Raw genomic sequence first — 57,428 nt, forward strand, 5'->3', positions numbered from 1 at the left:
TTATTTGAATATTCATTTGTTATTATGTTTATGAAACTCATAAAGGAGGTGAATAAATAAAGATGTCGAATTTAGAGGCTGATTTATCTGATTCTCGTTTAATTGTGGCGAATGTGGAGGAAAAGGAATATCACTTTATTGTTCGTGAACACCCGATTGTAGGAAAAATGATATCGCTATTGGAAAATGGAAAAGAATATGGTTTAATAGATAAACAAATAGCTAATAAAGATAAATTTATTAAATCGGAGCTTACTAAATTAGAGTATTTTAACATAGATGTTCTCTATCATACACCTGGATGGATATGGATTGGTATGGATCAATTTGGTTTACATGCTCGTGAGGCTACTTATAACGAAGTAGACGTTATTATGAAGTTGAAAGAGGATTTATATTATATAGATGTATATGAAAAAGTAAAAATGTAATTGATATTTAGTCAGGTTAGGGGACAAGTTCCCGTAGCCTTTTTTGTTTTATATGTAAACGGAAAATCGATTTTATGTTGATGATAGGACAGCATGATAAGAAGTGAGCTGAAAAGAGGATTTGAAAATACATAAAGAGAACTTTAATTATTATATGAATTCTATATGTCAATAACAATAGAAAGAAGATGATAAAATGAGTAAAGAAGAGCTTGTGAAACAACAGTTTGGTAATAATGCAGAGAAGTATGTAAAAAGTAAAATTCATGCTAAAGGACCGGATTTACAATATGTAGTTCAACAAGTTGAGTCTCGTCATAATAATCGTCTTCTTGATGTTGCTACTGGCGGAGGACATGTTGCAAATGTATTAGCTCCATTGTTTCAAGAAGTAGTTGCCTTAGATTTAACAGAAAAAATGTTAGAGAATGCGAAAAACTTTATTATAAGTAATGGACATGAAAATGTATCTTTTGTCGCTGGAAATGCTGAAAGTTTACCGTTTTCTGATCGTTCATTTGATGTGATAACATGCCGAATTGCAGCACATCATTTTACGAATCCAGCTCAGTTTGTTTATGAAGTAAATCGGACGTTAGAAGATAATGGATTGTTTATTTTAATAGATAATGTTTCACCGGAAAATAATGAATACGATACATTTTATAATTTTATAGAAAAAAAGCGGGATCCGAGTCATGAACGAGCGTTGAAAAAAACAGAATGGATTACCTTGTTAGAAAAAAATAGTTTGCAAATGCTGTCATGTCTTACTTTTGACAAGAAATTTGAATTTGACTGGTGGTGCGATATGATGGATGTACCTTTGCAAAAACGAGCGAAGTTAACAGAATGTATGATGAAAACATCACTTGAAATACAAGAATTCTTTAACATTCAATATGAAAATAATAAAATTATATCGTTTTATACTGAAATGGCATTGTTTATATGTAAAAAAAGCGGGACATTAAAAAGATAAATTCCTTGCAGTCTTTTCAAAGTACGTTATACTTAGTACAGAGAAAATGAGAATTGAGGAAAAGTAATAATGATTCGCGTACGTATTGAAGGAACTGAAGAAGAAATGCTTGAATTTATGGAGAAAATGCCAGATATTCCTGGATTTGAAAAAACACATATGAGAGAACCGAGAAAAGGAAATAATCCAAAATACGATTCAAGTAAGAATGTATTAGCATATTTATCTTATAAAAAGATCGAAGTCGCCAATAAATAGGCGGCTTTTTTAGTTTGCACTGTTTCACAGCCTTGTCTTTTTTACATAATAATAATAGTAGATTATGCTGAAGAGGGGTGAGGATAGTTAATAAGAAAATCATCTTTTTTGGAGACTTTGGTATTGACGATGCTGTGGCGTTAATTTATGCAAATAAAACATGTAAATTAGATATTATAGGTATTGTTGCTGAATATGGAAATGTATCGCGAGAAATCGTAACGGAAAATGTGTATTTTTTAGAAAGATACTATGCTACAGAAATAAAGATCATTGAGGGTGCAGCAAGACCGATGACAGCTGAAGAACCTTTGTTTTTTCCTGAAATTCATGGAGAACACGGCCTAGGCCCCATTATTCCACCTGAAATGAGGATTTGTAAACGGGAAAATTTTTGTGAATTAATTAAATTAATTGAGCCTTGTCCAGAAGATATTATTATCGTAGCGACAGGACGATTAACAACATTGGCAACATTATTTTTATTATATCCAAATGTAATGGATAAAATATGTTCGTATTATATTATGGGCGGTGCGTTTTTATTTCCTGGTAACGTTACTCCTGTATCGGAAGCAAATTTTTATGGAGATCCAATTGCTGCAAATATTGTAATGAAGTACGCAAAGAATGCGACTATTTATCCATTAAATGTAACGCAACAGGCCCTAATTACGCCTGAAATGGTGGATATTATTAATAAAGAAGGAACAGGACAGGCAAAGCTTATTAAACCAATGATTGATTTTTATTATGAGAATTTTTATAAAAAAGAATACCCTGGTATTGCTGGAAGTCCGATTCACGATTTGCTTCCGTTCATTTCATTTATAAATGATGATATTTTTGAATATAAAAAATCTGCAGTTTGGATTAGTACGACAAATGATGTAACAAGAGGGCAAAGTGTGGCTGACTTTAGAAAAATCGCTGAGCCAACAAGGTTTGATGATCGGCCAATACAAAGAATTGCGGTTGGTTTTAACTATCCTGCATTTAAAGAAGAGTTTATGCGTACAATATTGAAGCCTGATTGCCCATAATAGGAGAAATATGAAGGGTTTCCACCACTAATCCAAAAACTAGTTGTTCATTATTTTGAAATAATTTAATAGTTGAGCTGTATGAATAACTTATGAAAAATGTAGCATAACTAATGGTAAGCAATTGTTTCTAATTATATTTTGATTGGTGAAATATAAAGGAGGTTATCATATGATTTGGTCTTTAATCGTTGGTGGTATATTAGGATGGTTAGCTAGTTTAATTACTGGCAAGGATGTACCTGGTGGTGTAATTGGTAATATTATTGCTGGTATTATTGGTTCTTGGATTGGTGGGAAATTACTTGGTAGTTTCGGCCCAGTAATCGGCGGATATGCAATTATTCCAGCTTTAATCGGTGCGATTATTTTAATCTTCATCGTAAGCTTCTTATTGCGAGCAATGCGAAAATGAATGTAAGGACTGTTTACATTTGTAAGCAGTCCTTTTTATATGTTATGCTAGTATTATACAATCAGGAGGTGTCAGCATTGAAAACATTTACAGTAAATTTCCATCAAGAAGATAATGCAAAAGCGACAACAGTACATAAATTAAGTGAAGAGGACTTCAATAAAGCAACAGAAAAAGGTACTCGTCATCTATTTGATTTAGATACAAACGTTGGATTCTTCGTATTCTTTGACGCAGAAGATGCAGAAGGAAATGATCAATACTTAATGCTACAATATGAAGGAGATCATGAAGAACCAACTGCGTGCTACGGATTTGATTTAAAACTATACTATCAATTTTTAGCACTATACTTAAACGATCTTGAATTCCAAGGTGAAACAGATGAAGAAGAGGAAGAGTATGGTCCAATTCATCATTTAGCTCACTTACTTTATCATATTGTTGAAGATGGAAAGTCAATCGAAGTGTAAAAATACATATGTAAAGCTGTCCTTTTTGGGCAGCTTTTTTTATTTTCTAAAGCAAAATATACAAAACCTTTGCTATAATTTTTATATATCTTGATAAACATATGATATGAATAGGAAGTGAAGTATTTGTTTACGATTGAGAACTATAAAAATTCTTTAATAAAAGGATTAGAAGCAAAATCCTCTGATTTGATCGAAAGGTTAAAAGTAACAACACAGCTTAATTATTATAAAGAAATAGATTTATTAGATTTTACTGTTTTTGTTCATTCACTTGAATTGTCTATCGTTATGTTTTCAATGGATGGAGAAGCGAATGAAGTTTTTTATGAAGGGACTGATAAAGGAATTTTTTCTGGTAGCTATAATGTAATGGATGACATTACATATTATACATTCAGTGATGAAGAATCTGATGAATTTTGGGATTTTTACGAAAAAAATGATGAGAAGTTATCTGAAATTGGAACGAAGACTATAGTAGAATGGTTTGTGGCATGCTGGAATAAAGCTGGTGGTATGAATGTTACATTACCCTCTTACGTTAGTTTTCATGACGATGAAGAATGTTATGATTTACAAAATGGTAAATGGATTTCTGATGGTGATAGATGGTTTGATTAAACAGAAAAAGCAACAAAGAAAGCTCATCTTTCTTTGTTGCTTTTTCTATATTTAAGGCAGGATTGTAGTGTAATTGGCGAGAAGGGATATATAAGGAGATGGAAAAATGATAAACAATACAATTCCAAGTTTTTTAAAATTATGGGAAAGCAACGACGTAGAATTAGCAGTCCTCAATCAATACTTCACTTCGTATCCAGAGATATTTGAAGAATACTTTAAGTATCATTGTCCTAAAACGAAAGAACGTCTTTCTAATGCCATTAATCTATATCCTGCAAAAATAGAAGATATTCGTATCATTGCAGAAACATTACCGACTATTATTCAAGAGATAACGAATAAATATCGTAATGAATATAGCTTTGATGTAAATATGAAATTCCACATATTTGTTGGAGCTTTTGGATCTAATGCATTCGTAGAGAGGGAGATCATGGGAGATATATTTTTTGCGGTAGAAAAATTATCTCCAGATTTGAATCATCTTCGTGTTATTGTTGCTCACGAAATAGGGCATATATATCATAATGTTATGTTACAAAATAATGGAATGGATTGGGAGAAAGCTGAGTGGACCGATGCGGCAGTTAATTTGTATCATGAAGGTGTTGCAACATATGTATCAAAGCAAATTGTGAAAGGTTTAAATGAATCAGTGTATTACTCATATGACGATGATGGTGAACGTTGGTTACAATATTGAATAGAAAATGAAGAACAAATAAAGAAACGTTTTTTGAAAGATTATATAGAAGGATGGACGTTTGAAAAAGAGAAAGAGTGGTTTCGGTTATCTGGCGGACAATATTTTGGGTACAACCGACTCGGTTATTTTTTAGGAACAGCTTTTGTAGAATATGTTGCACAAGCATTGGGCGAGAGTGAAGTATTTACTTTTTGGAACAAACACAATTTGAAAAGAGATGTAATGGATTGGTTATCGAAATGAATCAGATTATGATAGGGGGCTGAAATGTATGAGAGTGTATGTAAAGATAGGTATGTTATTTCTCGCTTTTACATGCATTTTTACATTAGTAGCATGTAAAGGAACGGACGAAAAAAAGGAAACAGATCCAACAACGGAAAATAGTAAAAATGAACAGAATAATACTTCTGAAGAAAAGAAAGAGCCTGATGAAAAATCAAATAATGAAGGATCAACAAAAGCAAAGCCAGATCCAAGCACGAAAGATACAATAATCAATCAAAAATCAATTAACCACGTTAAAGAATTGTTTGAATTAGCGAAAGAAGGAAAAGTACCTAATGTTCCGTTTGCAGCGCATACAGGAGATATTGAAGAAATAGAAAAAGCGTGGGGGAAAGCAGATAAAACGGAACAAGCAGGAAATGGAATGTACGCTACCTATACAAATAAAAATGTTTCCTTCGGTTTTAATAAAGGATCACAAGTTTTTGATGTACGCTCCTATCATGCAGAACTAAAATCAATTACATTACAAGAAATAGAAAAAGCATTAGGAAAACCAACTTCAGTTAAAGGAAATGGTGAAGATAAAATATATGTATATAAAGTAAACAATCAGTTTGAGTTAAAATTCATTATTCCAAAATCGACTGGTAAGGTAAATCATATTTCGGTATTTTCACCTGAGGATAGTATTAATAAAATGGCAGGGTAGGATAATAAAAAAGGATGTCACAAAAGTCGAAATCGATGACCATGTGACATCCTTTTTTGTGTAAATAAGAAACTTCCTTTTATAAAATATGATGGGGATGCTCTAAAACATCTTTTTGAATATCTTTTCTTTTTTTCTTACGCTCTAAATTTTGAACAAAAAGAACTTGAATAATGCTTCCAATTGTTAAGAAACAAGCACAAATATAAAATAGCATACTGCCGTTTAGTTTACTTAATAAAACCGCACCGATAACAGGACCGCACGTTCGAGATACATCCCAGTGTAAGCCGTAAATTGAAAAATACAATCCACGTTTATTTGTAGGAGCGATTTCTGAAACGAATCGAAGTAAATGGTTGAAAGCAACACTTTCTCCAACGACTAAAAAGAGTAATGTGAAAAATAATGACAAGATTGTTGCTGAAAATCCATAGCCAATTGCAGCTATCGTAAAGCAGGTGTAAGCAATAAGTATGATTTTCGCCATAGAAAATTGTTCAGACCATTTTACAAGGAAAACTTGTAGAGTGATTTCCATAAGAGCTTTGCATGTTGTAATAAAAACGAGTATGCGATCGAAATCCGGAAGTGTATGTTTCACGAAAATAAGATAATTTGTTTCAGTTTGTGCATAAAAAAAGCTAATAGGAATTGTAGTGATCATTAGTCCAAATACGGCGTAATGTTTGTGTACAAATTGCTTTGGAGATGATACTTCAAGCTTTTGCGTTGGTGTTGTCATTGCCGGAGCAGTTTCTGGAAGCTGCGTCCAAACAACGACTGCATATGCTATAAGTGTAATGCTTTGCACAATAAATACATATTCAGGGTGAGTCTTATAAAAAATAGTACCAATTAAAGGACCGATTAGAGTACCTATTGCTCCCATCGTTTGCAGAAGTGAGAAGATTTCTGCTTGCTGCCCATGTTTTGTTAAATCAGCAATTTGTGCACGTTGAGCGGGAATATATAAGGAACGGCCAATACCATTTATAACGTATAATAATGCAAAGATAAAAACAGATTGAGCGAAAATGAAACTACCGATTGCAACACCTTGTAGTAACAATCCTAGTAACATAATTTTCTTTCGTCCATATTTATCAGTAATTCCACCAGCAATTAGTGTAAATACAATGTCTGAAAGTGGTTGTAATCCGAAAATAAGCATAGTTATTATGATATTACCGTTTAACATTTTATCAACGTAAATAATCATAATGATGGCTAACATGGATTCTGTTGTTCGGGTTAATAATTCGCCGCACATTCTTATAATAATTGGTTTGTTATAACGTAGTAAGAGATTGGTCAATATTAATTCCTCCTTTCTATATTGAAATGATAAGATGAAAGGAGAAAGAGAAAAAGGGTAGAAATAAAAGGGGTTATTTTTCACCTTTTAGGGGGAGTATGATGTTTATTTTAGATCAATATATTGAACTATGGTGTGTCTACGGTAAAGGGAGACGAGAAGGAGAACGATTAGAAGTAACCGTACAAATGATAGCAGAAACATTATTTTGTACAGAGCGTAATAGTAAATTAATTATAAAAAAATTAGAAGAGTTACATTGGATCACTTGGTTTCCAGGTCGCGGGAGAGGGAATCGTTCTAAATTAATATTTCAAAAGCAACCCATTCCACTAATTTTAGAAAGAGGAAAAGAATTAACGAAAAAAGGAGATGTGAAAAGTGGAATCTCATTTGTAGAACGCTACAGCTCACAATTTCCATCAATAAAGAAAGAGTATGAAGCTTGGGTAGATTCTATATTTGGTCATCAAATAGAACGGACATCTGAAGGAAGAAAAGATGTACTTCGTTTGCAAGTACAAATGAACCTGGACATCGCTTTAGATTCGGTTTACGCTACGATGCGCTCAGAATGTCATATGGTTAAACATCTTTTTGATACACTCGTATATGTAAATGAAGAAACAAATTCTATAGAACCAAGGCTTGCTTTTCAATGGGAATATAATGATGCTGAAAAGGTATGGACTTTTTATTTACGAAAAGGCGTTCGTCTTCATAATGGAAAACGACTCACTGCACATCATGTTATACATTCATTGAATCGATTTATGAAAGCTGAAAACAACCCACACGCATGGATGTTACAACATGTTGAAAGTTTCCGTGCAGTGGATGAATTTGTTGTTGAAATTCAATTACATACGGTAAATAGGATGTTTTTACATATGCTAAGCGCAGAACAGTGTTCTATCGTAATTGAAGATGAAGCAGGAAACTTCATAGGTACAGGTCCTTTTATATTACGAGAGAAGAATACACATTTATTTGCATTAGAAGTACATGATTTATATTATCGTGAAAGACCTTTTCTTGACCGAATTGAACTATTGAATGTGGAGCAAAATGTAAATACTTATGACGTGTTAGTAAAGGCGCAGTATAAAGATAAAGAAAATCTCAATAAAGAACTTTCACGGCTTGAATCGAATGTGACATATGTAACGTGTAATCTTGTAAAAGAAGGGCCAATGCAAGATGAACTGTTTCGGAAAGCGCTATATAAAATTATTCATGGCGATAAAATCGTTCAAGAACTCGGCGGAGAACGTGGAGAAGTGGCAAAGAAACTAATATTAGCAAATGAAAGCATAGTAGAAATTGAGGAAGATATCGAAAGTTTAATTAAGAGAAGTACGTATCATAATGAAGTGCTACAACTTTATACATTTACAGGACGAGATCACGTTGAAGATGCACAATGGATACAAAAAGAGTGTGCGAAGTACGGGGTTCGTGTAGAAACTAATTTTCTTGAAATAGAAGATCTTTTAGAAATAAGTACGATACAAAAGGCTGATATAATGCATGATAGCGCAACAATTAGCGAACGAATAGAAGATAGTTTGCTATATATGTTTCTTACAAAAAACAGTTTTATTCATGGGCAAAGCAGCGTAGATTTTCATAAATCATTGTCCCCTTATTTTAAACAAGAACAAGTAGAGAAAAGAGTTACACTGTTACGCGAAATTGAAGATACTTTGTTACGTCACATTCATATAATTCCTTTATACCGTAACAAACAACAAGTAACTTCTCATGAAAAAGTACAAAATATAATGATTAATTCACAAGGGTGGATTGATTTTTATAGAATATGGTTTAAACCTTGATAGATAAAGGTTCTTATGCATTTTTTATGAGATGTGTAAGGGCCTTTTTGTATGTAAAATAGGATTGTTTTACACATTGTTACGCTACTTGTGATAAAAGTCTATTTACAGCGTAACAGTGTTATGTTACATTGTTATCAGGAAGGAGTGTTATACAGTTGAGTACAGATTTAATTTCAAAAAAAGATTTATTAGAACTTACTGGTATTTCATACGGACAATTATATAGGTGGAAAAGAAAAAATTTAATACCGGAAGATTGGTTTGTACGAAAGTCTACATTCACGGGTCAGGAAACATTTTTTCCGAAAGAAAAGATATTAGAGCGTATTGATAAAATTCAAACGATGAAAGAGGATCTATCACTTGATGAACTAGCAAATATGTTTTCGCCGAGTGTGAGGGAAATTCTTTTAACGAAGGAAGACATTTTACGTAAGGGGATTGCATCAGAACCAGTTTTACAATTTTTCATAGAACAAACGAATAAAACAGCGGAGTTTCAATTTGTAGATATTCTTTATGTGTACATGTTAGAAGAATTACTACAATCGGGAGAGATTAGTTTAGAAGAAGGAAAAATGGTCTTGCAAGTTTTACGTGAAAATTATGAAGCAATGAAACATAAAACGTGTGACTTAATCATTATTCGAAAGTTAGGGATTTCTACATGTTTATTAGTTTCAAACGTGGACGACTTAATTTTTGAAAAAGGCACCAAAATTGTTTTACGCGAAGCGATTATGAAATATACCGAAGCATTAAAAACTAAATTGTTGTAATGGAGGAGTAAGTATGCGTACAGATAATTTGATTATAAATGGTTACGGTTCATCGAATGGCGGTGAGTTTCATAAAGTGCAATTAAACGGAAAAGGAACTGTGAATGGAAATGTCGAATGTGAGCAATTTGAATGTAACGGTTACGGAGCAGTTACTGGCGATTTGAAAAGTAACAGTGCACGAATTAGCGGATCTGGTAAAGTCGATGGCACAGTTCATGCTGAAACGATGCGAATTGATGGAAAAGCTACAATTACGCAAAATGTAAAGGCAAACAGTTTGAAAATTGCAGGAAAAGGTACGATAGGCGGAAATGTCACAGGTGAAGAATTTAAAGTCAATGGTCAAGCAACAATTGACGGTAATTGTGAAGTGGATACTTTTTCTTCAGAAGGACAATTTACAATTGGCGGATTATTAAGTGCTGATGAAATAAATATTAATATTCACGGTACATGTCGCGCGAAAGAAATTGGTGGTCAAACGATTAAAGTAAGACATAGATCAGGTACATTAAGTAGGCTATTTAAAACAGTATTTGGCTTGCAGTTAGAAGCTGAACTATTAGAAGGTGACAATATTGATATTGATTATGCTCACATAAGAACGGTAAGAGGAAACAATATTACAGTAGGACCGAACTGTGAGATTGAACTCATTGAATATACAGGTGTTCTAACTGTTGATAAAAGCGCAAATGTAAAAGAAATTAAGCAGGTTTAATGGGAGGGAGAAAGCAATATGGAACATCCACATAGTCTCACAGTAAATGGTTCCGGTAATTCAGCAGGCGGAGATTATAATAAAGTGAAGATTCGCGGTGAAGGAACGATTTCTAATGATATGAGCTGTAATGAATTTAAAACGTACGGCACGAGTGATGTACGGGGTAATATGAAAGTGAAAAATTATGTTGTGTATGGAGATAGTGAAGTACAAGGAAATGTAGATGCAGAATATGTAAAAGTATACGGTAATACACAAATTCATGGTGATGCACATATTGAAAAAACAAAAGTTAGAGGTATGATAGATATTGCGGGGAAGTTTTCAGGTGATTTTGTCGATGTAAAAGGTGCTTTAAATGTTAGGGGAAATATTGAAGTAGAAGATTTATCATTAACTGGTGGTCTTGAAAGTGATGGATTACTTAATGCTGAAAATATTCAAATCTCACTTCGTTATGAAGGAAGTAAGGTAAGAGAAATTGGTGGTAAAAACATTACGATTCGTAAAAAAGCGAGATTTTTTCCTTTTATTAGTCATGTTGGAAACCTCCAAACTTCAATTGTGGAAGGAGATGATATTTATTTAGAACATACGATTGCTGAAGTAGTGAGAGGAAACAACGTTACAATTGGCCCTGGGTGTGAAATTAGTGTTGTAGAATATCATACTAGTTTTAATCAAAAGGGTAATGCAGTCGTTAAAGAACATAAACAAATATAAGTAGTACGAGGGAGAGCAGGGTTATGGTTGAGAAGAATAATAAGCTCGGCTTTGTTGTGGCGGGTTTATTGCTAGGTATTTTAATGGCATCAATGGATAATACCATTGTCGTAACAGCGATGGGAACGATTGTTGGTGACTTAGGAGGTCTTGAAAACTTTGTATGGGTCGTTTCTGCCTATATGGTCGCAGAAATGGCAGGCATGCCGATATTCGGTAAATTATCAGATATGTATGGTAGAAAGAGATTCTTTATTTTTGGTTTAATCGTTTTTATGATTGGTTCGGCACTTTGTGGTACTGCTGAAAATATTACACAGTTAGGTATTTATCGTGCCATTCAAGGTATTGGCGGCGGGGCATTAGTGCCGATCGCGTTTACTATCGTTTTTGATATTTTTCCTCCTGAAAAGCGCGGGAAAATGGGCGGTTTATTCGGAGCAGTATTTGGTTTATCGAGTATTTTTGGACCGTTGCTTGGCGCGTATATTACAGATTATATTAGCTGGCACTGGGTATTTTACATTAACTTACCGCTTGGCATTTTAGCACTTATTTTTATTACATTCTTTTATAAAGAGTCACGAGTTCATAGAAAGCAAAAAATTGACTGGTTTGGTGCAATTACTTTAGTTGGTGCAGTAGTTTGTTTAATGTTTGCTTTAGAGCTTGGCGGACAAAAATATGACTGGGATTCTAGCTTTATTTTAAGTTTATTTGGTGCATTCGCTATTTTAATTGTTACATTTATTTTTATTGAACGAAAAGTAGAAGAGCCGATCATATCATTTGAGATGTTTAAGCAGCGCTTATTCGGAATGAGTACAATTATTGCATTATGTTACGGTGCTGCGTTTATGTCAGCAACTGTGTACATACCGTTATTCATTCAAGGTGTATACGGTGGTACCGCAACAAACTCAGGATTACTACTATTACCGATGATGTTAGGATCAGTTGTAACAGCGCAATTAGGTGGATTTTTAACGACGAAGCTTAGCTACAGAAACATTATGATTATTTCTGCTGTTATTATGCTAATTGGACTATTCTTATTAAGCACATTAACGCCAGAAACAAGTCGTGTATTATTAACAGTGTATATGATTATTATTGGATTTGGAGTTGGTTTCTCATTCTCTGTACTAAGTATGGCGGCTATCCACAACTTTGGTATGGAACAGCGAGGGTCTGCGACTTCAACGAGTAACTTTATTCGTTCATTAGGCATGACGCTTGGTATTACAATCTTCGGAATGATCCAAAGAACAGGTTTCCAAGATCAATTAGAAGAAGCATTTAAGGGTATGAGCGGAGGAATGAATACAAACGCTTTAGGAGATTCAAGAGCTATTTTATCAGAATCGGCAAGATCTCAAATTCCACCGCAAATATTAGATAAAATTATTGATGCTCTTTCTAGCTCAATTGTCCAAACATTTATGTGGGCATTGGTACCAGCTGGTTTAGCATTCATATTTATTTTCTTTATGGGAAATGAGCGCATGGTAATTAAAAAACAACAAAAGAATAAAAAGAGCGAAACATCTAAAGCGTAATGAAAAAGCTCCCTTCCAATTGGAAAGGAGCTTTTTCGTATGTACGGTTTTAGATTAGCCTTCGATGATTTCGTATTCTTCGTCTGCTAATAATAAAATTTGTGTTTTCTTACCTTTGTTTTGAACTTCGATTACATCGTAAGCACCTAGGTCTCTTATTTTGCTTTGAGAAGCGTTAACCATAACTTCAATAGAATCAATTAAGATATCTTCTTCAATGTATGATTCAGGCAATGCCATATCTTCAGTATCTAATACACATGCGTATAGATTTTGTAAGTTTTCAGCAGTTGGATTTTGTTCTTCAACATCAATGATGTTTTTTACTGCTTCCATATTTTCTTCTTTTGCTTGGTATACTTTAATTTTAGCCATTGTTTTAATCTCCTTTATAACGTAATCGTAGAGGCTACACTTCATTATAACGTTTTTTTTATGAAAGATGAAATCGTTATATGTATTTATAGGGAAATTTATGCGTTATTACTCATTATTGGCGTAATTTCATTATTAATGAGATGAGTAGGTAGCTATATTCCTACGTTAAAGTTATATTATCCAAGCTTTTCTCATATCTCGCTCATATTATGTGTATGAGATAAAACATATAGAGAAGGGATGGGGTGTAAGTGGGTTGTGAGCCGAAAAGAAATTATCGATGTTTCCAAAAGGATACGAGTTAAGAAAAATAGATGAACATATTGTAAATAACTCTACATTACATAAAGTCTCTGAAGATTTTACAAGTCAATTTCAATCAGTTGAAGATTATATAAACCGAGGTATAAGATATTGTGTTTTGTATAAAGGAGAAGTTGTATGCGGTGCATCATCATATAGCATTTATGATAGCGGGATTGAAATTGAAGTAGCGACTAATTACAATCATAGAAGAAAAGGGTTAGCGACTATAGTTAGTGCAGCACTAATCTTGGACTGTTTAGAAAAAGAGATATACCCAAACTGGGATGCAGCGAATACTACATCTGCAAAACTAGCTGAAAAACTAGGATATGTTTTTGATAAGGCGTATGATACTTATTTTGTGGATAATAGATGAAATCGTATTTTCAAATAAAAGAGCAGTTAGCAAAAGCTAACTGCTCCTCTCCAAAGGGGGAATGGAGAGATACAATCATGTTACTTACATTATTGACGGGAGGTTGATTTTTAATCAATCTATTATAAAAGTTGAGATAAAATATTTTTAATTAACCCTGAGGATCCAATTAAGAGTACTGATAAAAAAACGATTGAGAATATACTTTTTTTAGGTTTTTTTAATTCTATGTATATGTTAATAATGGCACCAATTGCAACTACAGTAAAGATAACGAGTCTTACTACATCTATCATAAATAACGCTCCTTTTAATTACTTAATTGTATTATATAGGAATTCGCGTTTCGATTAGTTTATTTAAATACGATTTAAGGTAATTTTAAACAAACTAATCTTTTATACAAAAGTAAGGTTAAGGAAAAAGATAGCGTAAGTAGTAATAGTATATCTTGTAGAAGCTGATGTAGACCAAATAAAGTAGGGTTATTATCTATGTGGAAAAGTATAATTAATATTTATATATACTCACTTTAGGTACCTTTACAACTTAAATAATAAAACATGCTTTTCATAATGATCCAAACACCAATTATATTTTTGTAGAATAATTGGATGAACAACTTCTTTCGTAGTATCGACCTCAGTATAGCCATATTTCTTATAAAAGTTTTCTAATTCCTCAAAAGGAAGACAATATACATTTGGAACTTGTAATTTCTTCGCAGTTTCTACTAAAAATGAAACAAGATCCCCAGCTAATTGTAGCCCTCTAAATTGAGGAAGAATATAAATTCCACCCATTTCTAAAGTATCTTCATCTATTTGGACTAATCGTCCAATACCTGCATACTCATTGTTGTATGTAATAATTGCAACTTTATCTCTTTTTAAATCACTTCGTACAAATCCTATTGAGTCATATTGATTATTAATCCATTCTAAATCATTAGATGTAGCCATTTGAATACTCATTTATATCTCCCCTTTATAAAAAATGTAATTTTCTTATTATATAGAATATAATATCAGGAAAAAAGTGATTATAATGGCATGATTTTTATTATCAGTTCAAGTTTTGAAGAATAGTGCATACAATATAAAGTGTTTTCCTTTCTTCATTTAAGTTTTACGTATATAATTTAAAAGTACTATTTTTATTTTATATTTTTTATATTTATAACAGAATAGAGGTTTAAAAATGGGTGTTAAAATCATTACGGATAGTGCAGCGGATTTACCGGTAGAATTGCTGCAAGCATATGATATTGATTTAATTCCACTCCGTGTTTATGATGAAGCAGAAACAGAGTATTTAGATGGAGTTACATTAGAGTCAGTTACATTATTGCAAAATATGAGAGAAGGCGCTGTTTATAGAACGTCATTGCCTTCACTTGAAACTTTCCAGGAAAAATTTGTTTCTTATGCAAAAGAAGGTAATCCTTGTATATATTTAGCTTTTTCATCTGAACTGTCTGGTACATATCAATCATCAGTTCTCATTAAAGAGGAAGTAAAAGAAACATATGCTAACTTGGATTTAGAAATTATTGATACGAAATGTGCTTCGCTCGGTCAAGGGCTTGTCGTATTAGAAGCTGCTAAAATGGCGAAAGACGGTGCATCAAAAGAAGATATTTTAAAACGTGTTGATTTTCTAATGAACCATATGGAACATATCTTCACTGTAGCTGACTTACAGTACTTAGTGAGAGGTGGACGTTTAAGTAAAGTCGCAGGATTTATCGGTGGTTTACTAAACATTAAGCCAATCTTAAACGTGGAAGAAGGAAAGCTTGTACCACTTGAAAAAGTCCGAGGGAAAAAGAAAGTACTTGGCCGAATTGTCGATATAATGGAAGAGCGCGGAAAGGAACTTAAAGGTCAAACAATCGCAATGACTCATGGTGATGACTTAGAAACAGCTGAAGCATTAAAAGCATTAATTACTGATAGATTTGGCTGTGAAGTATTTATCGTAAATACAATTGGTGCAGCAATTGGAGCACATACAGGACCGGGTGTTATAACGTTATTTTTCTTAAATGAAGTCGAGTAAAGGATTGATCTTTTGATCAATCCTTTTTTCTTATTAATCTGTAATAATCGGTCGATATGGTATCGGTGAAGATAAAATCATCGAAGTTTTGACTGTTCCAAATGGTATAACGATATCAATTAATTCCTCTAATTCTTTCATAGAGTGAACCGCTACCTTTAAATAATAGCTACTTTCACCTGTTACTCGATGACATTCGAGTATTCTATATTCTTCGTAGATTTTCTCCTCAAATTTTTTGCAAGGAATCTTTAGATTTTCAATTCTTAAAAATGCTTGAATTGATTTTCCTACTGCATCTAATGATATCCGTGCAGTATATTTCTCGATTATTCCAGTATCTTGTAATCTCTTTAGCCTTTCGGTAACACTAGGACGGCTGAGGTGTAAGTGCTCAGTCATTTCTGTAATCGTCATTCTCGCATCTTCTTGTAGTAATAACGTAATTTTCTTGTCAATTTCATCCATGAATTATGCTCCTTTGCAAAATTGAAATTAAATTTCCGAAATAAATACATAATATAAAATCTAATGTTAAATTACATGCACTTTTGTATATTGAATAGAATGATAACTTTCTATAATTAAAATATAAATGGAGGTGCATGTAATGTCTAATCATTTTGGTGAAACAATTTCTATTAAAAAGGGAACAGCCTTATACGTCGGAGCGGTTCTAGGATCAGGAATTCTTATATTACCTGGTATGACAGCGAGTGTAGCAGAGGGGAATGCAATTGTTTCTTGGCTTGTTATGATATTACTTAGTATTCCACTTGCATTCACATTCGCATTTTTATCGATAGAGCATCCAAGTGCTGGTGGAATAGCTACTTTTGCAGAAAAAGCTTTCGGTAAAAAGATAGGTGCTATTATAGGATGGTGTTTTTTTATTGCAGGTAGTGTTGGGCAAATCGTAGTCTCAATGACTGGTGGAATGTATATAGTGAGAGTGTTTGATTTATCATCATATTTTTCTTACGTTATAGCGCTTATTATTTTAAGTACTTCAATTGTTTTCAATTTATATGGGTTAAAAATGAGTGGGTGGTTTCAAGTATGTATTGGTGTATTAACTTTCTTTATTTTAATCGTAACTATTATTAGTTCGCTATCTTATATTGAAATGAAGAATATAAATGTACATATTTCTATGCAAGAAATAAATCCAATTTTAGAGGCATCATTATTAATTTTTTGGTCTTTTTTCGGCTGGGAAGCTATTGCAAGTTTAGCTCCAGAATTTAAAACACCTAGAAAAAGAAATATTATTTTATCTACGGGATTTGCGATTGTTATTATTGGAGTTTTATATATAGGTATTGCATTATCAGTAATTGGAACGAAATCTTATTATATCAATGCTGATAATACTACAGCTCTTGTGCTTGTAATCAAGCAAACTTTAGGTGAACAATTTGCATGGGTAATTGGATTTTTAGCTTTTATCATTTGTTTAGGGACGACAAATGCATTTATTGCAAGTATGGGGCGCTTAGGTTATTCACTAGGGAAAGAAGAAATTGCACCTCGTTATTTAGCACATATTAATGAAAAAAGAGAAAACCCAACAAATGCAGTAAAAGTGGTAGGTTGTATTGCAATAATTGGTTTACTAATAAGTTTCGTTTTTCAAATTAGTATAGAGAACATCGTATTAATACCAAACTCATTAGGAATTATTACATATATAGTCGGTGCTGCGGCTGGAATGAAATTAATAAAAAACAAGTTAGGAAAAGTTTTTTCTGTAGTAGCTTTTACATGTTGCATAGTGGTTTATCCTTTTATTGGGGGAGTAATACTTATTCCATTGGTAGTATCATTCATATGTTTATGCTATTTGCGGTTTCGTAACAGAAGATAAATAAGAATGAGATTATAGAAATCTAAATATTTAAAGATATTAAATTTTTTTCGTTTCATATATAATTGTGAAGGGGGAATATTTGTAACTATTTGTAAAAAAGGGAGGCGGCTATAAAATGCATGAAATTGCTAAGTGGGATTTAGATTCATTGTATTCGAATGAAGATATCCTATCTCCAATATTGAAGCTGAAAGAACAATTTTTTGTAACAAAAGATATAGTGATTCTTTCAAAACTTATTCAAGCTATTGAAAAAGCAGAATACTATTTGTACTGTCGATCGGCTGAAGAAAGTGTTACATCGGATAATACTAGATTGACTGTGAAAGTAAAGGAATTAAAAAGTGAAGTGCAGCAAGTCATACAGCAAAGTGAGGTGGAAATTACCGATAGTACTAGGCTAATAAAAGATGAACTAAGTGCGTGGGAAAATATGTACATACAATTAAGGAATAGGATAGAAATAGAGCACAATAATAAGCAATTATCATTTGGACAAGCAAATCATGTTGCAATGAATAGTGATAATGAAAAGGAAAGGCTAGAAGTATTCGAGTCATTAACATGTGCTTTACATAAGGAGAAAGAAATTTTTGCTACTGTATTAAATCAAATAGGAAGATTGCGTAATACAAAGAGTAATGAATTAGAAGACATAGATATTTTAACTCAATCTTTTCATGCAAATGGCATTTCAGAAACTGTATTATTACAAATATGGAATGCGACTGAAGAAAATCTTGATAAATTAGTAAGTGTTTTAAATGTGTATAAGAAAGGTAGAGCTTCGATTACATGGCATGAACTTATGACAGTAAAGGAAAATAATGAGGTAATTATTCCTTTTTCGGTAGCAGTACAAAACATATACGATGCATTAAAAAATATAGATGAAGAATTAGCAGAATTTGCACGTCATGCGATAGAAAGTGGTTGGGTAGATGCAGAGCTGAGAGAGAATAAACCACCAGGTGGATTTTGTGCTCCTTTTTTCAGTGAGAAAGAATCTCGAATCTCAATGCGTTACGACGGAAGTATCGATAGTGTAAGAGTACTTGCCCACGAACTAGGACATGCTTGGCATTTTTATAATATGAGTTTTGAACAATCCTCTTCTTTTTTAGATGATTATTTGCCAATGAGTACAGCTGAATCAGCATCTATTTTCTTTGAAACGGTGCTTATAAATTATCTAATTCAAACAACAGATAGTATAGATATGAAAAAGTCATTGCTTAGCTGGAAAATAAGAAACTGTTTTAATTATGTAATGGCAATTCGAGCATCGTACGAATTTGAGAAGAACTTTTACGAGAAATGTAAAGAAAGTCCTTTAAGTGCTGATGAAATCGAAAAATTATCTATAGTAGCGCAAGAAAAAGCATATGGAAATTCATTATCAGAATATCAGCCGTTTGTTTGGATGAAATATGTTCAGTTTTATTTAGCAGATGTTCCTTTTTATAATTATCCATACACATTTGGGTATTTAGCTAGTTTTAGTTTATTAGAAATAGCTAAAGAAAGGAAAAGTATTTTTCACTTGAAATATAAAGAGTTTTTACGAGAAACAGGAAAAGCTCCAGTGGAAGAACTGATGAAAAAATATTTTGAAATAAATATAACGAGCTATGAATTTTGGGGTAAGGCTTTTAGACAAATTTCTATAGATATTGATGAATATTTGAGGCTTATATAAGGGGCGAGTATAGTGGATTACCAACTTATAAAGGGAATACCTTTTTCAACTTTAGAATATACAAAAGCTATAAGTTTATTAAAAAGTTGGCTACATGAAAAACAAGAGAAACCAAGATTTGTAGTAACTGCAAATCCTGAAATTGTTATGTCTGCAAAGGAAAGTACGGCTAAATCTAAACAGTTTAAAAAGATGTTACTATCTGCGGATTTAATAACAGCGGATGGAATTGGTGTCATAATTGGCTCGAAAATATTAAAAGGAACGCTGAAAGAACGCGTCACTGGGGCAGATATCACTCACGATTTAATAAAATATTGTAACGATAATCGATACCGTGTCTTTCTTTTTGGAGCTGCACCAGAAAGTAATAAAAAGGCATTAGTAAAATTAAATGAGCAGTTCCCAGGCGCACAGTTTAAAGGACAGCATGGATTTGTAAATGGTGAGGAAATAGAAGAAGTAAAAATGAAAATAAAGCAATTCAAGCCGCACTTATTGCTAGTAGGACTAGGTTCACCGAAACAAGAAGAATTCATCTATGAAAACATACAAACATTAAACGTTCCACTATCTATTGGTATTGGAGGTATGATCGATATATTATCTGGTACTGTAAAAAGAGCACCGAAAATTATGAGGGATACAGGAACTGAATGGTTATATAGATTACTCTCACAGCCGAAAAGATTAAAGAGACAAATCGTACTTCCGAAATTTTTATTGTCGGTTATGTCTGAAAGAATTAAAGGGAGTAATTAATAAAGGAGAGTACATTCATGAACAGAATCGGAATTATCGGAGCAATGCAAATTGAAATAGACTTACTTTTAGAAAAATTAGTTATACAAGAAGAACAAATAATTGCGGGAATGCCTTTTTACGTTGGAGAATTCATGGGAACTGAAGTAATTGTTACAAGATGTGGTGTAGGGAAAGTAAATGCAGCCGCATGTACGCAAACATTAATTCATAAATTTGATGTAGATGCTATCATCAATACAGGTGTTGCTGGTAGATTACACCTAGATGTAAAAGTTGGTGATATTGTTATTTCAACGAATGTTACCCATCATGATGTAAGTAAGACTCAAATGAAAAACTTATTTCCGTTTCAAGAAGAATTTATCGCAAGTAAGGAATTAGTAGAGCTAGCGCGTAAAGCATGTAATAGTAGTTCTTTACATATGGAAATTCATGAAGGAAGAATCGTAAGCGGTGAATGTTTTGTTGAAGATTCAAAACTAAAAGCGAAATTAATAGATGAATATGCACCGCATTGTACAGAAATGGAAGGTGCAGCAATTGGACATGTTGCCTACATAAATGAAGTACCGTTTCTCGTAATACGATGTATTTCTGACAGTGCAGACGATGAAGCACAAATTTCTTATGATGACTTCGCGAAAACGGCCGCAAACTATTGTTCAGAAATTATCGTTGAGATGTTGAAAAATATATCGAGTAAAACGTATAGTTCAAAAGGAGGGAATGAAATGTTACAAGCATTCATTTTTGATATGGACGGAACGTTATTTCAAACAGATAAAATTTTAGAATTATCGTTAGATGATACATTTGATCACTTAAGATCCCTTCAATTATGGGATACGGTAACACCTATTGAAAAATACCGTGAAATTATGGGTGTGCCTTTACCGAAAGTTTGGGAAACTTTATTACCGAATCATTCTATTGAAGTAAGAGAACAAACTGATGCATATTTTTTAGAAAGATTAATTGAAAACATTAAGAGTGGAAAAGGTGCTTTATATCCGAATGTAAAAGAGATTTTTACATATATAAAAGAAAATAATTGTTCAATTTATATTGCAAGTAATGGTTTAACTGAATACTTACGAGCAATCGTATCTTATTATGCTTTAGACCAATGGGTTACTGAAACATTTAGTATTGAACAAATAAACTCGCTTAATAAAAGCGACTTAGTAAAAAGTATTTTGAACAAATATGATATAAAAGAAGCAGCTATAGTTGGGGACCGATTATCTGATATAAACGCAGCTAAAGATAATGGCTTGATTGCGATTGGATGTAATTTTGATTTTGCACAAGAAGATGAACTTGTTCAGGCAGATATAGTAATAGATGATTTAATGGAGTTGAAGGGGATATTACCTGCTGTACAGAGATAATAAAGTTATTTAATAATCCTCTTTCTACTAACGGAATAGATTAGCTCAATAGGGAACCCCAAAAAATACTTGTGGCTTTTGAATGTTAAATACAAAGTAGACTCTGCAATAAAGAGGTAGAGAGATAGTATAATTCATTTGTGATAAATTAGTAATAGTTTGAATTGGATTATAAAGTGTGTGCGTTTTTTACCAAGTCCTATATGTCTCATTCTATGGAGGGAATATGCTTAAAAATAATTTTAAAATTAGTAACATTCCTGTAGTTTTATGGGGAGATAAGAGTGAGAAGATTTTTATTGCAGTACATGGAAATATGTCAAATAAGGAAGATGCAGTTATTCAAATACTTGCCGAAGAAGCTAATCAAAAAGGTTATCAAGTATTAAGCTTTGATTTACCTGAGCATGGAGAAAGAACAAATGATAATACCCCTTGCAAAGTACAGGTTTGTGCTAGTGAATTATCTATAATTATGAATTACGCAAAAGAACAATGGAAAGAAGTAAGCGTGTTTGCATGTAGTATCGGAGCTTATTTTAGCCTTTTAGCCTATCAAAATGATGCGATAGAAAAGGCATTATTTTTATCACCAGTAGTTAATATGGAACGAATTATCGAAAATATGATGAAATGGTTTAATGTAACACCAGAACTTTTGCAAAAAGAAATGACTATAGAGACACCGATTGGTCAAAAGTTATATTGGGATTATTTATGTTATGTAAAAGAACATCCTATTAATACATGGGATACAGATACATATATTATGTACGGGGCCAAGGATGAACTGTGCGAATTTAAAATTATTAATGATTTTACAAAAAAACATCGTTGTGAATTAGAAGTCATGGAGACGGGTGAACATTACTTTCATACTGCAGAACAGTTAAAGATATTTCAACAGTGGTTACACAAACATATCAATTAACGAAGTATAATTTATCTTGGGTCTGTTTGAGAATAAACTAATATAATATTTCATCATATTTGAGTACAAATAGTTTTAAACGTATAGCAATTAAACAATTATATTATCGATTTACATCTGAAGTGCAAAATACGCATGACACAAATTGAATGAAGTAACAACCATAAAAATGCTCAGAATAAATAGTTCTTGAGCATTTTATTTCATATTAAGGGGGAATTTATTTGAAAGATATACATATTCAACAAATTGAAGATTTAATGTTATACGAACACAATTACCTTGTTCAAGAAAGCAAAGAAGAAGGATTTAATTTCCTAATAAAACTAATAAGTGAATATGAAAATAAAATAAACACATTTAATAAAACTGGTGAATGTTTATATGGTATTTTTCAAGGGGAAAAGTTAATTGGAATAGGAGGGTTGAATGAGGATCCTTATACAGAAAATAATAAGATTGGCCGATTAAGGAGATTTTATATTTTAAAGAATTATCGTCGTATAGGGCTAGGGAAGTTGTTATTAAACCAACTATTATCTTATGCGGAAAAGAATTTTAAAGTAGTTGTTTTACATACAGATACAAAGCAAGGCGATGCATTTTATACTGCAAATGGATTTGTGAAAGGGGAATTATTTAAAGGATCTAGTCATTATAAAGTATTATATGAGTAAAAAAGAGACCTCAGCTTCGAAACCATAAGCTTATGAAGTCTCTTTTTTCTAGTCAATTATGTTCAACGTTCATTTCTTTCAATAATCCCTTCGGATCACCTTTTACATAATAGAAATGTGGATTATTTTCATCGTCGTAAAGCATAATATAAGGTTTTTCGTTAAGTGGTAGAAGAATAAGTACTTCATCAATTGTAGTTTGTAGCCATTGATTTGTAATCGAAACTGGTTTAGATAGAGGGATTTTTATCATGTGACCATCTTTTGGAACGACATTTAAGTTTTTGAACGGGCCAGTAATGGATTTAGCATATTGAACAGCTTCTTTTTGAATAGCTGAATCTAAAGATTGTTTTTGAACGACCATTTCTTTTTTGCAATCAAATACTTCAATTTGTTGATTACTATTTGCGAACACGTTTGTCGATAATAAGAAACAAAGAAGAGTAATGACCCCAATTTTTTTAATCATAATACAACACCTCGTCTTTACTATACCCTTAAAAAGTTCAAATATTTTTCTGTCACATTTATGTAACAAAGAAGTTGTATAATACAGTTGGTTTTTGTTTAAAAGTAATGGAGGATCATTCATGAAAGTATTAATTGCAGATGATGAACAAGATATGTTAAGGATTTTAAAAGCTTATTTTGAAAAAGAAGGCTTCGAAGTGTTATTAGCGAAAGATGGAGAGGAAGCACTTCAAATATTTTATGATGAGAAAATTGATTTAGCTATTTTAGATTGGATGATGCCGAAACATAGTGGTATTACTGTCTGTCAAGAAATAAAAAAGAATTCAAGCGTAAAGGTATTAATGCTTACGGCAAAAAGTGAAAGTGAAGATGAATTAGCAGCGCTTCAAAGTGGGGCAGATGAATACGTAAAAAAACCATTTCATCCAGGCGTACTCATTACGCGAGCGAAAAAGCTAATACAGCATGATGATGTCATTCAAGTTCAAGATTTGAAAATTGATTTTACGAAAAATAAAGTTTATAAAAATGACAAAGAGTTAGATATTACAAAAACAGAGCTAGAATTAATAAAGTGTTTTTTAAATCATAAAGGCATGATTTTAACTCGTAAAAAATTGTTAGATATCGTATGGGGATTTGACTACTTTGGAGAAGAGCGAACTGTTGATACACATGTAAGGAGATTAAGAAAAAAAGTTGGAGAAAATATTATAAAGACGCATCGTGGGCTAGGATATAGTTTGGAGGAACAGAGTGAATAAACTTGGAAAAAAACTATTTCTCAGCATTTCTTTAACTGTTATTCTTATTTTTACGATTTCTTTATTATTAATTAACTATCTTTTACCGAAATATAATATTTACAAAACACGAGAAAGTTTAAAAGGTATTACAGCACAAATACAGTCCATACCGAGCGAACAAATAGATGAAGCAATTTCTAGCATTGAAAATAAAGGAACTGTCACGATTGCGTATACATCAATTAACAATTCGGAAGATCATATTAATGATGAGTTACGCTTGCAACTTACAAGGAAAAGAGTTGCCCTTAATAAACTTTGGATTACAAAAGGTGAAATAATAAAAGTAAAGAACTTCGGACAATTGAATAAAATATATGATCAAGAGAAAACCAAATCTAGTTTTTTTGTGAAATATATTGCGAAAAACGATATGTTGATTTTAGTAGGGGTTTCTATCGCACATTCGAATGAAATAATAAAAACGTTAAACGCATTGTATTTATTCATTTTAGGTATGACGATTTTACTTATTATTGTACTTGTATGGATATTGTCAAAAGCAATTACGACACCACTGAAAGAATTAAGTGATGTCGCAGAAGATATTTCACGTTTAAAGTTTAAAAAGACAAAAGTGAAAACGAATGATGAAATAGGAGACTTAGCCACTAGTATTAATATCATGAGTGAAAAACTACATGAAGCCCATGAAGATTTAACAGATCGAAATGAACATTTAAAACGATTTATGGGTGATGTGACGCATGAATTAAAAACACCAATAGCACTAGTAAAAGCATATTCTATGGGAATAAAAGATGGTCTAGATGATGGTACGTACATAGATACAATCATTAAACAAACAGATCAAATATCAAATTTAATTGAAGAATTATTACGATTTTCTAAATTGGAAAGAGATGTTTTGCAAAAAGAAGAATTCTCTATTAAATCACTACTCCAAAGTATTATAGATAAGCATAAGATTGAACTGGATTCAAAAGAAATTGATTTGCATGTGAATTATAATGTTGGCGATGCAATTATTTATGCAGATGTAAATAAAATGAGTATGGTATTACAAAATTTAATTTCCAATGCGATAAAATATACAACAAATCAAAATATAAAAATTACTTTAGAAGATCGAAATGAAAGTGTATATTTTCAAATTCAAAATGGTATGAATGGTGAACAAATGAAAGATATCGATAAAATTTGGGAGCCTTTTTACGTCTTAGAATCTTCTCGTAGTAAAGACCATTCAGGTACAGGACTAGGTTTAGCAATCGTGAAAAGTATTTTAGAAAGGCATGGTTTTGACTATGGTGTATCTACTATAGAGGGAGAAATACGGTTTTATATAACTATGAAGAATGAATAATTTAATACGATTAGAAGCATCGTCTATTAATAGGCGATGCTTCTAATCGATTATATGTGAGTAGTAAACGAGAATAAATAACTTCGAAAAATCGTTGGAAGAGTGTTCTGCAAATTTCTCAAGTGGTTGCATGAAGTGTTAACTGAATTTTCAGTAATTTTGTTGTATAGTAAAAGGAGAAATATATGGGGAGGAAAGAGTATGGGGAAAAAGAAAATAGCTACACTATCAGCAATATTATCTTTATCAATTGCATCAGGTGTTTCTAGTATGACTGCGTATGCGGACAATAAAGACACAAACTACATAAATAAGAATGACGTTAAATTAAATGGAAAAATCTCAGAAGCGTTACGTTCAAACACGAAGATTGAATTAGAGAATGGGATGACAAAACCGATTTACTCGCTTGATGAAGCGATTGTTGAAAATTTATTTGTAGAAACGGAAGTAGATAGTGATCGAGATGGAAAAAAAGATCGAGTATCAGTAAAAGTTATGCGTCCAAAAACTGATCCAAATGTGAAAGTTCCTGTTATATATGAAATGAGTCCATATCGAGCGGGTTTAAAAGACGTTCCTGTATATAATATAGATGAAGAATTGTATGCGTATGAAGGCAAACCGTATGGAGCTGTTAATCTTGGTTCATACGGAAATTATTATGTACCAAGAGGCTATGCAGTCATTTTAGGTGAAAGTATTGGAACTGGGAAATCAGATGGGTGTCCGACGACTGGGGATGAGCAAGAAATATTAGGGACGAAATCTGTAATTGATTGGGTAAATGGACGTGCGAAAGCATATAAAGAAAATGGTGAGGAAGTTAAAGCCGATTGGTCAACGGGAAATGTAGGTATGACAGGAGTCTCTTATAATGGTACGTTACCGAATGCTGTTGCAACGACAGGCGTTGAAGGGTTAAAAACAATTATACCAATTGCAGCGATTAGTAGTTGGTATGATTATTATCGTGCAAACGGTGCAGTCATTGCGCCAGGTGGATACCAAGGAGAAGATACAGATAATATGGCAGAAGCAGTACTAACAAGAGAAAATCCTGAAGTTTGTGGACAAGTAATAAAAGAGTTAACAGCAGGACAGGACCGAAAAACTGGTAATTATAATGATTTTTGGGACAAACGTAATTATGTAAAAGATGCTAAAAACGTAAAAGCGAGTGTATTTGTTGTTCATGGTTTAAATGATTGGAATGTAAAGACGAAGCAGTTTGCGCAGTGGTGGGAAGCGCTTGGAGAGAATGGTGTCCCTCGTAAAATGTGGTTACATCAAGGTGGACACGGTGGGACATCAACGAATGACTGGCAAAAAACACAAAATAAATGGTTTGATTACTGGCTATATGGAATTGAAAATGGCATTATGAATGAACCAATGGTTGATGTACAACGTGAAAATAAAACATGGGAAAAATTAAAAAACTGGCCAGATCCAGCAGCTGTACCGTCAAAAATTCGTATGTATTTAAGTAACAAAGCAGTTAATTTACCATTGAGCATGGGGACTGTTAATAAGGTGTTTTCATTCGTAGATGATGCAAAAATGAAATCAAACGAATTAGTAGCAAACCCAGAATTAGAAGTAGCCAATCGATTAGTGTATACAATGCCTGTACTGCCAAAAGATACGCGTATAAGTGGTACGCCAAAGATTTCAATTACAGGAAATATTGATCGATCTGTATCAAATTTAACAGCATTACTTGTTGACTATGGAGGAACGAAGCCGGAAATCGTAACACGAGGCTGGATGGATCCACAAAACTTAAAGAGTATAGAAACTTCAACAGCGATTCAACCGGGCAAAGATTATACATTTACATGGGACATGCAGCCAGATGATTATGTCTTTAAAGCTGGGCATCAAATTGGAGTTGTTTTAATTGCAAGTGATTATGATTATACAATTAGACCAAAAGCGGGCACGAAGCTTACAGTGAAATTAAGTGAAGTGACATTGCCAATTGTGAAATAAATAGTTATGGATAAAGGGCTTACTACAAAGTAAGCTCTTTACATTTTGAAAGGGGGAGTTTAATGTGAATGTTTATTGGTAGATACAAAAAGGCTTACAATAAATAAAAAAATTGCATTTATGATCAATAGGCCACTAAATGTAAGCCCAGCAAAACCTCCAGCGAATCCATCTCCTACTTTTTCACCAATTACATGCAAAGTGGCAAAGAAAACGATGGGGGAAGAAAGAATGAAAATGCCACTTGTAATTTTCCATATTCGTCTATACTTCTTTGCAATAAAGAAAATTACAGCATTAAAAGCAATAAGAAGTAAAAGAAATATAATGAATGAATTCATCATAGGCTCCTCTTGGTAAAATTCTGAATTTTCATTCACAAGGGTATGTTATATAATATGATTATATTGTATGGAAAGCGAGTGATATATTATGACAGTCAGCTCTTTCGAATTTTCATTAAAAGTAAAGGTACAGGAAGATTAATTGAATGAAAATCTTCCGTACGTAAAAAACGGAGGAGAAAATAAATGTTTAGTTTTTATAGTACACTTTGCACGGAACTTTACGATTTCACAAAGCCTGTCGGTTATTCTTTAAATGGTGATATTGAGTATTACGAAGAACGTTTAAAAAATTGCACCGGAAGAATTCTCGAAGCAGCGGTAGGATCAGGGCGTGTCATCATCCCACTTCTAGAGGCTGGATTTAAAGTAGATGGGATAGATTATTCACCTGAAATGCTAGAATCGTGCCGCGTGCGATGTAAAGAGAGAAACTTACATCCTAATTTATATGAAGGAAGCTTACAACAATTTTCACTGCCACATAAATACGAGGCAATTATCATTCCTACTGGATCTTTTTGTTTAATTGAAAATCGTGTGGATTCTATAAACGCATTGAAATGTTTTTATGAACATCTTAATCCAGGCGGGCGATTAATCGTAGATATTATGCTTCCCCATGACTGGAAGACTGGGGAAATTCATACATCGACTTTTTCTTTGCCGAGCGGAGATGGAATTACATTAGAAAATAAATCAATTGAAATAGATTGGCTGAACCAAGTTACTCTATCATATTTAAAATATGAAAAATGGAGTAAAGGACAGTTAGTACAAACAGAACTACAACGCTTTGCGGTACGCTGGTATGGAATAGAAGAGTTTAAACTTCTGTTAGAAAGTATAGGTTTCTCTAACATTACTTGTTCTGCTGATTATGTTTATGAAAATGAACCGTCAAATGCTAATCAAATGTTTACTTTTGAAGCCGTACGAAAAGAAAAATGAAGAACTACCTAAGAAAACAAGGCGATCGACATAATATCGATTGCCTTGTTTTATTTGTATATTATTTACATGCTATTTCGTTTTCATCGTCCAAGCATCTTTCTATTAACTACATATGCTATTTATATTAGAGACAGTCACTATTTTAAATAGAACTGTTATTTTTCTATAAATGTTATTTTGGAGAAGTGGGGGGATAAATTTGGAAAACGTAGAACAAGATAGAATTGAGAATCAAGTGTATTCAAATCGTGTAGTAAGATCAGAATTTGATGCGAATTGGGAAACGTGTATATCAAAAAGTGGTTATGTAATTTATGTAGCAACAAGTAACAATGCTGAAGTAACAGTACTTCTTGCAGATGGTTCAAGTAAATTATTAATTTTTGAAAAAGGCGGTAAAGTAGTAGTAGGTGGCGGTGGAACAAGTCATTACAGTAAGCCACATATCGCAAGAAATATTTAAGGAGTTAATTGAGAAGAAACCTATAAGTAACATAGAAAAAGCATTTCCTATTTCGGGAAATGCTTTTTCTATGTTATAGTATAATAGTGTTTCAAAACAATGTTATTTTAATATATTTCAGATTTTGTTGTGTATTATTTTTATATTAAATTAGTTGTGTAAGTATTTTTTTATATAAGGAGTAATAATTAGAAAAATGAAAAATATCGACTTTATACTAGAAAGTGATGAGGCATTAAAACCGTCTGAACGATTAGTACTATTATTATTAGAGAAGCATAGAATGTTATATACGAACGATCTATTAGCATTATCTAATTTATCATATAAAACATTAACGGATTCATTAACAGCACTAGTTTTAAAATCATATGTACTAAAGGAAACAGGCAAGGGAAGAAGACAGAATTGTTATAGGTTGGTATGATAAGATTCCTCATTTTAGAGATCTTATATTAATGTTTTTGAATGTAAGGGTAAATTCTATTTTGGTTTTCAAATGAAAAATACAGGGCAAGGCTCGCTTGTATATTTGAATTTCATTTTTATTAATGTAATTCTATCAGTATTGAAAATAGAAAAATAAAATAAACTGCAAAAAACAGAAATAAAAAAACAATCCGTTTTTAAAATGGATTGTTTTTTATTGGAATAATATTATTTAATGAATGGAAAACAGGAATGATTATTCTACTTCACTTGTATACTTTTCAGGTAATAATTCCATTACGTTACATTTTACAAGTTCACCATTATAAGAGAGTATAACATTCGTATTTTTTCCGTAATCACTTATTAATTCTCGACACATCCCACATGGAGCAACAACCCAACATTTTTCTATATCTTCATGAGGGTGTGGGTGTGCAACTGCTACAATGGTATCAAATTCATAATCACCTTCGGAAATAGATTTTCCTATTGCCATGGCTTCACCACATACTGTTATTCTTCCAACATTTGCTTCAACATGCACTGCTGCATAAATATTACCCGTTTTAGTTCGTACAGCTGAACCGATATGATGACGACCATATTTATAGTTTTTTTCGATTACTTTTTCAGCAGCTGTAATTAAATTATAGTCTTCACTATTTAAAGGCATTACTTGTAACATAATTTCTCCTCCTTATAAAACATGATTATTGATATTTTAACGGGATATTTTAATATTTAAAACAAAAGATAGAAATACGATAGATAATATTGTTATGTAAACTGTTATTTTAAGAGGAAAATATAATAATCAATAGAACATATAGAAGAGTGTAATTAAATATTTTGAATGATGGGAGATTATTATGGAGATTTTACAATCAATAGCACAAGCTGTTATAAGTGGTAATAAGGAAAAAGTGGTGGAGTTTATAAAGACGAATCCAAGTGCAGTTAATGAATTTAGTGAAGATGGGTGGACGCTACTTCATTTAGCGGCTTATTTTGGACAAAAAAAGCTAGCGAGTTTTCTTTTAGAAAGTGGTGCAGATATACATATTAGAGCAAAGAACGAAAACGAAAATACACCTTTACAAGCGGCAATAGCGAATAAGCAAATTGAACTTGTTGCTTTCTTAATTGAAAAAGGATCAGATGTAAATGTTATACAAAGTGGTGGTTGGACGGGTCTCCACGAAGCAGCATTATTAGGGAATGAAGAAATTATCGTATTGCTTCTTAAAAATGGAGCTAATAAGATGATTGAGAAAAATGATGGAAAAACAGCCTATGATATTGCATTAGAAAAAGGACATGAGCACCTTTTACATTATTTGCATCAGGAAGTGAACATATGATGAATAAATGGAGTATAGGTGTATTTTTATTTGATGATGTAGAAGTGTTAGACTTTGCAGGGCCATTTGAAGTTTTTTCTGTAACCGAAGCGGATGAAGAAAAACCATTTACTGTTTATACAGTTAGTCAAAATGGAGAAATGATTACAGCAAGAAACGGATTAAAGGTACAGCCGGATTATAGTATTGAAGATTTACCACCAGTTGATATTTTACTTATTCCAGGTGGTAAAGGTGTTCGGGAAAAGGAAGTGAAAAATGATATTATAATCAATTGGGTTCGTCAGCAAATGAAAGAAGTAAAACTAATGACTTCAGTTTGTACTGGAGCGTTATTACTTGCGAAAGCCGGTTTACTGGATGGCTTAAAAGCCACAACGCACTGGGCTAGTATTCAAACGTTCAAAAAAGATTTTCCGAATGTAGAAGTAATGGAGAATGTGAAATTTGTAGATGAAGGGCACATCATTACATCGGCAGGTATTTCAGCTGGTATTAACATGTCATTTCATATTGTGAAAAATTTGTTAGGTGTGGAGGTTGCTGAGGATACGGCAAAAAGTATGGAATATGATATTGATTTACAAAATTAAAAAAGCCCAAATTGGGCTTTTTTCTTATTTTAAGTGTATATAGGTATGATCTATGCTCTAAACTTAAGCTCTTAAATAGTCATTCTGGTTTTATCAAATGTACGACAATGCATTTCTTTTCTCCTTGTAATCATGTTAAAACAAGGAGAAATTTGTATGTAAAAAAACTCTTCTACAATAGTAGAAAAAGAATAACAGAAACTACTATTTTATGCCAGTATACATAAAAAAGTGCAATATAAATATGGAAATGTCGTCGAATGCTATCTTTAATTGGTTAATTAGTGAGATATTTTTGTGAAGGAGCTTATTTTATAAGAATAGAATTAAAGTTAATAAGAAATCATGCCGATGGTAGTGAAAATATATGTGTTAGGGGGATTTCATAATGAGGAAACTCAAGCGAATAAATGTTCCTAATATACAAGAACAACTATCACAGTCTAATGAGAATCGAGCAATTAATAAGAAAAAACTAAGGCGATTTATATTCATGTTTATATTTATTGCGGCGGCTACTTTGTACGTTCAATTTATTTTAACGAAACAACAAGAAATAATTGTAGAAAAAAAAGATACAATAACGAACCAAAAAAAACAATTGCTTTCTTTAAAGAAAGATAAGGCTTCTTTAAAGACTAACATAGAAAATTTAACAGACGATGAAGAAGAAATTTTAAAGTTTGCGAGAAAAGAATATCAATTTTCTAAATCAAATGAAACTATATTTGTGTTGCCGAAGTAGTGTAATAGAACAGTTAGCAATAGCTAGCTGTTTTTTCATGTATGAATGTCATGGTACAAGAAACAATTACATATTGTAAAAATGAAGAGCTCGAGCTGTTTTTGTACTTATGGAATATATACGAAAATAAATGTTGTTAAAATTCTGTCAATTGTATTATAATACAAGGTAAGCGGATACATTTTTTAATCCATGTTGAGTTTATCACTCATACGACTATTAAGAAAACCGTTATCCCGTATTAGAAAGGAAGAGAGCTGTGTACGCTTCAAATACAATTTATGTCGTAGGGGATGCGAAAGCACCTCAAAATAATCCCATTACCGAAAAGTTTAAAAGCTATTTTGTAGCGTTTGTACTTGTTAAGGAGACTGGGGAAATTGTAGATGCAGATTGCTCAGCGACAATTGCATTAACATCTCAATTCGTTAAATATTTATTTCTACATAAAAATATTAATGACCCAGAATTAATAATGGAAATAAAAGATCGTTATTTCGGTTCGTGTCAAAAAGCACTACTTGTAGCATTAAAAGATGCACAGAAAAAATATAATCAAATCGCTGCTTTGTCTACACATTCCTAGACAAAATCCAGCCGTAAGAATCTTCTTATGGCTGGATTTTTTTATTTCCCACTAACCTTCTACATGAAAAGTAGGCAAAAGAGGAGATGTATTGCTCCAAAATCATTGAGGATTAAGGTTCTATTTTGTAAGAAAACGAAAGGATGAACAAAATGAAAATTACTGATGTAAAAGTAAATCGTAGACGTGTAAATCTGCATACACCGTTTAAAACGGCGCTTCGTACTGTAACCGAAATAGAAAGTATAGACGTATATATTCATACAGATGAAGGAATTGTTGGCAAGGGTGCTGCAGCTGCAACACCAGTTATTACGGGGGATTTCGCTAGTGGGATTGAAGAAGCAATTTTAGGGCCGATGCGTTCAAGTTTAATTGGTCAAGATATTACTCAGTTTCAGCAGTTACTACAGCACATTCAAATGAGTTGTATTGGAAATCCAAGTGCAAAAGCGGCGGTAGATATCGCTTTATATGATGTGTATTGTCAATATCATAACGTTCCACTTTACGCATTATTAGGTGGAAAAAAAGAAATTCACACAGATATTACTGTAAGTGTAGATGAACCGTTCATTATGGCGAAAGAGGCAAAGCAACATGTAGAAAAAGGATTTCAAACTTTGAAAATTAAAGTGGGGAAATCTGCCCCTTTAGATTTAGAACGTATTGAAGCGATTCGAAATAGCGTACCAAAAAATACGACGTTACGATTAGATGCAAATCAAGGTTGGAATCCAAAAGAGGCAGTTTCTATCATTAAAGAGATGGAAAATCGTCATTTAAATATTGAATTTATTGAACAACCTGTTCATGCGAAAGATTTGGATGGTTTAAAGTACGTCAAAGATCATGTAAAAACGCCTATTATGGCAGATGAAAGCATATTTTCAGCGGGTGATGCATTGAAAATCGTTCAAGGAGGATATGCAGACTTGCTCAATATTAAATTAATGAAATGCGGTGGTATACGTGAAGCTTGGCGTATTGCTGATATCGCAGAAACAGCTGGTGTAAAATGTATGGTCGGAAGTATGATGGAATCCTCACTTTCTGTTAGTGCTGTAGCCCATTTAGCAGCTGCCCATCCTAATATTCATTACTTCGATCTTGATGCACCGCTTTGGTTAATGGAAGAACCAGAAGGAATGACTTATTCTGGCTCAAAGGTAAACCTTCAATCGACAGTGAATAGTAAATCTTAGGAGAAGAGACTAGTAAACTATCTTTTAAGGGGGATATGTATGAAAAAAGTAGGAACTGCATTTTTAACAACTTTATTTATATTTTCATCGTTTACATCAGCACATGCTGAAGAGAAGAAAGATAGTAAGGCGTTTATCGATGTGTCTGCCGCAACACTTTGGACTGCACCTGATTCATTACGGCTAATTGATGTACCAAGCGCTACAAATCCAGTTGATTTGTGGAAGTGGACGAAATCGATGACACTTGATGAAAAACTTTGGTTAACAAACGCAAATAAATTAGAAACGCAAGCGCTATTAGGTCAAGAAGTAACGGTTGTTGATAAAAAAGGGGACTGGGTGAAAGTGTTAGTCCATGGTCAACCAACACCACGAAATGAAGAAGGCTACCCAGGGTGGATGCCTGAAAAACAGTTAACTTATAATCAAGAATTTGCAGATAAAACAAATGAACCTTTCGTATTAGTAACGAAACCGACAGCAATTTTATATATAAATCCTTCTGAAAAACATAAATCGCTTGAAGTGAGCTATAATACGCGACTGCCGCTACTAAGTGAAGATACAATTTCATATCGCGTGTTGTTACCAAATGGACAGAAAGCTTGGCTACGAAAAAATGATGGAACGGTTTACCGTTCTCAAAATGATATTCCAACCCCGGCGGCCGATGATTTAATAAACACAGGGAAAATGTTTTTAGGATTACCGTACATTTGGGCTGGTACAAGTGGCTTCGGATTTGATTGTTCTGGATTTACACATACAATTTATAAATCGCACGGTATTACCATTCCGCGAGATTCTGGACCGCAATCGAGAAATGGAGTTGCAGTGGATAAAGAACATTTACAAAAAGGAGATTTAATTTTCTTCGCACATGATCAAGGGAAAGGTAGTGTTCATCACGTTGCTATGTATATTGGTGACGGAAATATGATTCACTCACCAAGAGCTGAAAGATCGGTAGAGATTATATCACTAAATACACCAGGATATATAGAAGAATACGCTGGTGCGCGTCGTTACTTACCTTAAAAAATAGAGGGAGGTTTTCAAATGAAAAAAGTTGTTCGTTACTCATTAGTTAGTACTCTGTTAGTTTCTTCAATTTTAGTTGGCTGCGCAAAAGAAAAAACAACGATAAAGCCGAAAGATGAGAAGAAAGTATTACAGTTACTAGAAACGGGTGAAATTCCGTCATTACACTCAGGGAAAGTAACAGATGCAGTATCATTTAACGTTTTAAATAACGTAATGGAAGGATTATTCCGCTTATCGAAAAATGATGAAGTGATTGAAGCTGGCGCACAAAAATATGAAGTGAGCAAAGATGGAAAAACATATACATTCCACTTACGTGATGCGAAATGGTCTAACGGAGATCCAGTAACAGCGCAAGATTACGTATATGCTTGGAAGCAGCTTATTAATCCGGATACTGCTTCTCAATATGCATACATTGCGTACGATGTGAAAAATGCGGAGAAAATAAATAAGAAACAACTAGGGTTAGAGGAATTAGGAGTAAAAGCGAAGGATGATAAAACGTTCGTTGTAGAGTTGGAACATCCTGTACCGTATTTTACGAAATTACTTATTTTACCATCATTCTATCCGATTAACGAAAAATATGCGAAAGAACAAGGTGATAAATACGGATTAGAAGCAAATAAAACGGTATATAATGGGCCTTTTACACTATCTGATTGGAAGCATGAAGCGAGCTTTACAATGAAGAAAAACGATAAGTATTGGGATAAAAAAGAAGTGAAGTTAGATGAAGTAAACTATCAAATTGTTAAAGAAATTTCAACTGCGGTAAATTTATATGAAACAGATAAAGTTGATAGAGCTGTCATTTCTACAGAATTCGTAGATAAATATAAAAATAATAAAGAGCTAAAACAATATACAGATCCAGTTATGTACTTCTTCCGATTTAATGAAAATGTGCCGATTCTTAAAAATAAAAATGCACGTCTTGCACTAAGTACAGTGTTTGATAAGAAAGGACTTGCGACTTCGTTTTTAAATGATGGTTCGGTTGCTGCAAACTATTACGTGCCAAAAGGATTTTTAAAAGGTCCAGATAACAAAGATTTTAGAAGTACAGCAGGTGAGTTTAATAAAACGGATGTAAAACAGGCGAAAGAATATTGGGAAAAGGCGAAGCAAGAGACTGGTATAAATGAAGTAACGCTTGAGTTATTAAACTATGATTTAGAAAACTTTAAGAAAGTAGGAGAATACATTAAAGAACAGCTAGAGAAAAACTTACCAGGCTTAAAGGTAAATGTAAAATTACAACCACATACGCAAAAGCTAGCGCTAGAGAAGAAGAAAGAATATGAAATGTCATTATCACGTTGGCTGCCAGATTATCCAGATCCAATGACATATTTAGAAGTATTCCTTTCTGGAAGCAGTGTGAACAATACTGAATATGCAAATCCAGAATATGATGCGTTAATTAAGAAGATTAAAACAGAATTAGGTAATGATGAAAAAACTCGTTGGAAAGCATTGCAAGATGCTGAAAAGATGTTGCTGGATGATGCGGTAATTGCTCCAGTATTCCAGCGTGGATTATCTTACTTACAAAAGCCATATGTGAAAGATTTATACGTACATCAATTTGGACCAGCAACAAGTTTAAAGTGGGCAGATGTACAAAAATAAAGGATGAGAAAACAGACTCCACGTTTGTGGTAGTCTGTTTTTTAGTTAAAGTCGGGTAAATAGTACATGGTATAATTTACTAGTCTGTATAAAATTTTGGAGGGGAATGAAGTTTTATGTTTGAAGAAAAGAAAGTAATGCATACAAAAAGGTTATTCATGAGAAAGCCCATTATAGAAGATGTTGATCAATTTTATAGCATAGTAAAAGAAGAGGCTGTTGGCAAATGGCTTGCTAAATCAAAGGGAATGTCAAAGGAAGAAGTAAAGGACTATATTATGCAACTAATATCACATTGGGAACAGTATGGTTTCGGGGTATGGTTGTTAGTTAATAGAAATACAGGAGAGCTTTTAGGACATTGTGGTTTAAGAAAAATAGATGAAACAGGTGAAATAGAAATTATGTATTTACTTGATCCGGAATATTGGGGAAATGGATATGCGTCAGAAGCAGCAAAGGCTTCCATTCAATATGCAAAAGAGATGATGAATGTAAAAAGAATAATTGCTAGAGTAAAAGTAGCAAATGAGAACTCGAAAAAACTTTTACGAAATCTAGGGTTTATATATACTCATGAAGTTGATCATAGCGGGCGCCTATTATCATATTTTGAACTCAATACATCATCCGAAGAATTCTAGACATTTCATATGTTTTTTCATTGTTAAAAAATAAAATTATTACTAAAATTTCAGTGTGAAATGTAGGTAGAATCTTGTATAATTAACGTGTTTCTATGGAAACATTTTCTTGCGCTATATAGGTCTTAATAGAACAAGAAAAGAAATACATACATGTATATAATAGATAAATAGAATGGAACATGTATAGAGAAAAAGGAGAGAAATGATGACGTGTCAAAGACAAGGGTTACAATTTAATTGCGATAGGAAGAGGAACAAAAAATGAAAATGAAGCATGCCTTTGGTCCCATAATTTTAGCGTGTGTGCTGTTTTTTATTATCATACTCATCCCATCGAAAAGTTTAGTATCACTGATTAGTGATAAGAAGGTAGAAGATGCGGCAACTTCTTTACAAAAAGAAAAATTACAAAGTGTATTCTTGCAACAGAAAATGTTAGAGAATTCGCAGTATTTACCGATGTACGGTTCATCTGAATTTTTACGAATGGATGCATATCATCCATCTAATTACTTTAAAGTGAATCCTGCAGGTTTTACGCCATATTTAATCGGAATTGGCGGTACACAAAGTTTAGCTCATATATTAAATATGACGTCTACTATGGATGAGTTAGAAGGTAAAAAAGTAGTCTTTGTTTTATCGCCACAATGGTTTACAAAGACTGGGGTTTCCCAAGGGGATTTTACGAACAATTTCTCCAAACAACAAGCATATCATTTTATTTTTAATGATAAAATAAATGTAGAAATGAAGAAGCAAATTGCGAAACGACTTTTAGATTATAAAGTTGTTCAAGAAGATGATATATTAAAAAATTCCTTAGAAGGTATTGTATATAATGATACGAAACATAACGTAAAAGCGGGCTTAGTTAAACCACTTGCTTATATGCATCGAAATATTTTAGATCATAGAGATTTATTTAACTCCATATTTAAGATTGAGCCGATGAAAGAAAAAACAAATGTGGGACTACGTTCAATTTCTTGGGTAGATGCACGCAAACATGCGGAAGAAGAAGGGAAAGCGGAATCTACTACAAACACATTCGGAATTGAAAATCCATATTACTATAAACATAATTTGAAGAAAAAGTTAAAAGGTCTAAAAAACTTTAGAGCAAATGAATCGTATGAAGAATCACCGGAATATGATGACTTACAAATTGTTTTAAATATTTTTAAAGAGAAAAATGTCAAGCCGCTCTTTATTTCTGTACCTGTAAACGGACCATGGTATGATTACGCTGGTTTCCCTAAAGAGCGCCGTGAAGTGTATTATAAAAAAGTTAGGGAACAAGTTGAGAAAGCAGGATACCCAGTAGTGGATTTCTCTGGCCATGAATATGATAAGTATTTCTTAAAAGATACAATTCATTTAGGTTGGAAAGGCTGGATTTACTTTGATGAAGCAGTGCAAAACTTTTATACTGAAAAATAAGTGTGGAGAAAAAGGAACGGCTATAAGCTGTTCCTTTTTTTAGAATAAATGATTTTGATGGGGGCAATTCGGAAAGGCGTGTATATCTTGAATTTGTCTAAAATCATAATGTTTCATTGCGAACTGCGCTTGATAAAGGTATTCATATACATACAATTGACCATCATGTGCTGAACATAATACACCAGAGGTTCCTTGCCCATTAATGAAGGAAATACCGATAGGGCGTCCGATTAAGTATTGTATTTTTTGTTGCCAATGCATAGGGGAATCACTCCTTTTTGAAATAATATACGAAATGAATGAGTGAATTGTAGCTTATCCACATAAGTATGAAGGCTTTTTATACAATTTCTAGAAGATATTAATATGAATGAATTATAAGTGCGAGAAAGGATTGAATAATGAAGAAAGAGAATATTTTGGAAGAAAAATTAAATTTAATAGAATGGTGTCAAACATTGAAGGGATTAAGTGATGATATGTGGCTTCGATCATTTAAAAATGGTTCGTGGGGAATTGCAGATGTGATTTCACATTTTATCGTTTGGGATACGTTTTTAATAAAGCATAGAATTCCATACTTTATAAGTGGACAATCTGTACCAAATGTTCCAATAGATGTTGAGGAAATGAATAAGGGAGCAATAAAATATGCGAGATCTGGTATTTCAAAAGAAGAAATATTAGATCAATTTAGTGTTACTCGTAAAAAATTAGTAGATCAAATTGAGCGAATTCCAACCCAATATTTTTATAATGACCATCAATTTGGTACTAAAAAAGTGAGGCTAAACCATTATTTTTCCTCACTCATTCAGCATGACATAAAGCATAAAGAAGAAATAAAGCAATTTCTAATATATAATCAAGCCTATAATAAAAACCGCTAACATTTGTAATAAAATGTATAGCGGTTTTTATTTATATTTTTACGCAAGATTTTTACGCTTTTTTGTCCATTTTTTTATAACGAAGTATAAAAGAATAAGTATGACGCCACCAATTGCGAATGATTTCACATATGGTCCAGCAACATCGTTAATATTTTCCCAATTCTCACCTAGTTTTTCACCTAAATAAATGAAAATGATAGACCAAGGGATGATTGCAAGTGCTGTTAACGTAGTGAAACGTAGGAATGACATTTTTGTAATACCAGCAGGAATTGAAATCGCATGACGCACTACTGGAATGAAGCGTGCTGTAAAAATGACGCCAGTTCCGTAACGATTAAACCAATCTTCTGCAGCATCTATATGTTTTTTATGAATGAAAATATATTTTCCGTATCGTTCTAATATAGGTCGTCCACCGTATCGTCCAAGCCAATAAATAAAAATTTGAGCAATAACGCCGCCAATTGTACCAAATACAATTGCGCCTAAAAATGAGATACTACCATTGAATACTAAGTATCCCGCATAAGCAAGGACAATCTCACTTGGGATAATCTCAATCATAAGTCCAAGCATAATGCCCCAATAACCTAATCCTTCAAAAAACGTTAATACTGAATGAATAAAACTACTTACCATTGTTGCACCTTCTAGTTTATGTATTTTTGAATAGGTGAACCTTATACTTAATAACATAAAAGATTCACTATGTGTAGATTATACCTTATTTGTATAGGGGATTGCTATTTCAATTCTTTTATGCCTCTTATAAGTATTATAATAAAGTATGTAAGTTCCGTTTTCATGAAGAGATAATGAAAAGATTATTAAAAATTTCTCATAAAAAAATAGAAGCATTTCTGCTCCTATTTTTTACGGCTTCACATCTAAGTTCTGTAAAAATAAAGTTGCTGTTACGTAACGTTTCGCTAACATTTGTACATAAGCGGTATGTACAGAAAGTGTGGCGATAATTATGGCGTTACGGATTGCTTCGCGTTGCTCGTTATTAACCTGATCGAACTTGCTTGCAATTTTATCAGCTCTTTCTTTTACGATGTTTTCAATTGTATGGATTGTATCTGTTGCATTTAATTGTAAGCAATTCCCTTGATTGAGTTCTTCAAATAGAGAAGAGTATGCTCCATATAAATGAACAGGATTGATTAAGTCATCACTTCGATCGGCTGGGTCATTTACGATAAGGCGTAATAGCTTACGAATGGATTCAAAATCAAGTGCTGTTTTTAAATCTTCAACAATGAATAGTAAGGCTGCTTGTTCAATTGAATATTTTTTTCCTTTTTGAGGAGAGCCAATCATTTCTTTTATATCTCGTTTCACCCAGTTTTGCATGGCAGTTACAGAGAAACTTGTGTTTTCGATCTGATTGCCAAGCGCGACTATTTCATTTAAAGAGAAACCGACGTCTGTATCGTCAATTTTTATCAGTTTTTCAAAAATAGGTGAAAGTGCGGTAGTAATAAAAGCAGTTACGCTTTGTCCGCTTTCAATATCTTTTTTATGTGACTTTGCCCAAGCTTCTTGTAAAATACCGAGAGGCTTTTTCGTATTCCATCCTCTTAACGATAGAAGAAGGGTAGCCATTTCGTTTCGTGTGAGATGAAATGTTTCCATCTTTTCACCTCCATAAATAATAAAAAGTTCTTATGAACCTATAATATGTTTTGTTTCATTTAAAGTCAATTCTGTTTTGCTTAATTTTTCCTTTGTCATCAAACTGTCGGAAGTAAATAACACTTGCATATTTCGACAAAAGTTCATATAATAAGTTCATAAGAACCTTTAAAATGTTTTTAAAAATAAATCTATCATTCTGAATTTACTAGAAAGGTAGATTTCACATATATCTATATAAAAGGAGAATGGATATAATATGTTGAAAAAACTTGTAGCAGTCATGACAGCATTCATGGTTATCTTTGGAGCTAGTAGCTTCATGTTTGTAGATCACGCAGCAGCGAAGAGTTACAAATCTGGTAAAAAGTCATTTACACCAAGCTCAGGTCAAAAGTCAAAAGTTGATTTAAACAAAAAAGACTCAAATGTAAATTCTCAAAAAACGACTCCAGATTCAAAAACAAAAGCAACAAATACAGCACCAAAAAGTAATAAAGGAAGCTTTATGAAAGGTTTATTACTAGGTGGTCTTGGTGGTTTACTAATGGGTAGCTTATTTGCAAATATGGGAGCTCTTGGTTCTGTATTAGCGTTTATGGTAAATATGTTAGTAATGGCTGGTATCGTAATGTTAGCAATTCGTGCATTTAAATACTTCAAAGATCAACGTAAGAAAAAGGAAGATGAAGTAGCATGGAAACGATAAAAATTTCTGAACAAGAACTAATCAATGCCCTTTGCGTATATATCGCTGAAAAAAGACAAGTTGGTCCAGAAGAAGTTTTAGTTGAACTCATGTACGACGATGACTATGGTTTCTCTGCTGAAGTAGAGGTAAATGGTCGCCAGCAAATTTTAATTCAAGCGAACTTAATCGAAGCACTACGCTTATTGCTTGACAGAGAATATAATGTCAATTCATTTGCGGCAAGATTACAACTTGAATTAGATGATGAAGAAGGTATTTACGCGTTAGCGAAATTTAATAACTCAGATGAGTAGGAAAAAGAGCTGTTGAGAGTATTCTCAGCAGCTCTTTTTAGTATGTGCATATGCAAGGGAATAATCACGCCAAATTTCATTCATTTTCCGTCTACCGACATCAACCCCCTGGTTAAATTGAATGGCAGCTTGTTGACGTACGGCATGTACATTCTGGATTGCTTGTTGCAAATGTTGTTCAACCGAATGGGATTTTTTATTTACTTGTTTTACGATTGAATATCCAGCAACAGTTCCTTGTGCCATTGCAATTTTCCCGCTTTCAATGCCAGTTATATTACCGGCTACAAATAAACCAGGAAGAGGGGTTTCCATCGCTTCGGAATGGAGAGGAACATGCCCGCCTAATTCCGGAATGTAACGGAAAGGACAGCCAGCTACAGCAGCCAGCTCAGCAAGAGGATATAAGCCACCTGCAATACAAACGAAGTCTGCCTCATATATTTGTTCCGATCCAGTGATGATGTTTCCTTTTGTATCAATATTAGCAATGCGTACACCTTCAACTTGATCTGTCCCGATAATTTCAAGAGCTGCTTTTCGAAGATGAAGAGGTGTACCGTTTATTTTCATACCGTTATTAGGATAAAACTTTAATCCAGCTTGTTTCACCCAATTATATTTCATCAATCGACTACCAATACGTAATAATGGTGACGGGGCAAGATGTGCAGCGTGTAAGAGAGAATTTAAAACTTCTTCTGGTTTACCAGCCTGTTGACTTAATTCACTTTTTTCAGGAAGTACGATATGTTCCACTTTAATTCCTGCCAATTGTAATTCATTCAAAATGGCAAATGATAATATGTTAGCACCAATAATGATTCCTTTTTTCCCAACTTGAACACGATGTACATTCGTCATAACTTGAGCTGCTCCAATTGACATCACCCCAGGAAGTGTCCAACCAGGAAGAGGGATAGAGTACTCAGCAGCGCCAGTAGCAAGTAAAACGAAAGGTGCTTCTAACGTACCGATATTCGTATGGACGAACCAAGAACTTTCATCTTTATCTAAATTATAGACGGAAATGCCACATCGAATATCAACTGAAAGAGATTGTGCTTCTTCGTGAAGGCGTTTGGATTCTTTTATCCCGTTCCACCATTCTCCAGTAGGTTCTTGATGTAATTGTCCTAACAATCTTCCGCCAGGCTTCATAAATTCATCAATAACAAGTACTTTTAGTCCAAAACGGGCACAAGAGATAGAGGCTGATAAACCCGCGGGGCCAGCACCGATAATAATGACATCGTTCATCGCTTTTTCACCATCTCTCTCACGATATTTGGATGTTGTTTACCACTAATAACAATCATACCGTTTTCTACAACAGTTAAGCATGCTCGTACGTTTGCTTGATTGTTTACTGTGACGCGGCATTCAGAACAATGTCCAATATTACAGTAAATACCTCGTGGCGTCCCGCTATCTTCATGCACTCTTAATGTTCTTATTCCGTTCGCAAGTAAAGCAGCTGCAATCGTTTCATGTTCATATGCTTTATATTGTTGACCGTTAAATTGAAAAGTGATGCGATTACTATTATGTAAACTCTCTAAAATAGGGTGATGTGTAATTCTACTCATTTACTTTCACCTACCGATCCAAAAGTAACTGCTCGTACCGGTGGTTGGTATTTCAATGGAATATCATTTGTAGTTACGCCTGGATTTGCATTTTCAACCATTCGATCTATCATCATTCTACATGTGCGGCCACCGCAAAAACCCATGCCAGCACGTGTTCTTAGTTTTAATTCTCTTGCCGAGCATTTATAATCAGCAATTGTCGATTGAAGTTGACCATATGTAACTTCTTCACATCGACAAACAATTAAGTGATCTTTATTCGTCATATGTATTCCTCCTCTAGTTCGATTTGCACAAATTATATAATGCAAAAACTATGCCAATATAGAGGAGGGAAGGTTTATTGTAACCCAAGCTTTTTTAAACGATTATATAAGGTGGCTCTCGTAACACCAAGTTGTTTTGCGCATTCTAATTTATTCCCATTTAAAATGCGTAAAGCCCTCTCAATGACTTTTTTCTCATGTTCCTCCATCTCTACTTGCAAAGAGAGGATTGTATGATTGTTGCTGAGTAATAAGGAATGAGCCGCATGATTATCTAAAGTTTCGGTTGTATGAAATGGTAAATATTCTTGCTTTATAATACCGTCAGTCGCAAATACGACAAGTCTTTCAATAACGTTACGGAGCTCGCGAATATTACCTGGCCAATTGTAATGAAGCAGTTCATGCATAATGCTTGAAGGTAAGTCGCGAATGGGTCTGTTATAGTTAATTGAAAAATTGTTTAGGAAAGAATAGGTTAATTCAATAATATCTTCGCGTCTTTCGCGCAGCGGTGGAATATGCAAACTAACTACATTTAGGCGATAGTATAAATCTTCTCGGAACGTGCCTTTTCTCATTTCTTCTTGTAAATCACGATTGGTAGCAGCGATAATACGAAAGTCAATATGAATCTCTTTTTCTCCACCAACTCGGTAATATTTTCGTTCTTGTAGTACGCGCAAAAGCTTCACTTGCATATCTAGCGGCATTTCTCCAATTTCATCAAGAAATAATGTGCCGCCTTGGGCGAGCTCTATTTTACCTTTCTTACCTTTACTATTTGCACCAGAAAACGCCCCGCGCTCATACCCGAATAATTCGCTTTCAAATAACGCCTCTGGAATGGCACCACAGTTAATTGAAATAAAAGGTGCCTTCGCTGCCTCACTAGCTTCATGAATTGCTTTCGCAAATACTTCTTTTCCAACACCACTTTCACCGAGTATTAAAACGGTTGATTTCACCGAACAAACTTTTCTAGCTAATTGTATTGTTCTTTGTATAACAGGGCTCTTTCCATTCATCGCAAGAAAAGGATCTGATTCATCTTTATACTTTGCTACTTCTTGTTCTAAACGGTGCATTTCATGTGACATATTGAATAGTTTTTCATTTAATGCGACTTGATTTGTAACATCAGTTTCTGAAACGACTGCTCCTATAATTTCACCGTTACAATAAACTGGATTTGAGTTAATTAATACGAACAAATCTGGACGAGGTTGATGGAACTGAGCGATTATACTTTTTCCGTCATGTAATGATTGCAAAATTTCCAAATCTTTATAGTCAAAAAAATGAGTGATAGGTTGCCCAATAATTTCATTATGCTTGACTGAAAAGATCTTTTCGGCGCCATCTGTCCAGGTGCAAACGCGTTCTTTATCATCGATGACTGTAACGGAAGAATCCGTTGTTTGTATTACGGTGTTATAAAAAGAATGGAGTTCATTGTATGACTTAACAAGAAACGGGATGATTTGCTGAGCTGTTATACAGCATATAGGCTCTTTATTTTCGTTCATTATGATAACCACTATTTCATTGGAAAACGCGTCAATTAAAGCGGTGAATGAATCATCTTCATATATTACTGCGCAGTTATATTTTTCTGTAGTAGAAGGGCGGTAATAATACTTTTCGTTAATTTGCTCAATATGTTGCAAGCAGTATGTATGATCAATGGATAAAATTTTTAGAAATTCTTTTATTGTGGGAAATGAGAATGCCATATTGTCCTCCTATTATGTATAAAAATTTTGACAGTGATAAAAAAATAATACACTTATTTACGATAAATTTAAAATATTTTTACAAATAAAAATATTATTTATAAAAATTGTATATATGTACAGTTGGCACGTCAATTGCATAAAAGAAAGTGAGAGCTTTAGGGGAAGGAGGAATATTTTGTGAGGCACTGCGACGTTTTAATAATTGGAGGCGGTATTATTGGCTGCTCGATCGCTTATTACACTTCGAAATACGGAAGAGACGTAACAATCATTGAAAAAGGAGAATTTGTCAGCGGGACGTCTTCACGGTGTGACGGAAATATTTTGGCTATTGATAAAGACCCAGGATTTGATAGTCAAATGTCGTTAGTAAGTCAAAAATTAGTAACGGATTTAAGTGAAGAGTTAGAGCACTCATTTGAATATAGGGCACCAGGAAGTATTCTCGTATGTGAGTCGGATGAAGAGATGGAAGCAGCGCAGCAATGGGTAAATCGTCAAAAAGAAGCTGGTTTACCGTTTCGAATGCTTGATAGGCAAGATATAAGGGAAGAATCACCATTTTTCGCAGATGATTTATTAGGCGGGTTAGAATGCGCAACAGATTCGACTGTAAATCCGTATCTTCTTGCTTTTGCACTTCTTGCAGAATCGAAGAAATTTGGTACGAAAGCTTTTAATCATACGGAAGTAAAAGAAATGAAAAGAGATATAGACGGTTCATTTATTGTAGAAACGACAAATGGGACGTTTACTGCGAAGCAAGTGGTGAACGCAGCGGGTGTGTGGGCTCCGAAAATTGGACAAATGTTGGATGTAAATATCCCAATTGAACCGAGAAAAGGGCATATTATTGTAGCTTCAAGGCAACAACACGTTGGTTGCCGTAAAGTAATGGAATTTGGTTATTTAATTTCTAAATTTGGCGGACAACGAAAAGTGGATGCTTTAACTGAAAAATATGGGGTAGCCCTTGTATTTGAGCCGACAGAAAGCCAAAATTTTTTAATTGGTAGTAGTAGAGAATTTGTAGGGTTTCATACGAGGATAAATAACGATGTTATTAAATGTATTGCGAACAGAGCAATTCGCTTTTATCCAAAAATGGTGGATATGATGGTGATTCGTTCCTATGCTGGGTTACGTCCGTGGACAGAAGACCATTTGCCGATCATTTCACGTGTGGAACATATCCCGAACTACTTTATAGCAGCAGGGCATGAAGGGGATGGCATTAGTCTTGCTGCAGTTACAGGAAAAGTGATTGAAGAGTTATTAAACGAAAAAGAAACAATCATTCCTATTGAACCACTTCGTTTGAGTCGTTTTACAGAAAGGGTGTTAAACGGATGAGGTCACAAAGAGTCTTTACGACGATTGATACACATACGGGCGGGAATCCAACGAGAACATTGATTAGCGGCCTGCCTAAGTTAATAGGAGAGACGATGGCAGAGAAGATGTTACATATGAAAAAGGAGTATGACTGGATTCGTAAATTGTTAATGAATGAACCGCGTGGTCATGATGTAATGTCAGGAGCACTATTAACAGATCCGTGTCATCCTGAAGCAGATATTGGTGTTATTTACATAGAGACAGGTGGATATTTACCGATGTGTGGTCACGATACAATTGGTGTATGTACAGCTTTAATTGAATCAGGTTTCATTCCGGTAGTTGAACCGATTACCTCGCTAAAGTTAGACACACCAGCCGGATTAGTTGAAGTCGATATATTTGTTCAAGATGGAAAAGCGAAAGAAGTCTCCTTTTGTAACATTCCAGCTTTTTTACTGAAAAATATTACAGTAGACGTCGAAGACATTGGAACTGTAGAGGCTGATATTGCGTATGGAGGGAATTTTTATGCCATTATCGATGCGAAATCAGTAGGGTTAGAGTTAGTACCAGAAAATGCATCTACAATCATAGATAAGGCAATTCATATAAGAAATATCATCAATGAAAAATTTGAAATCATTCATCCAGAGCATTCGTTCATTAGAGGATTAACCCATGTTGAATTTTATACAGATCCTACTCATGAAAGCGCTCATGTGAAAAATACAGTTGTCGTTCCGCCTGGAGGAATTGATCGTTCTCCATGTGGTACAGGAACATCAGCAAAGTTAGCGGTATTATATGCGAACCAAAAAATTGAGATTGATGAAGAGTTTGTTCATGAGAGTATCGTTGGTTCTTTATTTAAAGGGTGTGTCATAAATACGACAAATGTTGAAAATATTGAAGCGGTCGTAACGAAAATTACAGGTTCAGCTTGGCTTATGGGGATGCATAGATTTTTTTACAATGAAAAGGATCCACTGAAAGAAGGCTTTTTGCTAATTCCGCCGATGGAACATGAAACGGAGGATGTAAAATGAACATTCAAAAAATGTATACAGCAGTAGACGTACACGTAAATGGCGAGGCATTCCGTGTAATAAAAGATGTACCATGCAAGTACTACTACAATTTAGAACAATTAAACGAACAATTTTCAGGTGAATTAGCAGAAGAAATGCAGCTTTTATTAAATGAACCGCGTGGTTTTATCGGTTTAAATGGATGTATCGTCGTTCCTTCTATTCATCCTGAAATCGATGCAGCTGTATTATTTTTTAATCATGAAGGGTCAATACCTCTTCATTACGGAGGTATTGTCGCAGTCATAACGATGTTACTAGAAAGCGGATATTTAAAAAAGAGAGAGACGAATCAATACAAAATCGAAACGTTATCTGGCATATTTTTAGTCCATGCGTATGTAGAGAATGATGAAGTTGTATCTGTTTCGTTTGAAAGTAAAGTATGTTATATGATTGAGAAAAATTTACAAGTTGAAAATATAAGTTACTCTCTCATACAGGCAGATAAAGTATACGCAGTTGTAGAAAAAGATGCGTATTCACCAGAAATTCATATTGAAAACATTTCTGAATTGAAAAAATGGGGAGAAAGTACACTACAAGCTATACAAAAACAGTCGTTAATAAAAAGGCTTATTTTAGTAGATTCTTCGCAAAAAGAAAAGAACCATATAAAGTCGATTACCTTTCATGAAGATAACTTTATCGTACGATCGCCAGGTTTTGTTTCTACTATTGTGTCTTATGTTCACGCGTTATTTAAAAATGATTATATAGCGGATAAACCTTTTATAAATGAAAGTATATGTAATAGTTTTATAGCAGTTGAAAAAGTGAAAAAGGAAGAACTGGGTTACATTTTCCGTTTTGAAAGTAGAGGTTTTATTACAGGGATGCAGACGTTTCTATTAGACTCTACAGATCCGTTTCCGACAGGATTTTTATTAAAATAGTAAAGGGAGAGATAAATATGAAAAATATTAAAGGGGCATTTCCAGTATTAATCACACCGATGGATGAGTTTCAAGAAATTAATTGGAACGGTGTAAAACAAAATGTAAACTACTTTATTGAGCAAAAAGTGGCTGGCATTATTATAAACGGAAGCACAGGAGAGTTTGTTAGTTTGTCAAAAGAAGAACGATTTAAAATGGTAGAAACAGTATTAAAAGAAGTGGCTGGCCGTATTCCAGTTATTGTTGGAACTGCTGCGGAGACGACGAAAGAGACGATTGAATATACGAAACATGCAGAAGCGCATGGAGCGGATTGTGCATTAATTATAAATTCGTATTATTGTAAACCGAAAGAAGAGGAAATATATTTTCATTTTAAAGAAATCTCAAACGCTGTAAATATTCCAATTATGTTATACAATAACCCGTTTACATCTGGTGTTGATATGAGTACAGAACTCATGCTACGTATTGGAAAAGAGTGTGAAAATGTTACACATATTAAAGAATCTAGCGGAGATATTCGAAAAGCAAGAGATTTAGTAAGACAAGGCGAAGGTGCGTTTCAAGTATTCTGTGGATCTGAAGATTTAGTTATGGAATCTTATTTAGTTGGTGCGACGGGCTGGGTTTCAGTAGCAGGTAATATCGTACCGGGACTTGTTACGAAAATGTATGAGCATTTCCAAAATGGTGAATTAGAAAAAGCTTGGGAAATGAACGATGCGATTTTACCTCTTTGTGAGTTTCTTGAAGGGTCCGGAAAATATGTACAAATCGTTAAACGCTCAATGGAATTACACGGGCAAGCTGGAGGGCCTTCTCGCTATCCGAGACTCGGATTAACTGAAGAAGAGGATCAAAAGCTTCAAATGATTATTTCAAAAATTGTAGCTCATGCAGCTGTTTAAATAAGGAGGAGAGCATATATGTTAACGAAAAACATTGAACTAAAACCAAAAGTGAAAGCGTTTTTAAATGAAGAAATTAAAATGTTTATTAATGGTGAATTTGTTCCTTCGATTAGTGGAAAGACATTTGAGACATACAATCCAGCAACTGAAGATGTTTTAGCTATCGTATGCGAAGCACAAGAAGAGGATATTGATGTCGCAGTAAAAGCGGCAAGGTCTGCATTTGAATCAGGACCTTGGGCAGAAATGACTACCGCTGAAAGAGCGCACCTTATTTATAAATTAGCAGACTTAATAGAAGAGCATGGAGAAGAATTAGCACAGTTAGAAGCTTTAGATAATGGGAAACCATATCAAGTAGCACTGGATGATGATATTGCAGCGACTGTAGAAAATTATCGCTATTATGCGGGATGGGCTACGAAAATTATCGGGCAAACCATTCCGATTTCAAAAGATTACTTAAATTATACACGCCATGAACCTGTTGGGGTTGTAGGACAAATTATTCCTTGGAATTTTCCGCTCGTTATGTCTTCTTGGAAAATGGGAGCTGCACTAGCAACAGGTTGTACGATCGTATTAAAACCAGCAGAACAAACGCCTTTATCGTTATTATATACAGCGAAACTTTTTAAAGAAGCAGGTTTTCCAGATGGTGTTGTAAACTTTGTGCCAGGTTTCGGCCCTGAAGCGGGAGCTGCAATCGTAAACCATCATGATATTGATAAGGTAGCTTTCACAGGTTCAACTGTTACAGGGAAATATATTATGCGTCAATCTGCAGAAACAATTAAACATGTAACGTTAGAACTTGGCGGTAAATCACCAAATATCATTTTAGAAGACGCTGATTTAGAAGAAGCGATTAACGGCGCATTCCAGGGCATTATGTATAATCATGGCCAAAATTGTAGTGCCGGTTCTCGCGTGTTCGTTCACCGAAAACATTACGAAACAGTCGTAAATGAACTAGTGAAAATGGCGAATAACGTGAAACTTGGAGCGGGTATGGAGAAGGAAACAGAAATGGGCCCACTCGTATCTAAAAAGCAACAAGAGCGTGTGTTACATTACATTGAACAAGGAAAAGCAGAAGGCGCTACTGTTGCTGCTGGTGGTGAACGTGCATTTGAAAAAGGTTATTTTGTACAGCCAACGGTATTCACAAATGTTACTGATGATATGACAATTGTGAAAGAAGAAATTTTTGGACCAGTTGTCGTTGTACTTCCATTTGATTCAACAGAAGAGGTAATCGAAAGAGCAAATCGCTCGTCATACGGACTCGCTGCAGGCGTATGGACACAAAATATTAAAACTGGACATCAAGTTGCCAATAAATTAAAGGCAGGAACAGTATGGATTAATGATTATAACTTAGAAAATGCAGCTGCACCATTTGGTGGGTTTAAACAATCTGGAATCGGTCGTGAGTTAGGTTCATATGCGCTTGATAATTACACAGAAGTGAAGAGTGTTTGGGTAAATATAAAGTAATAGAGAATCTAACTGTTAATAAATAGAGGAATGAAATAATGAGATAGGCGGACAACTGGAAGATTTAATAATAGTTGTCCGTTTTCTTATATATAAAATAGTTTTCAGAATAATGATAAGGGGGATTTGGATGGAGCAATTAGTAGAGTGGTTAGTAGGGCAAGTATGGAGTATTGGATTAGTTGTTTTCGCCTTAGGAGCAGGTGTGTATTTTACAATTGCAACTCGTTTTCTACAAATTCGTTATTTTAAAGAAATGATTAAACTATTATTTGAAGGGAAGAGCTCTGAGACGGGAATTTCATCCTTTCAAGCATTTTGTTTAGCGTTATCTGGTAGGGTTGGAATAGGTAATATTGCAGGGGTTGCGACAGCTATCGCTTTTGGCGGACCTGGAGCTGTATTTTGGATGTGGGTAATGGCACTATTAGGAGCAGCTAGTGCATTTGTTGAATCAACATTATCTCAAGTATATAAAAGTAAAGTTGGAAATGAATATCGCGGTGGTACACCATATTTCATTGAAAAAGGCTTGAAAATGAAATGGTTTGCAATCATTGTAGCGGTCGTTGTAACACTTTCATATGGTGTTTTATTACCAGGTATTCAATCTAGTAGTATCGCAGTTGGATTCGAAAACTCTAATGGGATTAGCAAATATATAACTGGTATCTTGTTAGTCGTATTATTAGCAGCAATCATTTTTGGTGGCGTAAAGAGAATTGCTGGCGTTTCGCAAATGCTTGTTCCATTTATGGCAATTGGATATGTAATTGTTACATGTATTGTATTAATTGCGAATGTAACAGAAATTCCAAGTATGTTTGCTTTAATTTTCTCTAGTGCTTTTGGTGTAAATGAAATGTTTGGCGGAATCGTCGGTGCGGCAATCACATGGGGCGTAAAACGCGCTGTATTTTCAAATGTTGCTGGTGTTGGAGAAGCGACGTATAGCTCCGCTGCTGCTGAAGTATCCCATCCTGCAAAACAAGGGTTAGTTCAAGCATTTTCTGTATACATTGACACAATTGTTGTTTGTACAGCGACAGCTCTTATGATTTTAATAACAGGTATGTATAATGTTATACCGGAAGGAAAGAGCGCTATTGTAAAGAATATAGGGAATGTTGATGCAGGTCCAATTTATACACAGCAAGCAGTTGAAACTGTTATGACCGGGTTTGGTCCATTATTCATTTCAATCGCAATTTTCTTCTTCGCATTTACAACTTTACTCGCTTACTACTATATCGCTGAAACGACACTTACTTATTTAGATCGTGAGGTTAAATATAGCTGGTTAAAACCAATATTAAAAATTGGGTTTTTAATTATGGTTTATATCGGTAGCGTAGAATCAGCGTCGCTTTTATGGAATCTTGGAGATTTAGGAATTGGTAGTATGGCATGGTTAAACTTAATTGCGATTCTATTATTAAGTAAAATCGCATTAAAAGTGTTAAAAGATTATGAAGCGCAGAAAAAAGTAGGGAAAGATCCAGTATTTGATCCTAAAAATGTAGGGATTGAAGGTTTAACATTTTGGGAAGAGAGAAGTAAAGAGGTTCAAAGAAAAAACTCTAAAGAACAAGCGGTAGTGGATGATAGTCTGAAACTGTAGTTCAAATAAACTGAATATTCGTTCTATTGAACGATGTATATTGCCTTTTTTTCATCACATACTACAATAAGTACACATAATTGGAATGGAGGTAATAATAAAATGGCACACGAACAACATAGTTCAGTAAATGACGTTCTACATCATTATAAAGAAGGTATCGGTAGTTTTACAAACCAAATTCCTGAAATTGCTGAAACATATAATGCATTTACGCAAGCTTGTTTTCAAGAGGGTTCTTTAACTAAAAGAGAAAAACAACTTATTGCATTAGGAATTAGTCTAGCAACGCAAGATGAATATTGTACCGTTTATCATACAAAAGGTTGTCTTGATCAAGGGTGTTCAGATAAAGAAATTTTGGAAGCGTGTGGTGTATCAGCAGCATTTGCTGGTGGAGCTGCAATGAGTCAAGCGGTAACTTTAGTACAGGAATGTTTAACAGAACTGAAAAATCAAAAGCATTGAATAAAAAAACGTTTTAAACATAAAGTTTAAAACGTTTTTTATGTGAAATTAAATTTTTATTCACCTTAATATTCTATATCTTCATAAATCGAATTCTCTACATCTGGAAGAATTGTGTATATGCTTTTACCGATTAAAGCTTCTAATTCTTTCTTAATTGCATAAAACCCTTTCCAATGTAATGATGTATGAGACGTTGTACCATGACGTAAACCAACGGAAATCAATCTTCTTTCCAGTGTAGTAAAACCATCCGCGTCAGCAAGAGCATCACAAAGAGTAATTACTTTATTGTATAAATCGTAGTTACAATGTTCATTCAATATTTCAACTAACTGGATTCTCATATGGTCAGGAACGAGACTCCACTCCGCTGCGATATCTATATGTTCATTTTTGCATGGGAATGAGTGTGTAACACAAATAACAGCGTTTCCTGTATACCCTAAATCATTCATATACATATAACCATCATAGGAATGAATGACCGATTTGGTAAAACCTTTGTATCTTCCGATATCATGCAAAAGGGCAGCATTATATGCTATATCAGCATCTAGGTTATACCCATTTTTAATAAGTTCTATAATTATGTTTTCAGTTGCCTGAGCAACATTTATTGAATGTTCAAACCAAGGACCGGGGTTTTGTTCATATGCCCATTCGAGTAATTTTTTTGCATATGTTCTATCTACTATATATTTCATATCGTTATCCTTTCCCTAAAAAATCATGTTTTAAAGAATTTCATCTTAGTATATCATTATTCCTGCTTTAAAAATTGGTACAATGAAACAAAAGGGGGATTAGTAATGCAAAATTTAGTAATTGAAGAGATTAAGAAAATAAATGATGATATGGAAGAGCTTTCTAAACTTTTGAAAACGGTTGTAAATGATGGGGCGTCAATTGGTTTTTTACCTCCACTGGATCAAAAAGAATCAGCGAAGTATTGGGAAACTGTTTTAGCACCAGAAGTGATCTTATATGTTGCTAAAATAAATAATGAAGTGGCAGGGAGTATTCAATTACATTTAGTTACAAAGCCTAATGGGATTCATAGAGCTGAAATTTGTAAGTTAATGACTCATCCAAACTTTAGACGTAATGGCATTGGACGTTCACTTATGCGCAAAGCAGAGGAACGAGCAAAGCAAGAAAATAGGTCTCTTTTAGTACTAGATACGAGAGAAGGAGATCCTTCCAACAGATTGTATAAATCATTAGACTATCAAGAAGTTGGAAAAATACCAGAATACGCAATTTCTCCAAATGGTAATTTAGATGCGACAGTTATTTATTATAAAGTTTTATAGCTATTATGCTCAAATTCAAATAACACCGTCAATATTTTTCTAGCTGTGCTATTTGAATTTGTTTAATATACGAATTGAATTTGAGAAAGTTTTTAGAGGGTTCTTTTCGTAATGTCCCTCGACTTATAATGGATGTAGAGAAGATGACTAGGCAACTATAGTTATTTTCGCTTTATTATGGGAAAGGGGATGACGAGATGAAAACGAAAGGTTTACAGAAGGTGAAGAAAGTTATATTAAGTGGTGGCATATTACTTACGGGATTGTTAACTTTCGGTTTTTCAGAAAAAGCTTCCGCTCATGGATATGTTGAATCACCAGCGAGCCGCTCTTATTTATGTAAGCAAGGGGTAAATGTAAATTGCGGTCCGATTCAATATGAACCGCAAAGTGTAGAAGGAATAGGTGGCTTCCCGCAATCAGGACCTTCGGATGGTCAAATCGCAGGAGCTGGCCATTTCCCTGCTTTAGATGTACAGACTGTAGATAGGTGGAAGAAAGTTACTTTAAACGGTGGGACGAATACATTCAAGTGGAAACTAACGGCTCCTCATAGTACGAAAGAGTGGAAATATTATATTACGAAGAAAGATTGGAATCCAAATAAGCCTTTAACGAGGTCTGATTTAGATTTAGTGCCTTTCTATGTGAAAAATGATGGAGGAGCTAGACCTGGAACTTCCGTAACACATGAAGCAAATGTGCCTACTGATAGAAATGGATATCACCTTATTTTAGCTGTGTGGGAAATTGCAGACACTGGGAATGCATTTTATCAAGTTATCGATGTTAACCTTGTAAATAATGGTTTGGCATCGAATTTTCCGCTAAATCATGTAGTGCAAGCTCCTAGCTTATTTTAAATAAAGTGAAACTTTAATCAGTGGGGGTCTTACTGCACAATAAAGCGGGATAAAATATACATTTCGATCATCTAATTCATTTTAGATGATCTTTTTTTACGAAAAACGATGAAAAATATAGAAGAAAGTGCAATTATTTATAAAAAATTATGCTTTAAATATTGTCATATTTGCTTCTTTAAGATATCCTTTTCATGAAGAGGTGGAAAACATGGAAAAAGTACTAGTTTTCGGGCATAAAAACCCAGATACAGATGCAATTTGTTCTGCAATTGCTTATGCAGAATTGAAAAAAGAATTAGGAATGAATGCTGAGCCTGTACGTTTAGGCGAAATCAGCGGTGAAACTCAATTTGCGTTAGACTATTTTAAAGTAGAAGGACCGCGTTTTGTTGAGACAGTTGCAAAAGAAGTGGACAACGTTATTTTAGTTGACCATAACGAGCGTCAACAAAGTGCTAACGATATCGAATCTGTTCGTGTGTTAGAAGTTATTGACCATCACCGTATTGCTAACTTTGAAACAAGCGATCCTATTTACTACCGTTGTGAGCCAGTTGGTTGTACAGCTACAATTTTAAACAAGATGTACAAAGAAAACGGCATTACAATTCGTAAAGAAGTTGCAGGTTTAATGTTATCTGCAATCATTTCAGATTCTTTACTATTCAAATCTCCAACTTGCACAGAGCAAGACGTAGCAGCAGCTCGTGAATTAGCGGAAATCGCTGGTGTAGATGCTGATAACTACGGCTTAGAAATGTTAAAAGCTGGTGCTGACTTAAGCGGAAAAACAATGGAGCAATTAATCTCTCTTGACGCTAAAGAATTCCAAATGGGTAATGCGAAAGTTGAAATCGCACAAGTAAACGCTGTTGATACGAACGACGTTCTTGTACACCAAGCAGAACTTGAAAAAGTTATCTCTGCAGTAGTAGAA

64 protein-coding genes and 2 pseudogenes (1 of these 66 only partly in view) are annotated in these 57,428 nt (G+C 33.7%); 50 read left to right on the forward strand and 16 right to left on the reverse strand.

The annotated features are described in order from the left end of the window. Window positions 1-62 precede the first annotated feature (62 nt). From ACTFRN_RS19665 to ACTFRN_RS19705, 9 genes and pseudogenes are all read left to right on the forward strand, one after another. Entirely contained in the window at window positions 63-431 is a 369-nt protein-coding gene (locus tag ACTFRN_RS19665; RefSeq protein WP_074568081.1) for a hypothetical protein, read from the forward strand. A gap of 196 nt (window positions 432-627) precedes the next feature. Further along, window positions 628-1,413: a class I SAM-dependent methyltransferase gene (locus ACTFRN_RS19670; protein ID WP_000031340.1), complete on the forward strand. Its 786-nt coding sequence runs from the start codon at window positions 628-630 to the stop codon at window positions 1,411-1,413. A gap of 69 nt (window positions 1,414-1,482) precedes the next feature. Then, window positions 1,483-1,671, forward strand: coding sequence for a DUF3970 family protein (locus ACTFRN_RS19675; protein ID WP_000621879.1), 189 nt, complete (start codon window positions 1,483-1,485; stop codon window positions 1,669-1,671). A 77-nt stretch (window positions 1,672-1,748) separates the two neighbouring features. Continuing rightward, window positions 1,749-2,714, forward strand: a complete 966-nt coding sequence (locus tag ACTFRN_RS19680) for a nucleoside hydrolase (protein WP_074568082.1) — start codon at window positions 1,749-1,751, stop codon at window positions 2,712-2,714. 172 nt (window positions 2,715-2,886) lie between these two features. Next, window positions 2,887-3,129, forward strand: coding sequence for a GlsB/YeaQ/YmgE family stress response membrane protein (locus ACTFRN_RS19685; protein ID WP_088106729.1), 243 nt, complete (start codon window positions 2,887-2,889; stop codon window positions 3,127-3,129). Window positions 3,130-3,206: 77 nt separating this feature from the next. After that, a complete protein-coding gene (locus ACTFRN_RS19690; protein WP_000847587.1) occupies window positions 3,207-3,602 on the forward strand; it encodes a hypothetical protein in 396 nt (131 codons plus the stop codon). Between the two features lie 126 nt (window positions 3,603-3,728). Further along, entirely contained in the window at window positions 3,729-4,226 is a 498-nt protein-coding gene (locus ACTFRN_RS19695; RefSeq protein WP_000494144.1) for a hypothetical protein, read from the forward strand. 106 nt (window positions 4,227-4,332) lie between these two features. Further along, a pseudogene (locus ACTFRN_RS19700) lies at window positions 4,333-5,178 on the forward strand (aminopeptidase). Window positions 5,179-5,206: 28 nt separating this feature from the next. Next, window positions 5,207-5,875 carry a YjgB family protein gene (locus ACTFRN_RS19705; protein ID WP_001267137.1) on the forward strand — a complete coding sequence of 223 codons (669 nt, stop codon included), beginning with the start codon at window positions 5,207-5,209 and terminating at the stop codon, window positions 5,873-5,875. A 79-nt stretch (window positions 5,876-5,954) separates the two neighbouring features. Here ACTFRN_RS19705 and ACTFRN_RS19710 read toward each other — a convergent pair whose 3' ends face one another. Next, window positions 5,955-7,193 (reverse strand): MDR family MFS transporter, encoded by a 1,239-nt coding sequence (locus tag ACTFRN_RS19710; RefSeq protein WP_049122796.1) that lies wholly within the window; start codon window positions 7,191-7,193, stop codon window positions 5,955-5,957. A 101-nt stretch (window positions 7,194-7,294) separates the two neighbouring features. On the opposite strand from ACTFRN_RS19710, the gene ACTFRN_RS19715 reads away from it, so the two are divergent. From ACTFRN_RS19715 to ACTFRN_RS19735, 5 genes are all read left to right on the forward strand, one after another. Further along, window positions 7,295-9,031 (forward strand): SgrR family transcriptional regulator, encoded by a 1,737-nt coding sequence (locus ACTFRN_RS19715; RefSeq protein ID WP_088106728.1) that lies wholly within the window; start codon window positions 7,295-7,297, stop codon window positions 9,029-9,031. Between the two features lie 158 nt (window positions 9,032-9,189). After that, window positions 9,190-9,813, forward strand: coding sequence for a YhbD family protein (locus ACTFRN_RS19720; protein ID WP_000102249.1), 624 nt, complete (start codon window positions 9,190-9,192; stop codon window positions 9,811-9,813). Window positions 9,814-9,826: 13 nt separating this feature from the next. Then, entirely contained in the window at window positions 9,827-10,537 is a 711-nt protein-coding gene (locus tag ACTFRN_RS19725; protein WP_001258377.1) for a bactofilin family protein, read from the forward strand. 18 nt (window positions 10,538-10,555) lie between these two features. Continuing rightward, entirely contained in the window at window positions 10,556-11,263 is a 708-nt protein-coding gene (locus tag ACTFRN_RS19730) for a hypothetical protein (protein WP_000400895.1), read from the forward strand. 23 nt (window positions 11,264-11,286) lie between these two features. Further along, window positions 11,287-12,822: an MDR family MFS transporter gene (locus tag ACTFRN_RS19735; RefSeq protein ID WP_074615083.1), complete on the forward strand. Its 1,536-nt coding sequence runs from the start codon at window positions 11,287-11,289 to the stop codon at window positions 12,820-12,822. A 54-nt stretch (window positions 12,823-12,876) separates the two neighbouring features. Here ACTFRN_RS19735 and ACTFRN_RS19740 read toward each other — a convergent pair whose 3' ends face one another. Next, complete coding sequence (locus ACTFRN_RS19740; RefSeq protein WP_001062732.1) at window positions 12,877-13,197, reverse strand: hypothetical protein; 321 nt, start codon at window positions 13,195-13,197, stop codon at window positions 12,877-12,879. Window positions 13,198-13,474: 277 nt separating this feature from the next. Between ACTFRN_RS19740 and ACTFRN_RS19745 the strand changes: the two are divergent. Further along, window positions 13,475-13,882: pseudogene (locus ACTFRN_RS19745) on the forward strand (GNAT family N-acetyltransferase); the annotation flags it as partial. Window positions 13,883-14,004: 122 nt separating this feature from the next. Here ACTFRN_RS19745 and ACTFRN_RS19750 read toward each other — a convergent pair. Together ACTFRN_RS19750 and ACTFRN_RS19755 are read right to left on the reverse strand one after the other, a co-directional pair. Then, on the reverse strand, window positions 14,005-14,178 hold the full coding sequence (locus ACTFRN_RS19750; RefSeq protein ID WP_046647385.1) for a hypothetical protein: 174 nt from the start codon (window positions 14,176-14,178) through the stop codon (window positions 14,005-14,007). Window positions 14,179-14,424: 246 nt separating this feature from the next. Then, window positions 14,425-14,856 carry a GNAT family N-acetyltransferase gene (locus tag ACTFRN_RS19755; protein ID WP_000027222.1) on the reverse strand — a complete coding sequence of 144 codons (432 nt, stop codon included), beginning with the start codon at window positions 14,854-14,856 and terminating at the stop codon, window positions 14,425-14,427. A 226-nt stretch (window positions 14,857-15,082) separates the two neighbouring features. On the opposite strand from ACTFRN_RS19755, the gene ACTFRN_RS19760 reads away from it, so the two are divergent. Continuing rightward, complete coding sequence (locus tag ACTFRN_RS19760; RefSeq protein ID WP_000538285.1) at window positions 15,083-15,943, forward strand: DegV family protein; 861 nt, start codon at window positions 15,083-15,085, stop codon at window positions 15,941-15,943. 33 nt (window positions 15,944-15,976) lie between these two features. Here ACTFRN_RS19760 and ACTFRN_RS19765 read toward each other — a convergent pair whose 3' ends face one another. After that, entirely contained in the window at window positions 15,977-16,411 is a 435-nt protein-coding gene (locus tag ACTFRN_RS19765; protein WP_000343327.1) for an Lrp/AsnC family transcriptional regulator, read from the reverse strand. A gap of 142 nt (window positions 16,412-16,553) precedes the next feature. Between ACTFRN_RS19765 and ACTFRN_RS19770 the strand changes: the two genes are divergently transcribed. From ACTFRN_RS19770 to ACTFRN_RS19795, 6 genes are all read left to right on the forward strand, one after another. Next, window positions 16,554-17,810 carry an APC family permease gene (locus ACTFRN_RS19770; RefSeq protein WP_074568084.1) on the forward strand — a complete coding sequence of 419 codons (1,257 nt, stop codon included), beginning with the start codon at window positions 16,554-16,556 and terminating at the stop codon, window positions 17,808-17,810. A gap of 118 nt (window positions 17,811-17,928) precedes the next feature. Further along, window positions 17,929-19,512 carry a M3 family metallopeptidase gene (locus ACTFRN_RS19775; protein ID WP_000544308.1) on the forward strand — a complete coding sequence of 528 codons (1,584 nt, stop codon included), beginning with the start codon at window positions 17,929-17,931 and terminating at the stop codon, window positions 19,510-19,512. A 12-nt stretch (window positions 19,513-19,524) separates the two neighbouring features. Further along, entirely contained in the window at window positions 19,525-20,274 is a 750-nt protein-coding gene (locus ACTFRN_RS19780) for a WecB/TagA/CpsF family glycosyltransferase (RefSeq protein WP_088106727.1), read from the forward strand. 17 nt (window positions 20,275-20,291) lie between these two features. Then, complete coding sequence (locus ACTFRN_RS19785) at window positions 20,292-21,668, forward strand: 5'-methylthioadenosine/adenosylhomocysteine nucleosidase (RefSeq protein WP_088106726.1); 1,377 nt, start codon at window positions 20,292-20,294, stop codon at window positions 21,666-21,668. Window positions 21,669-21,894: 226 nt separating this feature from the next. Beyond that, the gene (locus ACTFRN_RS19790) at window positions 21,895-22,599 is read left to right on the forward strand and encodes an alpha/beta hydrolase (protein ID WP_000916872.1); all 705 of its coding nucleotides are present in this window, start codon (window positions 21,895-21,897) and stop codon (window positions 22,597-22,599) included. A 224-nt stretch (window positions 22,600-22,823) separates the two neighbouring features. Continuing rightward, entirely contained in the window at window positions 22,824-23,276 is a 453-nt protein-coding gene (locus tag ACTFRN_RS19795) for a GNAT family N-acetyltransferase (RefSeq protein WP_000651674.1), read from the forward strand. A 52-nt stretch (window positions 23,277-23,328) separates the two neighbouring features. Here ACTFRN_RS19795 and ACTFRN_RS19800 read toward each other — a convergent pair whose 3' ends face one another. Beyond that, window positions 23,329-23,748 (reverse strand): hypothetical protein, encoded by a 420-nt coding sequence (locus tag ACTFRN_RS19800; RefSeq protein ID WP_000591782.1) that lies wholly within the window; start codon window positions 23,746-23,748, stop codon window positions 23,329-23,331. A 121-nt stretch (window positions 23,749-23,869) separates the two neighbouring features. Here ACTFRN_RS19800 and ACTFRN_RS19805 point away from each other — a divergent pair, with 121 nt between their 5' ends. The 3 genes from ACTFRN_RS19805 to ACTFRN_RS19815 all read left to right on the forward strand — a co-directional run bounded on the left by ACTFRN_RS19805 (window position 23,870) and on the right by ACTFRN_RS19815 (window position 27,881). Beyond that, entirely contained in the window at window positions 23,870-24,517 is a 648-nt protein-coding gene (locus ACTFRN_RS19805; RefSeq protein ID WP_000865980.1) for a response regulator transcription factor, read from the forward strand. Continuing rightward, on the forward strand, window positions 24,510-25,886 hold the full coding sequence (locus ACTFRN_RS19810; protein WP_001037285.1) for a sensor histidine kinase: 1,377 nt from the start codon (window positions 24,510-24,512) through the stop codon (window positions 25,884-25,886). Before ACTFRN_RS19805 ends, ACTFRN_RS19810 begins: the two co-directional genes overlap by 8 nt. A gap of 201 nt (window positions 25,887-26,087) precedes the next feature. After that, window positions 26,088-27,881 (forward strand): Xaa-Pro dipeptidyl-peptidase, encoded by a 1,794-nt coding sequence (locus tag ACTFRN_RS19815; RefSeq protein ID WP_088106725.1) that lies wholly within the window; start codon window positions 26,088-26,090, stop codon window positions 27,879-27,881. A gap of 59 nt (window positions 27,882-27,940) precedes the next feature. On the opposite strand, the gene ACTFRN_RS19820 is transcribed toward ACTFRN_RS19815, so the two are convergent. Beyond that, window positions 27,941-28,222 (reverse strand): hypothetical protein, encoded by a 282-nt coding sequence (locus ACTFRN_RS19820; protein WP_011040419.1) that lies wholly within the window; start codon window positions 28,220-28,222, stop codon window positions 27,941-27,943. Between the two features lie 189 nt (window positions 28,223-28,411). On the opposite strand from ACTFRN_RS19820, the gene ACTFRN_RS19825 reads away from it, so the two are divergent. From ACTFRN_RS19825 to ACTFRN_RS19835, 3 genes are all read left to right on the forward strand, one after another. After that, the gene (locus ACTFRN_RS19825) at window positions 28,412-29,176 is read left to right on the forward strand and encodes a class I SAM-dependent methyltransferase (RefSeq protein WP_049112168.1); all 765 of its coding nucleotides are present in this window, start codon (window positions 28,412-28,414) and stop codon (window positions 29,174-29,176) included. Window positions 29,177-29,378: 202 nt separating this feature from the next. Then, window positions 29,379-29,642: a hypothetical protein gene (locus ACTFRN_RS19830; protein ID WP_000432426.1), complete on the forward strand. Its 264-nt coding sequence runs from the start codon at window positions 29,379-29,381 to the stop codon at window positions 29,640-29,642. Between the two features lie 196 nt (window positions 29,643-29,838). Then, window positions 29,839-30,069, forward strand: a complete 231-nt coding sequence (locus tag ACTFRN_RS19835; RefSeq protein WP_000789031.1) for a hypothetical protein — start codon at window positions 29,839-29,841, stop codon at window positions 30,067-30,069. Window positions 30,070-30,327: 258 nt separating this feature from the next. On the opposite strand, the gene ACTFRN_RS19840 is transcribed toward ACTFRN_RS19835, so the two are convergent. Beyond that, on the reverse strand, window positions 30,328-30,759 hold the full coding sequence (locus ACTFRN_RS19840; protein ID WP_014893644.1) for a cytidine deaminase: 432 nt from the start codon (window positions 30,757-30,759) through the stop codon (window positions 30,328-30,330). A gap of 184 nt (window positions 30,760-30,943) precedes the next feature. Here ACTFRN_RS19840 and ACTFRN_RS19845 point away from each other — a divergent pair, with 184 nt between their 5' ends. The 9 genes from ACTFRN_RS19845 to dltD all read left to right on the forward strand — a co-directional run bounded on the left by ACTFRN_RS19845 (window position 30,944) and on the right by dltD (window position 39,339). Then, window positions 30,944-31,435 carry an ankyrin repeat domain-containing protein gene (locus ACTFRN_RS19845; protein WP_000404572.1) on the forward strand — a complete coding sequence of 164 codons (492 nt, stop codon included), beginning with the start codon at window positions 30,944-30,946 and terminating at the stop codon, window positions 31,433-31,435. Then, the gene (locus tag ACTFRN_RS19850) at window positions 31,432-32,028 is read left to right on the forward strand and encodes a DJ-1/PfpI family protein (protein WP_000981413.1); all 597 of its coding nucleotides are present in this window, start codon (window positions 31,432-31,434) and stop codon (window positions 32,026-32,028) included. Before ACTFRN_RS19845 ends, ACTFRN_RS19850 begins: the two co-directional genes overlap by 4 nt. Before the next feature lie 388 nt (window positions 32,029-32,416). Then, window positions 32,417-32,773 carry an FtsB family cell division protein gene (locus tag ACTFRN_RS19855; protein ID WP_001228718.1) on the forward strand — a complete coding sequence of 119 codons (357 nt, stop codon included), beginning with the start codon at window positions 32,417-32,419 and terminating at the stop codon, window positions 32,771-32,773. Window positions 32,774-33,032: 259 nt separating this feature from the next. Next, window positions 33,033-33,359 (forward strand): DUF3870 domain-containing protein, encoded by a 327-nt coding sequence (locus ACTFRN_RS19860; RefSeq protein ID WP_088106724.1) that lies wholly within the window; start codon window positions 33,033-33,035, stop codon window positions 33,357-33,359. 143 nt (window positions 33,360-33,502) lie between these two features. Further along, the gene (locus ACTFRN_RS19865) at window positions 33,503-34,564 is read left to right on the forward strand and encodes a dipeptide epimerase (protein ID WP_041184519.1); all 1,062 of its coding nucleotides are present in this window, start codon (window positions 33,503-33,505) and stop codon (window positions 34,562-34,564) included. A gap of 39 nt (window positions 34,565-34,603) precedes the next feature. Next, a complete protein-coding gene (locus ACTFRN_RS19870; protein WP_088106723.1) occupies window positions 34,604-35,605 on the forward strand; it encodes a C40 family peptidase in 1,002 nt (333 codons plus the stop codon). Window positions 35,606-35,626: 21 nt separating this feature from the next. After that, entirely contained in the window at window positions 35,627-37,249 is a 1,623-nt protein-coding gene (locus tag ACTFRN_RS19875; protein WP_088106722.1) for a peptide ABC transporter substrate-binding protein, read from the forward strand. A gap of 116 nt (window positions 37,250-37,365) precedes the next feature. Then, window positions 37,366-37,893, forward strand: a complete 528-nt coding sequence (locus tag ACTFRN_RS19880; protein WP_000461351.1) for a GNAT family N-acetyltransferase — start codon at window positions 37,366-37,368, stop codon at window positions 37,891-37,893. A 264-nt stretch (window positions 37,894-38,157) separates the two neighbouring features. Then, complete coding sequence (gene dltD / locus ACTFRN_RS19885) at window positions 38,158-39,339, forward strand: D-alanyl-lipoteichoic acid biosynthesis protein DltD (protein ID WP_000782324.1); 1,182 nt, start codon at window positions 38,158-38,160, stop codon at window positions 39,337-39,339. A 39-nt stretch (window positions 39,340-39,378) separates the two neighbouring features. Here the strand turns inward: dltD and ACTFRN_RS19890 are convergent, their stop codons facing one another. Continuing rightward, the gene (locus tag ACTFRN_RS19890) at window positions 39,379-39,603 is read right to left on the reverse strand and encodes a hypothetical protein (RefSeq protein ID WP_000558702.1); all 225 of its coding nucleotides are present in this window, start codon (window positions 39,601-39,603) and stop codon (window positions 39,379-39,381) included. Window positions 39,604-39,743: 140 nt separating this feature from the next. Here ACTFRN_RS19890 and ACTFRN_RS19895 point away from each other — a divergent pair, with 140 nt between their 5' ends. Next, on the forward strand, window positions 39,744-40,232 hold the full coding sequence (locus ACTFRN_RS19895; protein WP_074568091.1) for a DinB family protein: 489 nt from the start codon (window positions 39,744-39,746) through the stop codon (window positions 40,230-40,232). A 39-nt stretch (window positions 40,233-40,271) separates the two neighbouring features. Here the strand turns inward: ACTFRN_RS19895 and ACTFRN_RS19900 are convergent, their stop codons facing one another. After that, entirely contained in the window at window positions 40,272-40,877 is a 606-nt protein-coding gene (locus tag ACTFRN_RS19900) for a DedA family protein (protein WP_000254808.1), read from the reverse strand. A 234-nt stretch (window positions 40,878-41,111) separates the two neighbouring features. Further along, window positions 41,112-41,876, reverse strand: coding sequence for a DUF1836 domain-containing protein (locus ACTFRN_RS19905; protein WP_000447224.1), 765 nt, complete (start codon window positions 41,874-41,876; stop codon window positions 41,112-41,114). 259 nt (window positions 41,877-42,135) lie between these two features. On the opposite strand from ACTFRN_RS19905, the gene ACTFRN_RS19910 reads away from it, so the two are divergent. Together ACTFRN_RS19910 and ACTFRN_RS19915 are read left to right on the forward strand one after the other, a co-directional pair. Further along, window positions 42,136-42,585, forward strand: coding sequence for a hypothetical protein (locus tag ACTFRN_RS19910; protein ID WP_000914477.1), 450 nt, complete (start codon window positions 42,136-42,138; stop codon window positions 42,583-42,585). Continuing rightward, window positions 42,573-42,881, forward strand: a complete 309-nt coding sequence (locus ACTFRN_RS19915) for a YxcD family protein (RefSeq protein WP_000447759.1) — start codon at window positions 42,573-42,575, stop codon at window positions 42,879-42,881. Before ACTFRN_RS19910 ends, ACTFRN_RS19915 begins: the two co-directional genes overlap by 13 nt. Window positions 42,882-42,905: 24 nt before the next feature. Here ACTFRN_RS19915 and ACTFRN_RS19920 read toward each other — a convergent pair whose 3' ends face one another. From ACTFRN_RS19920 to ACTFRN_RS19935, 4 genes are all read right to left on the reverse strand, one after another. After that, a complete protein-coding gene (locus tag ACTFRN_RS19920) occupies window positions 42,906-44,141 on the reverse strand; it encodes an NAD(P)/FAD-dependent oxidoreductase (RefSeq protein WP_001000579.1) in 1,236 nt (411 codons plus the stop codon). Next, window positions 44,138-44,470, reverse strand: coding sequence for a (2Fe-2S)-binding protein (locus ACTFRN_RS19925; RefSeq protein WP_000087047.1), 333 nt, complete (start codon window positions 44,468-44,470; stop codon window positions 44,138-44,140). Before ACTFRN_RS19925 ends, ACTFRN_RS19920 begins: the two co-directional genes overlap by 4 nt. Next, entirely contained in the window at window positions 44,467-44,739 is a 273-nt protein-coding gene (locus ACTFRN_RS19930; protein WP_000182236.1) for a (2Fe-2S)-binding protein, read from the reverse strand. Before ACTFRN_RS19930 ends, ACTFRN_RS19925 begins: the two co-directional genes overlap by 4 nt. A 74-nt stretch (window positions 44,740-44,813) precedes the next feature. Further along, window positions 44,814-46,475 carry a sigma-54 interaction domain-containing protein gene (locus ACTFRN_RS19935; RefSeq protein ID WP_000885704.1) on the reverse strand — a complete coding sequence of 554 codons (1,662 nt, stop codon included), beginning with the start codon at window positions 46,473-46,475 and terminating at the stop codon, window positions 44,814-44,816. 180 nt (window positions 46,476-46,655) lie between these two features. Between ACTFRN_RS19935 and ACTFRN_RS19940 the strand changes: the two genes are divergently transcribed. The 7 genes from ACTFRN_RS19940 (at window position 46,656) to ACTFRN_RS19970 (ending at window position 54,309) form a co-directional block, all read left to right on the forward strand. After that, window positions 46,656-47,831, forward strand: coding sequence for an NAD(P)/FAD-dependent oxidoreductase (locus ACTFRN_RS19940; protein WP_001215256.1), 1,176 nt, complete (start codon window positions 46,656-46,658; stop codon window positions 47,829-47,831). Further along, entirely contained in the window at window positions 47,828-48,865 is a 1,038-nt protein-coding gene (locus tag ACTFRN_RS19945; protein WP_001257524.1) for a proline racemase family protein, read from the forward strand. The genes ACTFRN_RS19940 and ACTFRN_RS19945 overlap by 4 nt, the downstream gene beginning before the upstream one ends. Beyond that, window positions 48,862-49,803, forward strand: a complete 942-nt coding sequence (locus tag ACTFRN_RS19950; RefSeq protein ID WP_001025538.1) for a proline racemase family protein — start codon at window positions 48,862-48,864, stop codon at window positions 49,801-49,803. Before ACTFRN_RS19945 ends, ACTFRN_RS19950 begins: the two co-directional genes overlap by 4 nt. A 17-nt stretch (window positions 49,804-49,820) precedes the next feature. Beyond that, entirely contained in the window at window positions 49,821-50,717 is an 897-nt protein-coding gene (gene dapA, locus ACTFRN_RS19955) for a 4-hydroxy-tetrahydrodipicolinate synthase (protein ID WP_088106720.1), read from the forward strand. A gap of 18 nt (window positions 50,718-50,735) precedes the next feature. After that, window positions 50,736-52,220, forward strand: coding sequence for an aldehyde dehydrogenase family protein (locus tag ACTFRN_RS19960; protein WP_088106719.1), 1,485 nt, complete (start codon window positions 50,736-50,738; stop codon window positions 52,218-52,220). A 130-nt stretch (window positions 52,221-52,350) separates the two neighbouring features. Further along, window positions 52,351-53,841: an alanine/glycine:cation symporter family protein gene (locus ACTFRN_RS19965; protein WP_088106718.1), complete on the forward strand. Its 1,491-nt coding sequence runs from the start codon at window positions 52,351-52,353 to the stop codon at window positions 53,839-53,841. Window positions 53,842-53,943: 102 nt separating this feature from the next. Further along, complete coding sequence (locus ACTFRN_RS19970) at window positions 53,944-54,309, forward strand: carboxymuconolactone decarboxylase family protein (RefSeq protein WP_000929878.1); 366 nt, start codon at window positions 53,944-53,946, stop codon at window positions 54,307-54,309. Window positions 54,310-54,374: 65 nt separating this feature from the next. Here ACTFRN_RS19970 and ACTFRN_RS19975 read toward each other — a convergent pair whose 3' ends face one another. Continuing rightward, window positions 54,375-55,016, reverse strand: a complete 642-nt coding sequence (locus ACTFRN_RS19975) for an HD domain-containing protein (protein ID WP_049113790.1) — start codon at window positions 55,014-55,016, stop codon at window positions 54,375-54,377. Between the two features lie 105 nt (window positions 55,017-55,121). Between ACTFRN_RS19975 and ACTFRN_RS19980 the strand changes: the two genes are divergently transcribed. The 3 genes from ACTFRN_RS19980 to ppaC form a co-directional block, all read left to right on the forward strand. Then, complete coding sequence (locus tag ACTFRN_RS19980; RefSeq protein WP_049113792.1) at window positions 55,122-55,625, forward strand: GNAT family N-acetyltransferase; 504 nt, start codon at window positions 55,122-55,124, stop codon at window positions 55,623-55,625. 197 nt (window positions 55,626-55,822) lie between these two features. After that, window positions 55,823-56,488, forward strand: coding sequence for a lytic polysaccharide monooxygenase (locus tag ACTFRN_RS19985; RefSeq protein WP_000850067.1), 666 nt, complete (start codon window positions 55,823-55,825; stop codon window positions 56,486-56,488). A gap of 211 nt (window positions 56,489-56,699) precedes the next feature. After that, window positions 56,700-57,428 carry the 5' portion of a manganese-dependent inorganic pyrophosphatase gene (gene ppaC / locus ACTFRN_RS19990; protein ID WP_049113795.1) on the forward strand. The gene runs 201 nt beyond the window's last position, so only the first 729 of its 930 coding nucleotides appear in the window; it begins with the start codon at window positions 56,700-56,702; its stop codon lies beyond the right edge, outside the window.

Source organism: Bacillus cereus group sp. MYBK245-2, from assembly GCF_051916145.1.
In the GTDB taxonomy this organism is placed as follows: Bacteria; Bacillota; Bacilli; order Bacillales; family Bacillaceae_G; genus Bacillus_A; species Bacillus_A pacificus.

Bases quoted from the DNA above. Each gene is read 5' to 3' on its own strand.
- ACTFRN_RS19705 (WP_001267137.1), top strand. From the start codon at position 5,207: ATGAGAGTGTATGTAAAGATAGGTATGTTATTTCTCGCTTTTACATGC.
- ACTFRN_RS19855 (WP_001228718.1), top strand. From the start codon at position 32,417: ATGAGGAAACTCAAGCGAATAAATGTTCCTAATATACAAGAACAACTA.
- ACTFRN_RS19805 (WP_000865980.1), top strand. From the start codon at position 23,870: ATGAAAGTATTAATTGCAGATGATGAACAAGATATGTTAAGGATTTTA.
- ACTFRN_RS19770 (WP_074568084.1), top strand. From the start codon at position 16,554: ATGTCTAATCATTTTGGTGAAACAATTTCTATTAAAAAGGGAACAGCC.
- ACTFRN_RS19740 (WP_001062732.1), bottom strand. From the start codon at position 13,197: ATGGCTAAAATTAAAGTATACCAAGCAAAAGAAGAAAATATGGAAGCA.
- ACTFRN_RS19895 (WP_074568091.1), top strand. From the start codon at position 39,744: ATGAAGAAAGAGAATATTTTGGAAGAAAAATTAAATTTAATAGAATGG.
- ACTFRN_RS19925 (WP_000087047.1), bottom strand. From the start codon at position 44,470: ATGAGTAGAATTACACATCACCCTATTTTAGAGAGTTTACATAATAGT.
- ACTFRN_RS19845 (WP_000404572.1), top strand. From the start codon at position 30,944: ATGGAGATTTTACAATCAATAGCACAAGCTGTTATAAGTGGTAATAAG.
- ACTFRN_RS19950 (WP_001025538.1), top strand. From the start codon at position 48,862: ATGAACATTCAAAAAATGTATACAGCAGTAGACGTACACGTAAATGGC.
- ACTFRN_RS19900 (WP_000254808.1), bottom strand. From the start codon at position 40,877: ATGGTAAGTAGTTTTATTCATTCAGTATTAACGTTTTTTGAAGGATTA.
- ACTFRN_RS19725 (WP_001258377.1), top strand. From the start codon at position 9,827: ATGCGTACAGATAATTTGATTATAAATGGTTACGGTTCATCGAATGGC.
- ACTFRN_RS19760 (WP_000538285.1), top strand. From the start codon at position 15,083: ATGGGTGTTAAAATCATTACGGATAGTGCAGCGGATTTACCGGTAGAA.
- ACTFRN_RS19915 (WP_000447759.1), top strand. From the start codon at position 42,573: ATGGAAACGATAAAAATTTCTGAACAAGAACTAATCAATGCCCTTTGC.
- ACTFRN_RS19980 (WP_049113792.1), top strand. From the start codon at position 55,122: ATGCAAAATTTAGTAATTGAAGAGATTAAGAAAATAAATGATGATATG.
- ACTFRN_RS19735 (WP_074615083.1), top strand. From the start codon at position 11,287: ATGGTTGAGAAGAATAATAAGCTCGGCTTTGTTGTGGCGGGTTTATTG.
- ACTFRN_RS19960 (WP_088106719.1), top strand. From the start codon at position 50,736: ATGTTAACGAAAAACATTGAACTAAAACCAAAAGTGAAAGCGTTTTTA.
- ACTFRN_RS19820 (WP_011040419.1), bottom strand. From the start codon at position 28,222: ATGAATTCATTCATTATATTTCTTTTACTTCTTATTGCTTTTAATGCT.
- ACTFRN_RS19985 (WP_000850067.1), top strand. From the start codon at position 55,823: ATGAAAACGAAAGGTTTACAGAAGGTGAAGAAAGTTATATTAAGTGGT.
- ACTFRN_RS19715 (WP_088106728.1), top strand. From the start codon at position 7,295: ATGTTTATTTTAGATCAATATATTGAACTATGGTGTGTCTACGGTAAA.
- ACTFRN_RS19825 (WP_049112168.1), top strand. From the start codon at position 28,412: ATGTTTAGTTTTTATAGTACACTTTGCACGGAACTTTACGATTTCACA.
- ACTFRN_RS19840 (WP_014893644.1), bottom strand. From the start codon at position 30,759: ATGTTACAAGTAATGCCTTTAAATAGTGAAGACTATAATTTAATTACA.
- ACTFRN_RS19775 (WP_000544308.1), top strand. From the start codon at position 17,929: ATGCATGAAATTGCTAAGTGGGATTTAGATTCATTGTATTCGAATGAA.
- ACTFRN_RS19875 (WP_088106722.1), top strand. From the start codon at position 35,627: ATGAAAAAAGTTGTTCGTTACTCATTAGTTAGTACTCTGTTAGTTTCT.
- ACTFRN_RS19850 (WP_000981413.1), top strand. From the start codon at position 31,432: ATGATGAATAAATGGAGTATAGGTGTATTTTTATTTGATGATGTAGAA.
- ACTFRN_RS19930 (WP_000182236.1), bottom strand. From the start codon at position 44,739: ATGACGAATAAAGATCACTTAATTGTTTGTCGATGTGAAGAAGTTACA.
- ACTFRN_RS19800 (WP_000591782.1), bottom strand. From the start codon at position 23,748: ATGATTAAAAAAATTGGGGTCATTACTCTTCTTTGTTTCTTATTATCG.
- ACTFRN_RS19755 (WP_000027222.1), bottom strand. From the start codon at position 14,856: ATGAGTATTCAAATGGCTACATCTAATGATTTAGAATGGATTAATAAT.
- ACTFRN_RS19880 (WP_000461351.1), top strand. From the start codon at position 37,366: ATGTTTGAAGAAAAGAAAGTAATGCATACAAAAAGGTTATTCATGAGA.
- ACTFRN_RS19685 (WP_088106729.1), top strand. From the start codon at position 2,887: ATGATTTGGTCTTTAATCGTTGGTGGTATATTAGGATGGTTAGCTAGT.
- ACTFRN_RS19910 (WP_000914477.1), top strand. From the start codon at position 42,136: ATGTTGAAAAAACTTGTAGCAGTCATGACAGCATTCATGGTTATCTTT.
- ACTFRN_RS19965 (WP_088106718.1), top strand. From the start codon at position 52,351: ATGGAGCAATTAGTAGAGTGGTTAGTAGGGCAAGTATGGAGTATTGGA.
- ACTFRN_RS19670 (WP_000031340.1), top strand. From the start codon at position 628: ATGAGTAAAGAAGAGCTTGTGAAACAACAGTTTGGTAATAATGCAGAG.
- ACTFRN_RS19765 (WP_000343327.1), bottom strand. From the start codon at position 16,411: ATGGATGAAATTGACAAGAAAATTACGTTATTACTACAAGAAGATGCG.
- dltD (WP_000782324.1), top strand. From the start codon at position 38,158: ATGAAAATGAAGCATGCCTTTGGTCCCATAATTTTAGCGTGTGTGCTG.
- ACTFRN_RS19945 (WP_001257524.1), top strand. From the start codon at position 47,828: ATGAGGTCACAAAGAGTCTTTACGACGATTGATACACATACGGGCGGG.
- ACTFRN_RS19920 (WP_001000579.1), bottom strand. From the start codon at position 44,141: ATGAACGATGTCATTATTATCGGTGCTGGCCCCGCGGGTTTATCAGCC.
- ACTFRN_RS19750 (WP_046647385.1), bottom strand. From the start codon at position 14,178: ATGATAGATGTAGTAAGACTCGTTATCTTTACTGTAGTTGCAATTGGT.
- ACTFRN_RS19890 (WP_000558702.1), bottom strand. From the start codon at position 39,603: ATGCATTGGCAACAAAAAATACAATACTTAATCGGACGCCCTATCGGT.
- ACTFRN_RS19970 (WP_000929878.1), top strand. From the start codon at position 53,944: ATGGCACACGAACAACATAGTTCAGTAAATGACGTTCTACATCATTAT.
- ACTFRN_RS19835 (WP_000789031.1), top strand. From the start codon at position 29,839: ATGAAAAATATCGACTTTATACTAGAAAGTGATGAGGCATTAAAACCG.
- ACTFRN_RS19815 (WP_088106725.1), top strand. From the start codon at position 26,088: ATGGGGAAAAAGAAAATAGCTACACTATCAGCAATATTATCTTTATCA.
- ACTFRN_RS19865 (WP_041184519.1), top strand. From the start codon at position 33,503: ATGAACAAAATGAAAATTACTGATGTAAAAGTAAATCGTAGACGTGTA.
- ACTFRN_RS19785 (WP_088106726.1), top strand. From the start codon at position 20,292: ATGAACAGAATCGGAATTATCGGAGCAATGCAAATTGAAATAGACTTA.
- ACTFRN_RS19790 (WP_000916872.1), top strand. From the start codon at position 21,895: ATGCTTAAAAATAATTTTAAAATTAGTAACATTCCTGTAGTTTTATGG.
- ACTFRN_RS19870 (WP_088106723.1), top strand. From the start codon at position 34,604: ATGAAAAAAGTAGGAACTGCATTTTTAACAACTTTATTTATATTTTCA.
- dapA (WP_088106720.1), top strand. From the start codon at position 49,821: ATGAAAAATATTAAAGGGGCATTTCCAGTATTAATCACACCGATGGAT.
- ACTFRN_RS19935 (WP_000885704.1), bottom strand. From the start codon at position 46,475: ATGGCATTCTCATTTCCCACAATAAAAGAATTTCTAAAAATTTTATCC.
- ACTFRN_RS19975 (WP_049113790.1), bottom strand. From the start codon at position 55,016: ATGAAATATATAGTAGATAGAACATATGCAAAAAAATTACTCGAATGG.
- ACTFRN_RS19730 (WP_000400895.1), top strand. From the start codon at position 10,556: ATGGAACATCCACATAGTCTCACAGTAAATGGTTCCGGTAATTCAGCA.
- ACTFRN_RS19665 (WP_074568081.1), top strand. From the start codon at position 63: ATGTCGAATTTAGAGGCTGATTTATCTGATTCTCGTTTAATTGTGGCG.
- ACTFRN_RS19675 (WP_000621879.1), top strand. From the start codon at position 1,483: ATGATTCGCGTACGTATTGAAGGAACTGAAGAAGAAATGCTTGAATTT.
- ACTFRN_RS19905 (WP_000447224.1), bottom strand. From the start codon at position 41,876: ATGGAAACATTTCATCTCACACGAAACGAAATGGCTACCCTTCTTCTA.